The sequence below is a fragment of the Serratia oryzae genome, from assembly GCF_001976145.1.
Classification (GTDB): Bacteria; Pseudomonadota; Gammaproteobacteria; order Enterobacterales; family Enterobacteriaceae; genus Chania; species Chania oryzae.
The window spans coordinates 1-57671 of the sequence record NZ_MOXD01000015.1; the positions used below are offsets into that span (position 1 = coordinate 1).

At 54.2% G+C, this 57671-nt stretch carries 43 protein-coding genes and 6 tRNA genes (1 of these 49 running past the window's edge); 29 read left to right on the top strand and 20 right to left on the bottom strand.

The window, feature by feature from the left end; all coding sequences use genetic code 11:
* From BMI79_RS20590 to BMI79_RS20620, 7 genes are all read left to right on the top strand, one after another.
* Window positions 1–5227: Ig-like domain-containing protein (locus tag BMI79_RS20590; protein WP_125828858.1), on the top strand; the 5227-nt coding region annotated here is incomplete at its 5' end.
* A gap of 162 nt (window positions 5228–5389) precedes the next feature.
* Window positions 5390–6325, top strand: coding sequence for an OmpA family protein (locus BMI79_RS20595; protein WP_076944030.1), 936 nt, complete (start codon window positions 5390–5392; stop codon window positions 6323–6325).
* Window positions 6326–6717: 392 nt separating this feature from the next.
* A complete protein-coding gene (locus BMI79_RS20600) occupies window positions 6718–8967 on the top strand; it encodes a type I secretion system permease/ATPase (RefSeq protein WP_083704502.1) in 2250 nt (749 codons plus the stop codon).
* Between the two features lie 294 nt (window positions 8968–9261).
* Window positions 9262–10449 carry an HlyD family type I secretion periplasmic adaptor subunit gene (locus BMI79_RS20605; protein ID WP_076944104.1) on the top strand — a complete coding sequence of 396 codons (1188 nt, stop codon included), beginning with the start codon at window positions 9262–9264 and terminating at the stop codon, window positions 10447–10449.
* Window positions 10450–10603: 154 nt separating this feature from the next.
* Window positions 10604–12517 (top strand): TolC family protein, encoded by a 1914-nt coding sequence (locus BMI79_RS20610; RefSeq protein ID WP_076944031.1) that lies wholly within the window; start codon window positions 10604–10606, stop codon window positions 12515–12517.
* Window positions 12518–12750: 233 nt separating this feature from the next.
* Window positions 12751–13380 carry a response regulator transcription factor gene (locus BMI79_RS20615; protein ID WP_076944105.1) on the top strand — a complete coding sequence of 210 codons (630 nt, stop codon included), beginning with the start codon at window positions 12751–12753 and terminating at the stop codon, window positions 13378–13380.
* A 200-nt stretch (window positions 13381–13580) separates the two neighbouring features.
* A complete protein-coding gene (locus BMI79_RS20620) occupies window positions 13581–14195 on the top strand; it encodes a LuxR C-terminal-related transcriptional regulator (protein WP_076944032.1) in 615 nt (204 codons plus the stop codon).
* Window positions 14196–14282: 87 nt separating this feature from the next.
* Here BMI79_RS20620 and BMI79_RS20625 read toward each other — a convergent pair whose 3' ends face one another.
* Window positions 14283–16517, bottom strand: coding sequence for a TonB-dependent siderophore receptor (locus BMI79_RS20625; RefSeq protein WP_076944033.1), 2235 nt, complete (start codon window positions 16515–16517; stop codon window positions 14283–14285).
* Between the two features lie 256 nt (window positions 16518–16773).
* Here BMI79_RS20625 and fes point away from each other — a divergent pair, with 256 nt between their 5' ends.
* The 3 genes from fes (at window position 16774) to BMI79_RS20640 (ending at window position 22294) form a co-directional block, all read left to right on the top strand.
* Window positions 16774–18120 (top strand): enterochelin esterase, encoded by a 1347-nt coding sequence (gene fes / locus BMI79_RS20630; RefSeq protein WP_076944106.1) that lies wholly within the window; start codon window positions 16774–16776, stop codon window positions 18118–18120.
* 10 nt (window positions 18121–18130) lie between these two features.
* Window positions 18131–18337, top strand: coding sequence for an MbtH family protein (locus BMI79_RS20635; RefSeq protein ID WP_076944034.1), 207 nt, complete (start codon window positions 18131–18133; stop codon window positions 18335–18337).
* Window positions 18338–18400: 63 nt separating this feature from the next.
* A complete protein-coding gene (locus BMI79_RS20640) occupies window positions 18401–22294 on the top strand; it encodes an enterobactin synthase subunit F (RefSeq protein WP_095996167.1) in 3894 nt (1297 codons plus the stop codon).
* An 81-nt stretch (window positions 22295–22375) separates the two neighbouring features.
* Here the strand turns inward: BMI79_RS20640 and murP are convergent, their stop codons facing one another.
* The 7 genes from murP to fepD all read right to left on the bottom strand — a co-directional run bounded on the left by murP (window position 22376) and on the right by fepD (window position 29902).
* Window positions 22376–23830: a PTS N-acetylmuramic acid transporter subunit IIBC gene (gene murP, locus BMI79_RS20645; protein WP_076944036.1), complete on the bottom strand. Its 1455-nt coding sequence runs from the start codon at window positions 23828–23830 to the stop codon at window positions 22376–22378.
* A 2-nt stretch (window positions 23831–23832) separates the two neighbouring features.
* Window positions 23833–24741: an N-acetylmuramic acid 6-phosphate etherase gene (gene murQ / locus BMI79_RS20650; RefSeq protein WP_076944037.1), complete on the bottom strand. Its 909-nt coding sequence runs from the start codon at window positions 24739–24741 to the stop codon at window positions 23833–23835.
* Window positions 24742–24836: 95 nt separating this feature from the next.
* Window positions 24837–25424 (bottom strand): DUF2057 family protein, encoded by a 588-nt coding sequence (locus BMI79_RS20655; protein WP_076944038.1) that lies wholly within the window; start codon window positions 25422–25424, stop codon window positions 24837–24839.
* A 140-nt stretch (window positions 25425–25564) separates the two neighbouring features.
* Window positions 25565–26641, bottom strand: a complete 1077-nt coding sequence (locus BMI79_RS20660) for a porin (RefSeq protein ID WP_076944039.1) — start codon at window positions 26639–26641, stop codon at window positions 25565–25567.
* 375 nt (window positions 26642–27016) lie between these two features.
* The gene (locus BMI79_RS20665; RefSeq protein WP_076944040.1) at window positions 27017–27817 is read right to left on the bottom strand and encodes an ATP-binding cassette domain-containing protein; all 801 of its coding nucleotides are present in this window, start codon (window positions 27815–27817) and stop codon (window positions 27017–27019) included.
* Window positions 27814–28839: an iron-enterobactin ABC transporter permease gene (fepG, locus tag BMI79_RS20670; RefSeq protein ID WP_076944041.1), complete on the bottom strand. Its 1026-nt coding sequence runs from the start codon at window positions 28837–28839 to the stop codon at window positions 27814–27816. The genes BMI79_RS20665 and fepG overlap by 4 nt, the downstream gene beginning before the upstream one ends.
* 1 nt (window position 28840) lies before the next feature.
* Window positions 28841–29902 carry a Fe(3+)-siderophore ABC transporter permease gene (fepD, locus tag BMI79_RS20675; protein ID WP_076944042.1) on the bottom strand — a complete coding sequence of 354 codons (1062 nt, stop codon included), beginning with the start codon at window positions 29900–29902 and terminating at the stop codon, window positions 28841–28843.
* 148 nt (window positions 29903–30050) lie between these two features.
* Here fepD and entS point away from each other — a divergent pair, with 148 nt between their 5' ends.
* The gene (entS, locus tag BMI79_RS20680) at window positions 30051–31307 is read left to right on the top strand and encodes an enterobactin transporter EntS (protein ID WP_076944043.1); all 1257 of its coding nucleotides are present in this window, start codon (window positions 30051–30053) and stop codon (window positions 31305–31307) included.
* Here the strand turns inward: entS and fepB are convergent.
* Window positions 31294–32256, bottom strand: a complete 963-nt coding sequence (gene fepB, locus BMI79_RS20685) for a Fe2+-enterobactin ABC transporter substrate-binding protein (protein ID WP_076944044.1) — start codon at window positions 32254–32256, stop codon at window positions 31294–31296. The two genes, entS and fepB, sit on opposite strands and share 14 nt — an antisense overlap.
* Before the next feature lie 193 nt (window positions 32257–32449).
* Here fepB and BMI79_RS20690 point away from each other — a divergent pair, with 193 nt between their 5' ends.
* The 4 genes from BMI79_RS20690 to dhbA are packed head-to-tail and all read left to right on the top strand — an operon-like array spanning window position 32450 to window position 36892.
* Window positions 32450–33655, top strand: a complete 1206-nt coding sequence (locus tag BMI79_RS20690; protein ID WP_076944045.1) for an isochorismate synthase — start codon at window positions 32450–32452, stop codon at window positions 33653–33655.
* Between the two features lie 7 nt (window positions 33656–33662).
* Window positions 33663–35276 carry a (2,3-dihydroxybenzoyl)adenylate synthase gene (locus tag BMI79_RS20695; protein WP_076944046.1) on the top strand — a complete coding sequence of 538 codons (1614 nt, stop codon included), beginning with the start codon at window positions 33663–33665 and terminating at the stop codon, window positions 35274–35276.
* A 3-nt stretch (window positions 35277–35279) separates the two neighbouring features.
* Window positions 35280–36134 (top strand): isochorismatase, encoded by an 855-nt coding sequence (locus tag BMI79_RS20700; protein ID WP_076944047.1) that lies wholly within the window; start codon window positions 35280–35282, stop codon window positions 36132–36134.
* Window positions 36134–36892 (top strand): 2,3-dihydro-2,3-dihydroxybenzoate dehydrogenase, encoded by a 759-nt coding sequence (gene dhbA / locus BMI79_RS20705; protein WP_076944048.1) that lies wholly within the window; start codon window positions 36134–36136, stop codon window positions 36890–36892. Before BMI79_RS20700 ends, dhbA begins: the two co-directional genes overlap by 1 nt.
* A 372-nt stretch (window positions 36893–37264) precedes the next feature.
* On the opposite strand, the gene BMI79_RS20710 is transcribed toward dhbA, so the two are convergent.
* From BMI79_RS20710 to BMI79_RS20725, 4 genes are all read right to left on the bottom strand, one after another.
* Window positions 37265–37340, bottom strand: a tRNA-Lys gene (locus tag BMI79_RS20710).
* Window positions 37341–37347: 7 nt separating this feature from the next.
* Window positions 37348–37423 (bottom strand) — tRNA-Val (locus BMI79_RS20715).
* 40 nt (window positions 37424–37463) lie between these two features.
* A tRNA-Val gene (locus BMI79_RS20720) sits at window positions 37464–37539 on the bottom strand.
* A gap of 23 nt (window positions 37540–37562) precedes the next feature.
* Window positions 37563–37638: transfer RNA gene (locus tag BMI79_RS20725), tRNA-Val, on the bottom strand.
* 292 nt (window positions 37639–37930) lie between these two features.
* Between BMI79_RS20725 and gltX the strand changes: the two genes are divergently transcribed.
* From gltX to BMI79_RS20740, 3 genes are all read left to right on the top strand, one after another.
* Window positions 37931–39346, top strand: a complete 1416-nt coding sequence (gene gltX / locus BMI79_RS20730; protein WP_076944049.1) for a glutamate--tRNA ligase — start codon at window positions 37931–37933, stop codon at window positions 39344–39346.
* Between the two features lie 220 nt (window positions 39347–39566).
* Window positions 39567–39642: transfer RNA gene (locus tag BMI79_RS20735), tRNA-Ala, on the top strand.
* Window positions 39643–39704: 62 nt separating this feature from the next.
* Window positions 39705–39780 (top strand) — tRNA-Ala (locus tag BMI79_RS20740).
* Between the two features lie 112 nt (window positions 39781–39892).
* Here BMI79_RS20740 and BMI79_RS20745 read toward each other — a convergent pair.
* Complete coding sequence (locus BMI79_RS20745; protein WP_076944050.1) at window positions 39893–41080, bottom strand: NupC/NupG family nucleoside CNT transporter; 1188 nt, start codon at window positions 41078–41080, stop codon at window positions 39893–39895.
* A 379-nt stretch (window positions 41081–41459) separates the two neighbouring features.
* Here BMI79_RS20745 and BMI79_RS20750 point away from each other — a divergent pair, with 379 nt between their 5' ends.
* Entirely contained in the window at window positions 41460–42695 is a 1236-nt protein-coding gene (locus tag BMI79_RS20750; protein WP_076944051.1) for an Nramp family divalent metal transporter, read from the top strand.
* 43 nt (window positions 42696–42738) lie between these two features.
* Here BMI79_RS20750 and mgrA read toward each other — a convergent pair whose 3' ends face one another.
* Entirely contained in the window at window positions 42739–43728 is a 990-nt protein-coding gene (mgrA, locus tag BMI79_RS20755; protein WP_076944052.1) for an L-glyceraldehyde 3-phosphate reductase, read from the bottom strand.
* 233 nt (window positions 43729–43961) lie between these two features.
* Between mgrA and BMI79_RS20760 the strand changes: the two genes are divergently transcribed.
* Window positions 43962–45623 (top strand): alpha-keto acid decarboxylase family protein, encoded by a 1662-nt coding sequence (locus BMI79_RS20760; protein WP_076944053.1) that lies wholly within the window; start codon window positions 43962–43964, stop codon window positions 45621–45623.
* On the opposite strand, the gene BMI79_RS20765 is transcribed toward BMI79_RS20760, so the two are convergent.
* Window positions 45599–46489, bottom strand: a complete 891-nt coding sequence (locus tag BMI79_RS20765) for a LysR family transcriptional regulator (protein WP_076944054.1) — start codon at window positions 46487–46489, stop codon at window positions 45599–45601. The two genes, BMI79_RS20760 and BMI79_RS20765, sit on opposite strands and share 25 nt — an antisense overlap.
* 99 nt (window positions 46490–46588) lie before the next feature.
* Between BMI79_RS20765 and BMI79_RS20770 the strand changes: the two genes are divergently transcribed.
* From BMI79_RS20770 to BMI79_RS20785, 4 genes are all read left to right on the top strand, one after another.
* A complete protein-coding gene (locus tag BMI79_RS20770) occupies window positions 46589–47041 on the top strand; it encodes a multidrug/biocide efflux PACE transporter (RefSeq protein ID WP_076944055.1) in 453 nt (150 codons plus the stop codon).
* Window positions 47042–47054: 13 nt separating this feature from the next.
* A complete protein-coding gene (locus tag BMI79_RS20775) occupies window positions 47055–47747 on the top strand; it encodes an aspartate/glutamate racemase family protein (RefSeq protein ID WP_076944056.1) in 693 nt (230 codons plus the stop codon).
* Between the two features lie 143 nt (window positions 47748–47890).
* Window positions 47891–48853, top strand: coding sequence for a glucokinase (glk, locus tag BMI79_RS20780; RefSeq protein WP_076944057.1), 963 nt, complete (start codon window positions 47891–47893; stop codon window positions 48851–48853).
* A gap of 257 nt (window positions 48854–49110) precedes the next feature.
* A complete protein-coding gene (locus BMI79_RS20785; protein ID WP_076944058.1) occupies window positions 49111–49449 on the top strand; it encodes a DUF2502 domain-containing protein in 339 nt (112 codons plus the stop codon).
* Window positions 49450–49503: 54 nt separating this feature from the next.
* Here BMI79_RS20785 and BMI79_RS20790 read toward each other — a convergent pair whose 3' ends face one another.
* The gene (locus BMI79_RS20790; RefSeq protein WP_076944059.1) at window positions 49504–50748 is read right to left on the bottom strand and encodes a DUF1479 domain-containing protein; all 1245 of its coding nucleotides are present in this window, start codon (window positions 50746–50748) and stop codon (window positions 49504–49506) included.
* 161 nt (window positions 50749–50909) lie between these two features.
* Between BMI79_RS20790 and BMI79_RS20795 the strand changes: the two genes are divergently transcribed.
* The 3 genes from BMI79_RS20795 to BMI79_RS20805 all read left to right on the top strand — a co-directional run bounded on the left by BMI79_RS20795 (window position 50910) and on the right by BMI79_RS20805 (window position 53591).
* Entirely contained in the window at window positions 50910–51452 is a 543-nt protein-coding gene (locus tag BMI79_RS20795) for a GNAT family N-acetyltransferase (protein WP_076944060.1), read from the top strand.
* A gap of 117 nt (window positions 51453–51569) precedes the next feature.
* Window positions 51570–52802, top strand: a complete 1233-nt coding sequence (gene alaC, locus BMI79_RS20800; protein ID WP_076944061.1) for an alanine transaminase — start codon at window positions 51570–51572, stop codon at window positions 52800–52802.
* Between the two features lie 264 nt (window positions 52803–53066).
* The gene (locus BMI79_RS20805; RefSeq protein WP_076944062.1) at window positions 53067–53591 is read left to right on the top strand and encodes a cytochrome b; all 525 of its coding nucleotides are present in this window, start codon (window positions 53067–53069) and stop codon (window positions 53589–53591) included.
* A gap of 216 nt (window positions 53592–53807) precedes the next feature.
* Here the strand turns inward: BMI79_RS20805 and BMI79_RS20810 are convergent, their stop codons facing one another.
* The gene (locus BMI79_RS20810) at window positions 53808–54248 is read right to left on the bottom strand and encodes a type II toxin-antitoxin system HicB family antitoxin (protein ID WP_076944063.1); all 441 of its coding nucleotides are present in this window, start codon (window positions 54246–54248) and stop codon (window positions 53808–53810) included.
* 212 nt (window positions 54249–54460) lie between these two features.
* Between BMI79_RS20810 and BMI79_RS20815 the strand changes: the two genes are divergently transcribed.
* Together BMI79_RS20815 and gspS are read left to right on the top strand one after the other, a co-directional pair.
* Window positions 54461–55345 carry a transcriptional regulator gene (locus BMI79_RS20815; protein WP_076944064.1) on the top strand — a complete coding sequence of 295 codons (885 nt, stop codon included), beginning with the start codon at window positions 54461–54463 and terminating at the stop codon, window positions 55343–55345.
* A gap of 148 nt (window positions 55346–55493) precedes the next feature.
* Window positions 55494–55886 (top strand): type II secretion system pilot lipoprotein GspS, encoded by a 393-nt coding sequence (gspS, locus tag BMI79_RS20820; protein ID WP_076944107.1) that lies wholly within the window; start codon window positions 55494–55496, stop codon window positions 55884–55886.
* Between the two features lie 32 nt (window positions 55887–55918).
* On the opposite strand, the gene gspB is transcribed toward gspS, so the two are convergent.
* Window positions 55919–56467: a type II secretion system assembly factor GspB gene (gene gspB, locus BMI79_RS20825; protein ID WP_076944065.1), complete on the bottom strand. Its 549-nt coding sequence runs from the start codon at window positions 56465–56467 to the stop codon at window positions 55919–55921.
* Window positions 56468–56643: 176 nt separating this feature from the next.
* Window positions 56644–57671 carry the final stretch of a pullulanase-type alpha-1,6-glucosidase gene (pulA, locus tag BMI79_RS20830; protein ID WP_076944066.1) on the bottom strand. The gene runs 2344 nt beyond the window's last position, so 1028 of the gene's 3372 nt are visible here — the last part of the coding sequence; its start codon lies beyond the right edge, outside the window — the gene reads right to left on this strand; it ends in the stop codon at window positions 56644–56646.

The window sequence follows — 57671 nt, forward strand, 5'->3', positions numbered from 1 at the left end:
TCCGACGCCAACGCTGTCAGGCCGTGCAGAAGCCAACAGCCTGGTGATGGTCTCCGACCAGAACGGGTTGCTGGGCTCGGCGCAGACCAACGAGTTGGGCCAGTGGCGCTTTACGCCGGCCGATAAATTGGCGGAAGGCGAGCACCGCTTTACGGTGACGGCGGTGGACCAGGCGGGCAACGTCAGCGAGCCGTCGAACACCTTTACCCTGACGCTGGACTTTACGGCCCCGGATGCCAGCCTGGTGGCGATCACCGGCGTGACGGATAACGTGGGTAGCGTGACCGGGTCGGTTAACCAGGGAGGTATTCTGGACGATCGTAAGCCGGTGATTAAAGGAACCGGGGCAGAGGTTGGGGATACCATTACGGTTTCCACCACTGACGCCGATGGCCAGACGAAAGTGCTCGGCACGACAACCGTGGGCGAAGATGGTACATGGGAGTTGACACCAACCGGTTCACTCTACGACGGCTTGAACAAACTGACCGTAGTCGAAACCGACAAAGTGGGTAACACCGCCAAGCCGGACAGTAGCTATAGCGTCACCATGTCGTTGACTCCGGGTGCACCGACTATCGGCAGCATTGTCGATGACAGTGGGGCGACTCGAATCACTCTGGCAGACGGTGCCTTGACGAAGGACAGTACGCCGACGTTGAGCGGGACTTCGCCTGTCGCTGAAGGTGATACCATTACCATTTATAATGGTAATGACGTGATTGGCACGACTACGGCCGGCCCGGGCGGTAACTGGAGCTTTACGCCAGCGACTAAACTGCCGGATGGTGCTTACAACCTCAGCGTGACGGGGACCAACAGTGCTGGTCAAGAGAGTGCACACAGTGGCTCTCAGACGATCACTATCGACGCTACGCCACCAAACTCGGTATCAGGCCTGACCGTCAACGATGATGCAGGTGCTGTAAAGGGGTCATTGGCCAACGGCGACGTGAGTGATGACAACACGCCAACCTTCAAAGGCAATGCGGAAACTGGCAGCACGGTCACTATCTATGCCAATGGCGATGCGATTGGCAGCGTGACGGTCACCAATACAGACGGTAGCTGGGACTATACGCCAACGACAGAGTTGCAGGATGGTAATTACCAGTTCGCTACGGAAGTGACGGATAAAGCAGGCAACAGCAGCGGCAGAGTTGATGGCATTGCTATCACTGTCGATACGAAGCCAGGCGATCTGAAACTGCTGCAGGTGATCGATAACGCTGAACCTGATAGTGGTTCACGTCTGTTGAACAATGGTGATGTGACTAACGACAGCACACCAAAGTTTGTCGGTACCGCGACGGCAGGCAGCATTGTTACCGTCAAAGATGGTAACAATACGGTTCTGGGTAGCGTGAAGGTTGATACCTCTGGTAATTGGAGCATAGAGCCGCAGACGGCGCTGAGCGAAGGTGTCCATAACTTTGTGGTCAGTGGTACTGATGCTTCAGGTAATCCGTTAACGCCTGTTAACTTCAGCTTGGACATTGATACAAGGGCACCTGTGGCACCGAGTATTACTGACGTGGTGGATAACACCCTGCCAGTACTTGGTACCGTGAGCAGCGGTCATGCGACAAACGACACGACGCCTGAGATCAAAGGTACGGCGGAAGCCAACAGCACCGTTCAGATTTACAATCAGATCGATGCGTCAAACCGTGTTCTGTTGGGGACGGCGCTGGCTAGCAACAATGGCGAGTGGGTGTTGGTACTGACCGATGACAAGGCGTTAACCGACGGCAGCTACACGCTGGTTGCGGTTGCTACCGACAAGGCGGGTAACACGGGGGCAGCCAGTGCACCATGGACCATCATTGTTGACACGGCTATCTCGGATGCGGCTATCACGATCACATCAATCAGTGATGACCTGGGGGTTAGCGATACTGACTTTAATACCAGCGATAACACGCTGTTGATTAACGGTTCACTGAACAAGGCGTTGCAGGCCGATGAGTGGGTCGAAGTCAGTGTGGATGGTGGCCAGACCTGGACCAGAGCGGCTAGCACTACCGCCAGCAACTGGACCGTGGATCTGCAAAATAAAGCGCTGAGCTCCGGCAATTACACTATCGACGCGCGGGTGGTCGATCAAGCAGGCAATATCGGCAGCACCGATTCGCATGCACTGACTATCGTGACCAGTGGGCCGAACCTGAATGGTCTCAGCACTACCACGAGTATCACGACCGATACCAGTAATGGTCTGGTGAGTGGCGATCTGTTCAGCCACAGTGCAACGCAAACCAACAGCGATATGGTCACCCGTGACCGTACCGTAACGTTGAACGGTAACCTGAGTGCTGCGCTGCAGGCTAATCAGTATCTGCAGATCTCGCTGAATAATGGGACTACCTGGAAAACGCTGCTGTCTCAGGGCGAAAGCCAGTGGAACTACGCGTTGGATGCGGCTACGCAGAGCACCACGGTAGATTATCAACTGCGGGTGATTGATTCTGCCGGTAACGTGGGCACCAACACTAACTTTGCCAGCAATTACCGGGTGGTGATCGATCTGGAAGCACCGGACAGTATTCTCGGTGCACCAAACGTGCCGCAGATTGTGGATAACGCCACCACGTTTGTCTTCAACAGCAGCCAGTATGGCAAGGTTGAAGCCGGAGCGATTGTGTCGCTGGTGAGTGACGTAAACCGTAATGGTACCTACCAGGAAGGTCTGGATCAGGTTATCGGCTTTGCCAAGGCTAACGCGGACGGTACGTGGAGCTTGAGCACCACATTGCCATCCGGCGCGCATAACATCGCCTTTATGGTGTGGGATGACGCGGGTAACCGTTCTGCTATGAGTACTTCTACCAGCATCGGGGTTACCGAGGGTGGTGGCAGTACGTTGATTGAGCAGAAGTGGGGCGGCACGACTGATTCGGAAGGCCTTGGCCTGAACGCTGCGGCGGTGACCATTGGCGCTGACGGTTTGTGGTCGTTCTTCCAGAGCGTGCGTGGCACCACGGGAACGGCGACGGCTAACGCTGGCCGTGTCTACAACATGACGTCGCAGGAGGATTACACTTCGACCTATCTGGCACAGCCATCGAATGTGACCGAAGGCTCTTATGGCCGCTTTATCAACTCGGCTACCTTTGCGGATATCAACCGTGATGGTTTGACCGATGTGATGTCGCAGGTCAGCTCTTATGGTAATGGTGGGCGTACGGCTTACTGGATGCTGAATGCAGACGGCAGCTATACGGCTCAGGCCCTGGATCAGGGGACCCTGAATCACCTGGGTGGGGCGATAGCCTATGACCGTCAGGGGGATGGTTACCTCGATTTCGTGCTGGCTGACTCAGAAGCAGACTCCATTTCGTTCATCAAGAACGTGAATGGGACGCTGACCTATGAGAAAGGCACGTTGGCGAACGGAACCGCTGCTCCAAACGGTCATCCGGGTGGGGCGATTCCTGCCGACCTGAGCGTGTTGCACGAAGTGGGAGCGGTCGATATCGACAATAACGGTACGGTGGATATCACCGCGCACATCGACTACAACGGCACGACCGCAATAGGCAATACTTCTCGTGGACTGGGGATCCTGTATAACCAGACCAACGGCACCACCTCGACCAATTTTGGCCAGGTAGGGTATTACGCCAACGTGTTCCGTAACGATGGCCATGTGGATAACGGTAACCTGTCGATCTCGATGACCTATGCCGATTACAATGGCGATGGTTGGCTGGATCTGTTCCTGAGCCGCGGTTCGAAGGCGGCGGCAAACAGCGATGAAAGCCGTATCTACCTGAACGACGGTACCGGCAAGCTGATGGCGACCGATGCCCAGGCGCTGTGGTTCGGTGACAGTCTGGATGGCGGCACCTCGCTGGCAGTGGACTGGAACCACGATGGCAAGATGGACATCATTGAAGTGCCGCGTTCCGGTGTGACTGGCAGCCCGGTGTTGTACCAGAACCAGGGTAACAACGTGTGGGGTGCCAATGCGGTCAACCTGACCAGCCAGACCTATAGCAACCTGACGGGGGCGGTAGCGCTGGATTACGACTGGGATGGCTCGATGGACCTGGTGCTGTACCGCTCCGGTGCTGACGCTGCAGTGGTGTCTGGCGATGCTGCTGCGCCAACGCTGTTGGTGAAGAACACCAACATCGCGGCGGACGGTACCAGCCTGCAGATCCGTATTGTTGACGGCAACGGCATCAATACCTTCTACAGCAACACCGTCAAGCTGTATGACTCGCACGGTAACCTGGTGGCGACGCAGTTGATTAACCCGCAGGCGTCCGGCTCCAGCAACAGCATGGGCCTGGTGAGCTTCTTCGGGTTGAACCCGGACGAAGTGTACTCGGTACAGCTGCTGCGCATCACCAACGGTGCGGCCAACCACGTGGGGGCAGTTGCCGGTGAGCAGGGTGGCAACATTAACACCACGGTGAATGAAAGCTGGGGTGGGTTGACCACCGGCAAGGCGCACGATGCCTATGTACTGACGGCGGAGAACACCAATGATGCCAACAATACCACTGGGCCTAGCGGTATTACCGGCACCGGGTATAACGACACCTTCTTCAGTTCTGCAGGTGACGATACCTACACCGGTGGTGGCGGTTGGAACCAGGTGGTGAGCGGCCAGTCGGTCTGGAGTGCGACGGCAGGGATGGACATTGTCGATTACAGCCGTTCATCAAGCGCGATCACAGCTAACCTGATGACGAAGAGCGCAACGGGTCAGGGTAACGACACGTTGAACAGTATCGAAGGTCTGATCGGTAGCAACCAGGACGACTCTTTCACCGATAACTCGGCAAACAACCTGTTTGAAGGCCGTGGGGGCAATGATACGTTCTTCCTGACTAACGGTGGTAACGACACCCTGATGTATAAGGTGTTGGCGGGCTTGGAGAATGACGGGACGGGTGGTAACGGTCACGACACGGTCCATGGCTTCAAGGTTGGCAACGTGGTGGCTAACGGTGACGCCGATCTGCTCGACCTGAGCGATCTGCTGGATTACAACGGCCCGATCTCCTTCTTCCAGGATGATGGCAAGATGGAGTTGGACTACTCTTCTCAGGGTATTCTCAAGTACCTGAAAGTGGAGACATCTGGCAACGACACGGTGATCAGCATCGACCGTGATGGTCAGGGTGGGCAGTATGCCTTTACCAACGTCGTGACGTTGGCAAATGTGCATACCGATCTGGAAACGTTATTGCAGAATAACCAAATCATTGTTTAACCGGTAACGGAACCCGCAGTGTAAAAACTGCGGGTTCTATTTGTCGTTATCTTATTATCGGATAAACACTTTTTGGCTATTCCCTCCTGCGGGAGGAGTAACCGATCTTATAAAATTGTCGCCGTTTATGGATGAATATATCAGGCGAGCCTGGAGCATATAATGAAAGCTGTTCGTAATAGATTTAACTACGCCAATATTGCTGTATTAACGTTAGCTGCGGGAGTGTTCTCTTTTTCCGCACTTGCTGAGTCGACATATAACAATCAAAACCAGGGTATATTGTCAGGGGCCGAAACAGGCACTGTTAGCACAAGTGCTGCAAATGCTTATCGCCCTGTGGCGAAAGTCGTACCTGAGTTGGCTCAGGTTGTCTTTTATTATCCACAAGGTAATCAACCAGCCACTATCAATGTGGATAGTGAGTTGCAATCGGCATTGTTGCCGGGTGAGTTTACCGTGTTTTGTGTCGCACCTGGGGCGCACGCGATTGAATCTTACTTCCAGGATCAGCCGCTGTATAAGGGAAAACAGAATCCAGAACATCAGATCAAGGTTAATGGTTCTGAGACCTACTTCTTGCAGGTCAATCCAGGGGCGAGTGGCAGCACAACCGCTTTGGTGGAAAGGGCGACAGCAGAGTCCGACTTGAAGTCTATGAATAAGCAAACGCGCATTATCAACCGTGCCTCACAAGTTAAGCCTTGCGAGTATGTTAACGGTGGTGGTGCAGTGCTGATTCAGGAAAGCGTACAGTTCCGTTTTGGCAAGAGTAACTACGGTTCTATTTTGCCGTCCTCACTGGCTAAATTGGATAACGTGATTGCGTTCCTTAAACAAGGAAATAGCGTTGCTGAGATTCAACTGGTGGGTTATACCGATGCTATCGGTAAACCAGAGTCAAATCAGCGCTTGTCACAGGCCAGAGCTAACACGATTCGTGAGGCTTTGATTAATGCTGGCGTTAGCGCGGATTTAATTTCTAACACCAGTGGTATGGGCGTGGCGCAAAGTGCTGAGGGTTGTATTGCCAAGGCGAATCATCAGGAGGCGGGGTGCAATGTTAACAGCCGTCGTGTGGATGTTATTGTCAGGTGATAATCATTCAACTCTGATTTAGCATTATTAAACAAAGGGCTATAATAGAAATAAAGTAGCCCTTTTATTTTTTAAGTGTTATTGATGGAATAAATAAAGATAATCCTTAACTATTAAGATTTTTCTCGATTTCTCTTTTTATTATATCTTTTATGTGCTTTAAAAAAACATATCTAAATACTCCCGTCCGCCAGATTGATTAATTTAACCCTTTGTTTCCATTGGTTACACAAAAAGGCTTTCCTAGGCATTTTCTTATTTGTTTTGGTTGTATTTTAAGTAGACACTTACGTTCTTTCTTGCAGTGGTCAATATATTCTCTGTGTTAAGATATATCTAATGTTTAGCTTGGATGCTAGATCACAGTTTTTAAGTAAAACCAGGGAAAGATTATGAGTGAACAATTGTCGGTGTCTTCGGAGTCACCGGAGATTCCCGAGTCCCCGGCGATTCGGTCGCAGGAGTTTGACAATATAGAAGACCATGGCAGGGATTCATTGCTTTGGGCCGTTGAATGGTTGTGCAAACACTACAATAAGCAGGCTAGTAAAGAAGTATTGTACGCAGGATTACCGCGTGGCGATAAATTGGAACCTGAATTAGCGCTGCGTATGTTGGATCAGGTCGGTATTGCTGCCGGTTGGATCAGACGCGATCTGGCCAAAATCTCCTCTTATTTATTCCCTTTGGTGGTTGCTCGCAGTGACGGCAGCTACTGCATTGTCGCCGCGCGTACCGGTAAGCGCGGAAGCTACTGGTATCAGGTTGTAGTACCTGAAAGCGGTGGCACCATCAGCCTTAAGGAAGCGGAATTGTCGGCCAATGGTTATGCCATGGTGGCGAATCCTAAGCCCAAGCTGGACGCCCGCCTGGACGATGAAATTCTGCCGGAAGCCAACCGTGAAGGACATTGGTTGTTCTCTACGCTGTGGCGTTATCGGCACTATTTTTACAGTGCGGCAACGGCGGCATTATTGGCTAACGTACTGACGCTGGCCAGCACGTTCTTCACGATGAACGTTTACGATCGCGTCATCCCAACACAGGCCTACGTCACCTTATGGTCACTGGCGATAGGGGTGCTGGTTGCCATTGTGTTCGAATTCACCTCCAGACAGGTTCGTACTTATTTAATTGATGTCGCGGGCAAAAAGGCCGACTTGATTGTGGGAGCGAAACTGTTTCGCCAAGTCATGGCGATGCGTATGGAGAGCAAGCCACAATCGACAGGGACCTTTGCCAACCAACTGCGTGATTTTGAGGCAGTGCGTGATTTTGCTACCTCTGCCACCCTGTCGACGCTGTCAGACCTGCCCTTCTGCGTTTTGTTTATGTTCGTCATCTACCTGATTGGCGGGCAACTGGCGATTGTGCCGCTGGCGGCAGTGCCGATTATTTTGCTGGTCAGCGTCATCATCCAATGGCCGTTAAGCCGTTATATGGGTGAAAACATCCGTGAGATCTCGCAGAAACAGGGGATGTTGATCGAATCGATTGAAGGAATGGAAGCGCTAAAAGCAGCGCGAGGGGAAGGGGTAATGCAAAAGCGCTGGGATGATATCAGCGCCCTGGCAGCCGCTTCCTCTATGAAAACCCGTTACCTTTCTGCACTGACTTCAAACTTTGTCACCTTTATGCAGCAGGTGTGCACCGTGGTGATTGTGGTGTTTGGTGTTTATCTGATCCATGCGGGTGAACTTACCATGGGCTCGATGATTGGGGTAGTTATCCTGTCTGGGCGTTCACTGGCCCCACTGGCGGCGGTGGTTGGGCTGGCATTACGCTACCAGCATGCCAAAACGGCGCTGAAGTCACTGAATCAGCTGATGGAGTTACCGACGGAGCGCGATCCGGCGATTAACTACCTGCCAACGCCGAAATTTGATGGCAACCTGAGCCTGAAGAAAGTGGCCTTTGCTTATGCGGTGCCTGGCATGATGGTGCCACCGCCGATTCTGGATAACATTAATATCACCATCAAAGCGGGCGAGCGCGTGGCGATTATCGGCAGTATCGGCAGCGGAAAGTCGACGCTGTTGCGCGTAATGGCGCGTATTTATCAGCAACGCAGTGGCCAGATCTCAATTGATGGTGTTGATGCAACACAGGTCGATCCTGCCGATTGGCGAGCCGCGGTGGGGTATGTTGGCCAGGATTGTCGGCTGTTTAGCGGCACCTTGCGTTTCAACGTGACGATTGGCAACCCAGGAGCCAGCACCGAGGAGTTCCTGCGCGTTGCCCAAATGACCGGCCTGGATCGTATCGCGGCCAAGCATCCACTGGGTTACGACATGCCGGTCGGGGAAATGGGTAACGCACTGTCCGGCGGGCAGAAACAGCTGGTTGCATTGGCGCGTTGCCTGTTACTGCGGCCGAAGGTGTTGCTGATGGATGAACCCACCAGTTCCATGGATGCGATGACGGAAACCCTGTTCATTCGCCAACTGCAAAAAGCCATCGAAGGACAAACGTTGGTCATTGTGACGCACCGCATGTCAGTGCTGAATATTTTTGATCGTCTGATCGTGCTGGATGATGGGCACGTAATGGCCGATGGCCCGAAAGATCAGGTCATTGCCATGCTGAGCGCCAACGGTCAAAAGAATGGCCAGAAAATCACTCAGCAGAATCAACCACATTAATCTCAATCAGACGGCAACAATCAGCAATGCCCCATCGCTCCCGAGCTACAGGTAGCTCAGGTTTTCCATTTTGGAAAACGATGGGGAGATGCCAACAAGGAACAACGAATGAACAAGGATGACTTTACATTAGCCACCTCTGATGATGCTGAGATAAGCAATAAAAATGGTGTAAAAGTAAAAGAAGCTGAGGCAAAGAAAATTACCGTGAGTGCGGCAGACAGAACTGAACTTAAGAAAAAAAATAACGATAACAAAGGTAATCAACACAGCGGGAAAATAGATCCTGAAGACATGCGGTTTATGAATGATCTGCAGGCCGCGCTAATTTCGCAAAAGACGCCGTTCAGCATGATCATGCTGTATATCATCGCACTGGTGGTCGGCGTGGCATTGGTATGGGCACACTTCGCCCGCGTGGAGGAAATTACCCGGGGCGACGGAAAGATTATTCCTGCCAGCCGTGAACAGGTGATCCAGAGCCTGGAAGGCGGGATCTTGGAAGAATTGAACGTGCGTGAAGGCGATATCGTCGAAAAAGGGCAGGTGTTGCTGAAAATGGATCCGACGCGCGCGGGTGCCAGCTATGGCGAATCATTGTCGAAAGTGCTGGGGCTTAAGGCCACGATAGCGCGTTTGCGTGCCCAATCTTATGGGACTCCGTTGGTGTTTCCGCCGGAGGTCATGGCGGTTCAAAGCCTGGTGAATGATGAAACCCAGGCCTATAACGCCCAGTTGAGAACCTTGAATGAGAGCGTTGACGCGTTAAAGAAAAGCCTGTCGCTGGCGGAAAATGAAGTGCAGCTCTCCGCGCCACTGGCAAAGAAAGGGCTGGTTTCCGATGTAGAAATTCTGCGTCTGCGTCGGCAGGCCAATGAGTTCCAACTGCAGATTGCTGAACGTACCAACCGTTTCCGTTCTGATGCCAACAGTGAACTCAACAAGATGGAATCAGAGTTGGCTCAGGCGGAAGAGATCTTGCGGGGCCGCCAGGATGTGATGCAGCGCACCACTATTGTGGCCCCGGTACGCGGAACGGTGAATAACATCCGCACCACGACGCGAGGGGGGGTAATCCAGCAGGGGGCAGAGATTATGACGATCATTCCGCTGGAAGATAACTTGCTGGTTGAAGCAAAGATTAAACCGGCAGATGTGGCGTTTATTCACCCTGGTTTGCCCGCTACGGTCAAAATCACCGCTTATGACTATGCCATTTACGGTGGATTGACCGGGGTGGTAGAGCATTTGAGTTCGGACACCTTGGTTGATGAAGAGAAAGCCCGCTCCGGCCGCGGTGACTCAACCTATTACCGTGTGTATGTACGTACTAACCAGGCTGCGCTTCATGTGAAGGATAAAACCTTCCCGATCATTCCCGGCATGGTGGCTAACGTCGAGATTAGAACAGGAGAAAAAACCATCCTGTCTTACATATTGAAACCGGTATTAAAAGCACGTGAAGCGTTCAGGGAGAGATAAGCTAATGGCGCATAAGTACAGGGAGTTTCGTCGGTTAAATGTGGCCATGGCAATAGCTATCTGTTTACCTTTTTCGACAGTGGCGGTGATACCACCAGCTTTGGGCGAACAGGGTGTTAACGCATTACCGCCGATGCTGACGCAGGAGGAATATATGAAGCTATTCCATACTGAACAGCCAGCGGCGGAAGATGAATCACAAAGCACCGGGCAGAGTTCGGCAGCCTCCAAAGAGGCACCACAGTTTCTGAAAGATTTGGCGGCGATGGATAAGTCGAACACCTCGGCATCCCCGCAACGCCCGGTTTCCCCTGCGCCAGAGGTGAGAACGGTAGCCCCCCCTCAGTTTAGCAATGACGAGCTGGCGGGGAACGCTCAGCCTTCGGTAGCTGCCAGCCAAGATGAAAGAGGGCAATCGGGCAAAATCTTCAGCGGCAGCACTACGCCGGATAGCCACAGGCTTACGCCCGTTATCCCCAACGCAGCGATCACACGCATTGAGCCACCGGTGGCGGTTAAGAGCACCGAAGCCCCTATCATCAGCAACACCGAGCGCAAGAGCCCGCTTACCCCGCTTGGCAACGGCACCTCTGCGGCTCCGGTCGTTGATGATAGTCAACCGCTATTGGTGAACCGCAACGAGCTGCAGACCAAGGCGAATATTGCAACAGAAACGCCGACGGGGAACAGCCAGGCGGTGCTGAGAAACAGCGATTCCCAGTTCCCGACGGTGCAACAGCAGTATCAACCGGATCCAGCATATAACAAGGTACGTTGGAACGGCGAAATTGGCGGTGAGAGCGGTAAGCGCACCCTGAGCGATATGGCAGGCGAGGCTTTCGCAGGCAAAAGTAATAGTCCATCGCGTGCTTTTCTGCGCCAGATGGTGTCCTTGGCTTTGGCGCACAGCCCAGAAATACGCTCTTCTGCCGCGGATGTGCTGGCGGCGGGTTATTATGTTGATCAGACTAAAGGTCAGCGCTGGCCACAGGTTCAGGTCGGGGTATCAACCCCGTTAGGCACCCAGGGCGGAAATGCCGATCTGCAGCGTAACAACGCGAAAGCGAGTGATACCAGCGGATCGGTTGCCATCACGACGCCTATCTACGACTGGGGCAAGATCAGCCATCAGATCGATAGCGCAGAAGAGGGCGTTACCGCAGCGGTTAATGCGCAGAGTTACACCAAAGAGCAATTAGCCTACAGCACCGTATCAGAATTGATGAATCTTGGGCGTTATCAGGAAAGCCGTCAGGTGGCGCTGGCTTATGTTGAACGTATGAAGCAACTGGCCGATATGTTATCGCAGATTACCGCCGTGGATCGCGGGCGTGCCAGTGAGTATACCCAGGCAAAAGCCAAGCTGCTTTCCGCCCGTGCCAGCCTGGACGATATTGAGCACCAGGTCAGTACCAGCCGTATCAAGCTAGTGCGCCTGTTGGGTGTTGAACCAAATTTGCCTGAGCATATCTCTTGGCGAGATTCTGTGATGCCTGCGTCAATGGCGATAGCGTCGCTGACCAAGAACCCGAACCTGTTGAAGTTACAGGCACAGGTCAAGGCTGCCGAATATGAAGCAGACAGCATCAAGTCGGCGGGGTTGCCACAGCTTAATTGGGTGGTTTCCAAGAATACGGCTAAAGATATCAACGGTGATGAAACCGGCTGGTATACCGGGCTGAATGTCCAATGGAATGCGTTCAGCGGCGGTTCGCAAACCGCGGAGCAGATGGCCGCCCGTGCCAAAGCGAATGGTGCCCAGCAACAATATGAAGTGGCCTATCGTGACTTGGAGTATCAGATTAATAATCTGGTGCAGACGCGCGATTCTTCATTCATGCGGGCGGAGGATTTTGATCGTTTATCAGCCGAAACCGATCGGGTCAGGCAAATGTTTTATGACCAGTGGTATAACCTGGGTAAACGAACGCTGCTGGATGTGCTGACGGCGGAGAACGACCATTTTAATAATCAGTTATCTGCGATCAACAACCGCTATGACGGTTATATCGCTAATATTAACGTGATTGCCAGTGCGGCGATGTTGTTGAGCTGGATCGATAAATAGCGTCAGGCCTTAGGGTTAAACTTAACGTGGGCGAGCGGAAAACGTTTCCCCAAAAGTGATGAGGTGAAAAAGGCTGTGCTTTTTTCACCTCATTGATGAGTTTAGGTATATATTTAATGTGTCTATACTCATTCATCTATTAACTCCTTTGTTCTGAAAATGAAAAATTTTTGATGTTCTCTGGTAGATTTGCCCCTCAAAAATTGACCCAAGCTATTATAAGAGAGGATTGTATGTATTCCGTATTGGTTATCGATGAATCCCCTACAATATCGGCTGCGATAAAATCACTCTTGATGCAGTCTGATGCATTTAAAAACGTCTATGTTGCTACCAGTAGTCAGCACAGTTTGGATATCGTCAATAAGCATCATGTTGACCTGATTATTACGGATGTCGAGTTGCAGGGGGATGACTGTTTTTTATTCTTGAAAAAAGTCAAAGTAGCCTTTCCTGACATAAAGTCGCTTTTTTTTTCTTCCAAGAATGAATCGGTCTATTCGCTGCGAGCGCTTGAGGCTAAGGCTAACGGATTCATCAGCAAGGGGAGGGATGTCGAAGAGTTGCTCTTTGCTGTACAACATGTTCTGAAAGGGTATCTGTTTTTTTCCGCAGAGGTATTAAGCAATGTGTCGGGCATGGCGGCCTCCAGTGAAAGCGCCGGGCCGACGCGTTCGTTGACCGCACGCGAAATCAGTGTCTTGAGATATCTGGTAAAAGGTCATAAAAATAAAGAGATAGCCGAACAGCTTTTTATCAGTGAAAAAACAGTGAGCACTTACAAAACCCGGATTATGGCAAAGCTTGGCGTAAAATCCGTGATAGACATGCTAAGCTATGTGGAAAGAAACAATTTACTATGAATAAATAGTTAAGTGTAATAATTCGGTGCTTAACTAATACCTCGATCAGTTTTAATAAGTATATGTTTTGTTTTTCTTATTATTTTATTAAAAAATAGTTTTTTTCCTACAAGCTTTTTCTTGTTTTCTTATGTTATTTGCGTTTTTTATTTATTAATATATTTGTAGGGAATTGAATAAAAATTATCAACGGAATTGATATGAAAATTACATCGAATAGGGCAGTTAATGTCTTGATCGTCACTCAATGCGCATTCACTCGTCTGGCGTTAAATGCAGTATTGAGCGATATGCAATTATCATCTGGAAAGAAAATCAACATACTCTCTGGTGATTTTTTTGAGAACAGTCGCCTTTTTATAGATTATATCATCTGTGCTGACGACCTCTTTAATGAGATTAGCTTGCAAAGTATTTTAAAAATCAAAGAAGCAATACGCGACGCCAGTTTTTCCAGCAGAATGATTTTTTTAACCTCACCTCATCACTTTGCACTCGGTTATTTTATCTCAGGCTTGTGCAGAAAAGAGGGATACTGTCTTTCAGTTGACCAATCGGTAGCGAATATGGCGATGGATTTAAGAAGGACTCTTACTTCCACAGATATTTTAAGTGATATCCGGTCATGTACCTTGATTCTGACACCGAGAGAAAGAGAGATTATTATTGGATTGATTAAACAGCGGAAACCCGCTTATCTATCCAAGAAATACTCAGTTAATCAGAAAACCATCAGCGCTCACAAAGTGAATGCGCTGCGTAAGCTGAATGTCGAACATCTAAACAGCATTGTTAACCTGAATGCGCTGACGTGAGGCGGGTGTTGGTCCGGCGGCCCCTTCCCCGAGTCAGGAAGGAGCAGCGTCATGCACCCTGGTTGTGTTTGTATCAAGCATGGCCGCTTAGAATCGGCTATTCACGCTCATAAAATAGGTACGACCTGGTTCGTTATAGGTTGCTGCACCTGCGCCATACATATAGGCTCCGGTGGTAGCATTCCCCGTAGTCTGGGCATTACCGGCACGGAACTGGCGTTTATCCAGCAGATTGTCGATACCCGTAGTGATGCTGATATTCTTGCTGAAGGCGTAGGTGCCGCTCAGGCCAAAGATGGCGTAAAAGCTGACTTCGCGCTTCTCGCTGCCGCTAACCGCTTCACCCTTATAGTTGTACTTCTTCGGCTTCTGACGACCATACCAGGTCATGGTGCTCTGCATTGACAGATCCTGCGTGGCCTGCCAGCTCAACGTTGAGTTGATGGTGAATTCCGGAATGATCGACAGATAATCCCCCGTAGTTTTATTCTTGTTCTCAATCATATAGGTTGCATTGTTATTCCAGGCGACGGTTTCGCTGACCGGCACATTCAGCGTCCCTTCCAGGCCCTGGATCACCGCTTTTGGCACGTTCTCCCAGCGGTAAATATCGGTTTTACCATTGGTAGTGGTGCCGGTTGGCGTATAGCCAGCCTCGATCTTGTTGCGGTAGTCGTTACGGAAGTAGGTGACACCTGCCAGCCAGCCTTCCTGATGGAACTCCAGCCCGACCTCTTTATTGACGCTGTTCTCTGCCTTCAGATCGTCATTACCGATCAGATAACAGGCTCCGGCGCTGGCCGCACAGCCTTGCCCACGGCTGTACAGGATGTAGTTGCCGTTGTTCTGGAACAGGTTAGGTGCCTTGTAGGCACGGGCGATGCCCATTTTCAGGGTAAAGTTATCGCCCAACTCCTGCGACAGGTTGAGTGAGGGGCTCCAGTTATCACCGGCTTCGGAATGGTGATCGAAGCGTAAGCCCGGTGTCAGCATGGTGCTGTCGGTCACTTCGGCGTTGTTCTCGGCAAACAGCGAGAAGATGTTGGCGGAGGAGTAAGGGTCACGGTTAGTGGTATTCACTCCTGGAATGCTGCCACCTTCCGCCAGCGACTGGCTGGTAGAAGAGGGGTCTTTCATTCGCTGCTGGTTCCATTCGGTTCCCAGAGTGGCGGTTTGTGGCACCCACATCTCGAATGGAATGCTGATTTCACTGTGCGCCAGAAGGTCATCCAGCCGGGTGGTATTGAAGCTGTCGCTGGAGAAAATGCCTTCGGTGCCCCCGGCCAACCCTTCGGCCAAGCGGGTATTGCGGGTGCGCTCAAGCTGCAGGTAGTTGGTGGTGCTGACACCGCTGTCCCAGGCACCACGGTAGTGAAGCGCATAGGTGGTGCGGTAAATCCGGTTGGTTTCTTTACCGTAGTTGCTCTGGACCAGCGCGTTGGTATTGGTGTTCTGGGTATCGCCGGCGTACAGGTTGCCTTGGCGCCCGTAGGCATATTGGAATTCCAGCGATTGCAGACGCGCGAATTCCCAGTGCAGCAGGGCATCGATATTTTTGTCGATCACCCCTTCACGGCCTGCGGGCAGGGTGTTGGCATAGCTGCCGGTGCGTTCCGACTGATGCCCTTGGTTGATATCCCAGGCGTCGGCCTGCGTTTTGCTGTAACCGCCAAACATCCGGAAGCTCAGTTGATCGCTCAGCGGGCCTGAAAGGCTGAAGTTAGTGCGCTTGGTGGCACCTTCTTGCTTATGCTGCGGCAGGTTGAAATAGCCGTTCAGCGTGCCGTGCAGCTCTTTGCTGGTTTGCTTGGTGATGATGTTGATCACGCCACCGGCTGCGCCGTTGCCATAGCGGGCGGCTGCCGGGCCGCGCAGCACTTCAATGCGCTCGATCATATCCGGCGGCACCCAGGCGGTATCGCCACGGGTGTCACGCTCGCCGCGCCAGCCTTGGCGCACCGCGTTGCGGCTGCTGGCGGGCATCCCGTCGATCAGGATCAGTGTGTTTTCCGGACCCATACCGCGGATATCGATCTGGCGGTTGTTACCGCGCTGGCCGCTGGTGGAGTTACCGGTGAGGTTGACCCCCGGCATGGTACGGATCAGTTCACTGATATCACGCGCGGGTGGGCGTCTTCTGATTTCTTCCGCGGTAATGGTGGATACGCCGGGAGCCTGCAGATTCTGCTTGGCTGCGGTGACCACAATGGTGTCTTCAGCCGCGCTTTCTTGGTCGCTTTCTTCTGGCTGTGCCAATGCAGACGAGCCCAATCCTAACCCGATGAGTGTGGCTAAAGAGTAACGTGATAACGTGTGATTCATGTTGAAATTCCTACCTGGCTACCCTCTTTGCTCTGCGGCAGAAGGGCTGGTTGTCGTTTTATGGTGTTGGTCAAAGTCACAACGGAACCCGGCAGTGGGTTTCCGTTCAATGGGTTGGCATCCATCCCTGTTGAAGAATGCCGGTACGACTTACGAACTCTCACACTATTGCAAATGAAAATAATTATCAATAGTATTCAGCTTACCGTTTGTTTTGGCATGACAGGCTATGCCAGCTACACAGTGAGTGGGTGTTTTGAAAACTGAACAACAGCCAGAAAGCAGTAGGTTACTCGCGAGTCAACATGCAGGAAGCCACGGTTGGTGGCTAGACATCGCGCGGCGCGGCACACCCTTGGTAGAACCGCTGGAAAGTGGGCGTTGGAAAGTCACGTTTCTCTGGCGCGATCCGCAAGGATGTGAGTTTACCTCGGCCTATCGGCGCGTCTGGATCCATATCAACTGCCTCACCGATCATCATCAGCCTGCGCCGCCGCAGAGCCTACAACGGCTCTGTGGATCAGACGTCTGGTATTGGCAGTTGGAACTGAATGCCGACTGGCGCGGCAGCTACTGCTTTATCCCTTGTATGGACGATTGCCCGCTCCCGCAGTGCGACGACGATGCCCATGCCAACATGCACCGCGTTCGCCACTGGTGGCAGCGGGTGTTTGCCAATGCCACCGCGGATCTGCTCAACCCTTACCGCGCCTGGGCCGATGCCAGCGGGCACTTTCTCTCTGGTTTGCATATGCCGCATGCGCCGCAACAGCCAGCCTGGCGTGATTTTGACCGCTACGCCATCGCCAGCGGGCGCTGCACGCCAGCCCCTCCAGCCAAACTGCAACGGCATACCTGGCACAGCCAGCGGCTGGGCACCTCGCGCCACGTCTGGGTGTATTCCACCGGTGAAAGCCAGCCCGCTACCCGGCCACTGGCTATTTTGCTGGATGGCCAGTTCTGGGCGCAGCAGATGCCGGTTTGGGATCCGCTGATGCAATTGACCCGCACGGGCAAGCTGCCAGAAGCGGTATATCTGCTGATTGATGTGATTGACCAAAAACACCGCGCGCAGGAACTGACCTGCAACGATGAATTCTGGCTGGCGGTGCAGGAAGAATTGTTGCCGCAGGTGGCCTGTTGGGCAGCGCACAGCACGGAAGCCGCTAACACGGTGGTTGCCGGGCAAAGTTTTGGCGGGCTGTCATCGCTGTATGCTGGGCTGCGCTGGCCCGAGCGCTTTGGTGCGGCGATCAGCCAGTCCGGCTCTTTCTGGTGGCCACGGCGCGATATGTTGCAGTTGCCTACGCAGCCTGACGATGCCTGCTGGCTGATGCGCCAACTGGAACAGCAACGGTTGGGGACGCACGGCAAGCTGCGGGTATTTATGGAGGCTGGAGTGCATGAAAAGCTGATCCACCAGGTGAGCGATCGCATGGCCGATCTGCTGCGCTCTGCCGGGCATCGGGTGCAATACCGGGTGGTGGAAGGCGGGCACGACGCGCTGTGCTGGCGCGGTGGCCTGCTTGATGGCTTACAGGCGCACTGGGCGACACCGGCAACCCTTGCAGCTTCCGAACTGGCCAGCGCCCTGCACGCATAAGGAACTCATGATGGAAACCCTGAACCCTTTCGATGATGAAAACCAGCGTTGCCTTATTTTGTGCAACGAGCAGCAGCAATACAGCCTGTGGCCGGATTTCAGCGCCATCCCGGCGGGGTGGGCCCGCGTTTTTGGCCCGGCATCCCGTGGGCAATGCGTCAGTTGGCTGGAACAACATTGGCAAGACATGCGGCCCGCATCACAGCGTAAGGCGTGATGACCGACAACAGGAGTGAATACGGTGTCAGAAACCTCTCTTTTACCCGGCGAACAACAGGTGATGGTTGAACTGCCGTTGGTTGCCGCGCAGCCCGGAATTTGGGTTGCCGATCACCTTTCACCGCACGGCAATGCCTATGCGGTGGCGCATTACATTGAACTGAACGGCCCGCTAGAGAAAGATAAACTGCTGCAGGCTATCGCGCAGGGGCTAACGGAAGTGGATACCCTGCGGCTGCGTTTTGCCGAGCGCGACGGCGTGCCGATGCAGTGGTACGACAGCACGCTACCGATCATCCCTGCCGAATGGCTGGACCTGCGTGCGTCTGCCGATGCCGATGCGGCGGCGCATGCGCTGATGCAGATCGATCTGGCCGCCGAGCTGCGGGTCAGCAGCGGCAAACCGCTGTATCGGCACGTTTTGATGCAGCTATCCGACGAACGCTTCTTTTGGTATCAGCGTTATCACCATTTGGTGGTGGATGGCTTCAGTTTTACCGCTGTGGCGCGCCGTATTGCCCATATTTATACCTGCCTGTGCCAGCATCAGTTGCCTGAACCCACGCCTTTTACGCCGTTTAGCGATGTGGTGGCGGAATATCAGCAGTATCAGCAATCATCGGGTTATCAGCGTGACGCTGATTTCTGGCTGAACAAGGCGCGCCAACTGCCGGTGCCCGCCACCCTTTGCCCGCAACCCTTGGCCGGGCAGGCACCTTCTACCCGTATTCACCGCTTGGCACAAATTTGTGCGGCAGAAGATTTTGCCTCCTTGGTGGCTGCGGGCCAGCAACGGCAGCTTAATGCGGCGGATATGGCAATGGCACTGGTCGCGCTCTGGGTGGCGCGCCTGAGCGGCCAACCCAGTTTCAGCGCCGGGTTTATCTTTATGCGCCGCATGGGATCGGCTGCGCTGTGCGCCACCGGGCCGGTGATCAACGTGTTGCCGGTAGAGATGCGGGTGGATCATGATGCCACGCTGGCCGAGCTGGCGGCACACATCAGCCGCGAGCTTAAAGGGATTCGCCGCCATCAGCGCTATGACGCCGAACAGGTACAGCGGGATTTAGGGCGAGTAGGGGATGCGCAACCGCTGTATGGCACGGTGTTCAACTTCAAAATGTTCGACTACCAGCTCAATTTTAACGGCATGGTGGGTATTACCCACGATCTGGCCTCTGGACCGGTACGTGACCTGGAAATTGCGCTGTTTATTGATGAAGCAGGTACGCTGAAGATTGAACTGCTGGCTAACGCTGAACGTTATCAGTATGCAGAGCTAAAGCAGCATTTACAGCGTATTCCACTGTTGCTGCGCCAGTTTGCGGCACGGCCTGAATTGCCGATCGGCGCTGCTGATATGCTGACTAAAGAAGATCACGCCTTGCTGGCGCGAGTGAACGACACCGCCTATCCGGTTGCACCGCAGACCCTCAGCGCTTTGCTGGCGCAGCAGGCCGATAAAACGCCAGATTCCCCGGCGCTGGCCGATGGCCACTACCAGTTCAGTTACCGCGAAACTCGCGCACAGGTTCGTGCTTTGGCTGGGCGGCTGGTGGCGCAAGGCGTGCAGCCGGGGGATATCGTCGCCGTGGCACTGCCGCGCTCGGTATTTTTGTCACTGGCGCTGATGGCGATTGTTGAAGCCGGGGCCGCTTATCTCCCTTTGGATACCGGCTACCCGGATGAGCGCCTCGGCATGATGCTGGAGGATGCGGCACCGCGGCTGATTATCACCGAGCCTTCCCAACTGTCGCGTTTTGCCGGGCGTGGGGAGGTACTGTTGTATGATGCGCCGTTGGCAACCTCGGCGGCATCCCTCGATATCCCAGGCCCGACGCCGCATCATCCGGCCTATATCATCTTTACTTCGGGCTCCACCGGGCGGCCTAAAGGCGTGCTGGTGGGGCATCAGGCGATCGTCAACCGGTTGCTATGGATGCAGCATCAGTATCCGCTGGCGGCGAACGATGTGGTGCTGCAAAAAACGCCGTGCAGCTTTGATGTCTCGGTGTGGGAATTCTTCTGGCCGTTGATGGTAGGAGCGCAGTTGGTGATGGCTCCGCCGGAAGCGCACCGCGATCCACAGCAGTTATTGGCGCTGATCGCACGCCACAAGGTGACAACGATGCACTTTGTGCCGTCGATGCTGGCGGCTTTTGTCAGCGCGTTAGACAGCGAACGGGCGATCGCCGATTGTCGGCCGCTGCGCCAGGTGTTCTGCAGCGGTGAGGCGTTGCCTGCCGAGCTGTGCCGCCTGTGGCAGCGCCGCACGGCGGTGCCGCTGCACAATCTGTATGGCCCGACGGAGGCGGCGGTGGACGTCACCTGGCATCCGGCATGGGGTGAGCCGCTGGCAGCGGTGAACGGTGCCAATGTGCCGATCGGCCTGCCGGTATGGAATACCGGGTTGCGCATTCTGGATGCGCGCCTGCAGCCCGTGCCGCCGGGCGTGGCGGGCGATCTCTATCTCACCGGGGTGCAATTAGCGCAGGGCTATCTGGGCAGACCGGATCTCACCGCCAGCCGCTTTGTGGCGGATCCGCAGGGCAACGGCGGGCGTATGTATCGCACCGGTGATGTGGCCCGCTGGTTGCCCGATGGCAGCGTGGAATATCTGGGGCGCAGCGACGATCAGCTAAAAATCCGCGGCCAGCGCATTGAGCTGAGCGAAATCGATCATGCCTTATTGTCACTGCCAGGGGTCAGCCAGGCGGTGACCCATGCGCTGGTGCTGGAAAATAGCGTGGCCGATGCCCTGGGCGGTGATGCCCGGCAACTGGTGGGTTACCTGGTGGCCCAGCCCGACGTGGCTCTGGATACTGCCAGCCTGCGTGCCGCCTTGGCCGAGCGTTTGCCGCCCCATATGATGCCGGTCGCTTTGGTAGAAATGGCGGCGTTGCCGCTCAGCGCTAACGGTAAGCTCGATCGCAAAGCGCTGCCGCAGCCGCAAACCGCCGCCAGAAAGGCCGGGCGCGTGGCTAAGCCGGGGCTGGAAAGCGCCGTCGCGGCAGTATTTGCCCGCCTGTTGCAGCGGGAACAGGTGTTTGCCGACGATGATTTCTTCGCCCTGGGCGGGCATTCGCTGCTGGCGATGCGTTTGGCCGCCGAATTGCGGCGCGATTTGGGGAAAGCGGTCGCGGTGGGGCAGGTGATGGTCGCTTCAAGCGTGGAGCAACTGGCGGTATTGCTGGCGGAAGATCGCACGCAGGAAGAGGCCGAACGCTGCGGTTTCGACAGCGTATTACCGCTGCGTATTACCGATGGCCCGACGCTGTTCTGCCTGCATCCGGCTTCTGGTTTCTCCTGGCAGTTCAGCGTGTTGCCGCGTTATATCGATCAGCATTGGTCGCTGGTGGGGATCCAGTCGCCACGGCCGGATGGCCCGCTGGCGCTGGGTGAGGATATGGATCAGGTATGCGATGCGCATCTGGCGACGGTGTTGCAGGTGCAGCCGCACGGCCCGTATCACTTTATCGGCTATTCGCTAGGGGGCACCTTGGCGCAGGGGATTGCCGCCCGTTTGCTGGCACGTGGTGAACAGGTGGCGTTTCTGGGGCTGCTGGATACCTATCCGCCGGAAACCCAGAACTGGGACGTGATGCTGGACGACAACGTGCTGAAAGAGGTGCAGCGTGAACGCGAGCAGTTCATGGCGGTGTCGGAAGGGGCGTTGGGGGCCACTCAGGGGGCGATGTTTGATCATATCGAAGCCAACTATGCCGATTCGGTGCGGTTGCTGTCGCATACCCATACCGCCCGTTTCCAAGGGCAAGCAACGTTGTTTGTGGCGAAACGCACGCTGCAGGCGGGTATGAACGTGCAGCAGACCTGGGCGGAATATGTTGAAGCGTTGCAGGTGCATGAGCTGGATTGCGCGCATGTGGATATCGTCTCACCGGCGTCGTTCAAGGTGCTGGGGCCGTTGCTGAATCGGCTGTTGAGAGCGCTATAGCCACGGTTCTTGGCATCAGCAGGCGGAATGATTTGAAAAAAGCTGGCGAACAGAAAGGGGGATGTGTTCGCCAGCCAGCCGTTAGGCTAAATCTACATTCTTGCTGCCAAAGAACCAGGTAACGATGAAACCGGAGACATAAGAAATGACCACTCCAACGGCATAAACCGCCATACCCGCGTAAATCCCTTGGGCTGAGGTCATTAGCGGCAATGAGACTAATCCTGAAGGCCCAAATACCGTATTAAGCCCGATCGGTAAACCCAGCCAAGCGACCAGCCCGATAAAGAACCCACCGCAGGCACCGCCGATACAGGCAGTGATAAATGGTTTAACCCGTGGCAGAGTTACCGCATAAATTAAGGGTTCACCAACGCCTAGCAACCCTGGAATAATCGCCCCTTTGACCTGATTGCGAGTCGATGAATTCTTTTTAGCGCGGAAGTAGAGCGCCAATGCGGCCCCCACCTGCCCACCGCCCGCCATGGCAAGGATTGGGAACAGCGAATTAAAGCCTTGGGTTTCCATCAATGCGAAATAGACCGGAATAAACCCTTGGTGAATACCAAATACGACCGAAATCAGGAATAATCCAGCCAAAATCGCTGAACCGAACGGATTACCGTTCAAGTGCATAAACAGCCAAGACATCCCTTTAAACAGCTCACCGCCCAGTGGCATGATGATGGTGAAGGTTAGAGCACCGGTGATCAACAGGGTGAACGTCGAGGTTAAAATCATGTCCAGATTATCAGGGATGATTTTACGGATTTGCCGCTCGATCCACGCGCCAAGAATAGAGGCGATCAATACACCAATAATATTTCCGCGCGGATCGATAGGAAGGCCGAAGAAGTTATCGATGCCGGAAAAATAGCCTACCGTGGCCTGCGGGTTATAATTCAACACGAATAAGGCAGCAATAATAGCGCCATTGACACCGGTCCCCCCGAAGGCTTTTTGGGCGTTATAGCCAATCAGAATCGGAAGGAAGGTAAACATACCTTTGCCGAAAATTTTCATATAACCGACAAGATGCTGCAGGGTGGCATTTTTTTCCGTGGCATTGACGAGGAAACTTTGCTCCAGCAGCGTTGCGAAGCCAAGCAACATCCCGGCAGCAATAAAGCCTGGGATTAACGGAGTGAAAATGGTGGCAAACTTGGCGAGAAACTGATGAATCGCGCTGGTTTGCTTGGCCTTCATCTTACTCTTGTTGCTATTGGCTATGTCACCCAGATCGTTAGAGGTTGATGTAGCTGCAGGTGCGACATTATTGGCCGAGCCTAACAGGGTATTCATCATTTCTGCTGCAGTTTGCGCTTTACCCGGCCCTAAAATAATCTGCAGTTGGTCATCGCTGTTGATCACCCCTAAAACACCTGGGATGGCTTTCAACTGTACTTGATCAACATGCTGATTATCATTGAGCGTCAGGCGCAGGCGGGTCATACAGTGCCCACAGATTTTGACGTTATCTTTATTGCCAACCAGACTTAAAATATCTGCGATGGTTTTTTCGGTAATTTTTGCCATTACTATTTTCCTTGCTCGCTCAGTACTTGGCGAATAAACCCATTGTTTTGTTTGAGAGCAATATGAGCTTGATCCGCAGTCAGTTGCGCCAAGATCATGACGATTGCGGTCTTGCAATGGCCACCCGATTCCTTTAATGCTTTGGCGGCGGTGTCGTGGTCACAGTGGCTAGCTTGCATGACAATATTAATCTGACGCTGTACCAGCTTTAAATTGGTGGCTTCGACATCAACCATCAGGTTACCGTAAACTTTTCCTGTACGGATCATCGAGCCCGTGGTTAGCATATTCAGTACTAACTTTTGCGCGGTTCCTGCCTTCATACGTGATGAACCAGTAATCACTTCTGGCCCGACTATCGGGGTAATGGCAATATCTGCCACACGAGCCATTTCACTCTCGGCATTGCAGGTCAAGGCAATGGTTTTGGCCTGTAATGACTTGGCGTATTCTAATGCCGCGATGGTATAAGGAGTGCGCCCGCTGGCTGCAATACCAACTAACACATCATTGGCGTTAAAGCCGATGTTTTTAAGATCTTCTTGCCCCAGAGTTTGACTGTCTTCTGCATTTTCAACCGCATGCAGAATTGCTTCATGACCACCCGCAATCAGAGCGACAACCTGCTCCGGCGGAGTACCATATGTAGGCGGGCATTCGCTGGCATCAAGAATGCCAAGGCGCCCTGACGTGCCTGCGCCACAATAAATCAGGCGGCCGCCTTGCTGAAAGGCAGCAACAATGCAATCAACGGATTGCGCAATCGCAGGCAAGACAGCCTCAACGGCAAAAGCCACTTTCTTATCTTCATCATTGAGTACTTTTAGCATATCTACGGTAGAGAGCTGGTCAATATTCTCACTGGCGTGATTGCGGCTTTCTGTAGTAAGTCCGGATAGATTAATTTTCATTACAACCTCTTTGGAAAATTCCAAGCCCTAGGTAATTAAAGTACAGGAGAGCTAATGGCAGTACGCCCGTGACGTGATGTCTAATAATAAAGAAGTTAACGGCCGATTGCCCAGCGTAGGAATTCCTTCTTTTGTTCATCACTCATCTGTAAATAAAGCGTCTGTAGCGTACTGACAACCTGGGGCTTTTCTTCAGCTTTATCTTGTTTTTTCACTTCAGCAACAGGGTGTTGACTGATAGTTGGTAATAATTTGGCGTAATCTGTTCCAAACCTATTATATTCTGGTGAAACAGATTTAGCATTGAAAGGGATTGGTTTCCCTTGTGAGTCAGTCAGGTAAAACGTTGGTGATTTAGCCACTGCCTGAGTTTCACTCACGCTGAGTGGCATTTCTGTTTTTAACTTAATATGACTATTAGGGTTTACGGTAAAGGTTAATATGTGAGCGTTAGAAATTATACGTCCTTGGTTTTCATTCATGGAGCCAGGATCGTTAGGGGCATCAAAACGCACAATTAACGTCTGTTCACCGTCAGGCAATGTAACCGAATTACTGAAGGTGCTCATTTTTGCTGATTGAGCAGCCAGAATATTAACGTTGTCACCATAATCAAGCGTGACAGCGGCATGACTATTCGTCACTGTTCCTAACAGTAATAAAGAGATAAACGTAATTCTCATTATGATCCCACCTTTCGATCTTTTATAATATAAGCAGCATGTGCTACCTTGGTTTATTGAGCAAGCCGTCTTCAAGTCAGCAACTCGAATAAGTTAGGAAAGTTATTGCACAGGCAACTTGAAGTATGACGAGTATAACGTCAGAATTCGTAACGCAGACCGAGGTGATAGAAACTATCTTCGGCCGAACTGCCACCAAATGAAACCTGTCGGCCGGTGTCTACGTTTGTTCCATTCTTTCCATTACGCAGAATATAAGCACTGTAAATTGAACTGCGCGGAGTAAGTTTATATTGCACTTCAAACGTAGTATCACGCAGAGTTAATTCATCACCATCGGTGTTGTCAAGATAACGATAACCGGTACGTAATACCCAATCATTACTCACGTTATAGACGGCGGTGAATTCCAGGTCTTTATCCTTACTGTCTGCTCTGCCGTTGCTGTAACTGACGGTATCTGAAGAATACAGCAGGCCTAACATGAGCGGCCCTAGATAATATCGGGTACCAACGCCACCGTAGGTGAAAGTATCTGCCCCATTGGTACGATTACCCAGATTTTGTGCTGCACGGGTTTTCTGGAAGGCGATAACCGGCACGAGCTTACCTGCTGTTCCCATATCGAATGTATAGCGTGTGGCAGCATTGTAACCGTAGTCCAGATCTGACGTACCGTTACCGATAATGTACGCCGTAGAAACGTCAAGGTTACCGATATTATTTTGATACTGAATGGTGCCGTCTTGGCGGAAAACCTGCACTGCGGTTGGATCAACAAAGCGTGCCTGACGACCTGTAGCGACATCTGAGCTGGCGAAAACGTCACCGATGTCGGTAAACATAATCAGACCGGAAGAGACTCGACCCCCAGTAATTTTGCCGTACTGCGCGAAGTCAAAACCGGCCCAGACGTAGCGAGCGGTCAAGCTATCGTTATTACCCTCGACATTATTGGCGTATTCAGCGGCATTTACCTGATATTGTGCCAAGCCAATAATGGCAACCTGATCATTGACAACCTGGCGGCCAATAAACCCTAAGCGTCCGTCAAAATCACCCTGTGTGCTACCGGTTTTCTTGTCTGAGACATTGAATCCAAAGCGGCCATAAAGCTCAACATTGGAACCATTTTCTTCCTTATAGATCACAGCAGCGTGAGCAGTCCCACTAGCAATAATGGATGCCAGTACTGTTTTTAATATGATTTTTCTCATGTTTAACCCGTTGGTGTTTTAATAGTAATGTAATGCTATCCTTTAGCGGTGAGAATAATGTATTCTTATATTAAAATATAAAAGGAATATTTTATTCTTTTTTGATGAATTGAGATCTGCGTCAAAAAAATTTTAAAGCAGTATGGGGCTATATTAGGACTAATCGCTAGTTACACTGAAAGCCAATTACCAGAGACGGTTCAGCTTGTGATTGTGTTGATCTCAGCCGAAGAAACAAGATCCGGTTGGTAATCTGGAGATGATGGATTCTTGCGCTCTGGTAGTAACCTAGTACGGAAAAGGGATTACAGATTGGCAAGCCGTAAGCGGGCTGATCTGAAAACCCGAACGGCTTTAAGCGGTTGAATAGACGAATTATTTCCCTAACGGCACGACTAAGGGCGTATGCGAAACCGGATCGTCAATGATCATGCACTTCAGCCCATACACTTTTTCGATCAACTCGGGGGTGACGATATCTTTCGGTACGCCCTCGGCTACCACTTTACCGTCGCGCATGGCGATCAGATGGCTGGCATAGCGGCAGGCGTGGTTGAGATCGTGCAGCACCACGACCAAGGTATAGCCATTCACCCGATTCAACTGGCGCAGCAGTTCCAGCAGCTCAATCTGATGGGTGATGTCCAGCCAGGTGGTGGGTTCATCCAGCAGCAACAGCGGGGTTTGCTGTGCCAGAACCATGGCGATCCACACCCGCTGGCGCTGCCCGCCGGACAAGGTATCCACCGGCTGATCGGCCAACTGCGCCACGCCGGTAGAGCGCATCGCCTGCTCAACCGCCTGCTGATCTTCTTCCCGCCAGCGGCTGAATAACCGCTGATGCGGGTAGCGGCCACGGGCGACCAGATCGAACACCGTAATATCACCGGGGGCGATCGAGCTTTGCGGCAACAACCCAAGCTGGCGGGCGACCTCTTTGGTGGCGTAATCACGGATCTGCTGGCCGTTGAGCCATACCGAACCGGCTTGTGGCTGCATCAGGCGGCTGAGCGTTTTTAACAGCGTGGATTTACCGCAGGCGTTAGGGCCGATAATCACCGTCAGTTCACCGTGCGGAATGGACACTGACAGATCGCGCGCAACGATTTTTTTGTCGTAACTCAGCGTCAGGCTTTCGGCGCGCAGTGGCGCAGCTAACAGGTTTTCAGCATTCATTTTTTTCGCGACTCGCGGATTAATAACCAGATCAGATAAATGCCCCCCAGGCTGACGGTCAGAACCCCGACCGGTAACTGGTAGGGCATAAACAGGCGTTGGGCGGCGACATCGGCGGCCAACAGCAGCAATGCGCCGGTTAAGGCCGTCAGCAGCAACAGGCTTTGGTTGGCGCACAGGCGGCGGGCGATCTGCGGCGCTACTAGGGCAATGAACGAGATCGGGCCAGCCACGGCGGTTGCCGCTGCGGTGAGCAGCACGCTGGCCAAGAACAGCAGCAGGCGCGAACGCTCGACCGCCACCCCCAGCGCACGGGCGGTATCATCACCCATTTCCAACAGCCGCATGCGCCGTACCAGCGCGGCCAACAGCATCACCGCCAGCACGATCACCAACACGGCGGGCAGGCTTTTCGCCCAGGAGATACCGTTGAGTGAGCCCGCGCTCCACAAACCGGCGGTCATCGCCGATTCCAGCGAGGCGCTGACGATCATCCAGGTATTAAGGGCAACCAGCAGGGCGCGCACCGCAATGCCGACAATAATCAGGCGGAAAGCCTCTACGCCATTGCGCCAGGCCAGCAGGTAGATCATCCCGGCGGTGATCAAGCCACCGGCCAGCGCGCCAGAGGTGATCCCGAGAATACCGCCGTTAAACAGCACGATAACCACCAGTACACCGCTGTAAGCGCCGGTATTGAAACCGATCACGTCCGGGCTACCGAGCGGGTTGCGCAGCAACGACTGAAAGATGGCTCCGCTGATGCCCAACGCCGCCCCTAGCAACAGCGCCATCGCAACCCGCGGCAAGCGCCACTGGGTAACGATCACCGCCAGATTCGCCGGGCCTTCGCCGCGCAGAGCGTCCAGCACCTGCATAGCGCTGAGCGGCAGCGTGCCGGAAGCGAGGGCGTAAACCGCCAATGCCAGGCAGGCAAACAGCAAGAGCAGGGCGGTGACCAGCGGGCGCGCCAGCCGCCGTGGTTTTTTGGCGATCGCCAAGCGAGAAACCAGCACGCTCATCCTATCCTCCCCGCCGGAACATACGGCGCTGGCGTACCAGCATAATCAGCACCGGCGCGCCAATCAGCGACAGCACGATAGAAACCTGCAATTCGCCCGGTACCAGAAAGCGGCCAAGCAGATCGGCTGCTAGCAGCAGAATCGGCGTTAACACCAGAGTCCAGGGCAGCATCCAGCCCAGCTCCGGCCCCGATAGCCGCCGGGCAATGTGCGGCATCATCAGCCCGACAAAGGCGATCGGGCCCACGGCAGCGGTTGCTGCGCCGCACAGCAAGGTAATTGCCAGCAGGCCGATCAGCTGGGTGCGCACAATGCCGGTGCCCAGCGCGGCTGCCAGTTCGTTGCCCATGCTCAGGCTGTTCAGCGCTTTGGTCAGCCACAGGGTAATGCCTGTCCCCAACAGGATCGGCAGGGCAACGGTGCGCACCACCGCCATGTTTTGAACGTCGAGGGAACCGGCCTGCCAGAAACGCAGTTGGTCGAACACCTGTGGGTTGAGCAGGGCGATGCCGGAAGACAAGCCTTCCAGCACTGCCGCCAGCGCCACCCCGGCCAGCGTCAGGCGAACCGGGCTGAGGCGGCTGCCGCCCAGCGCACCGACCAGCGCCACCAATAATGAGGCAAACAGTGCGCCGGCAAAGGCGAACCACAGATAGTGGCTAACGTCGGTTGCGCCGAAGAAGGTGATCCCTAATACCACCGCGAAACCGGCACCGGAGTTAACCCCCAGAATGCCGGGATCGGCCAGCGGGTTACGGGTGAGGGTTTGCATCAGCGCACCGGCCAGCCCGAGGGCCATACCGGCCAACACGCCGATCAGCGTGCGGGGCAGGCGTGCTTCGGTCACGATGATGCAGTCGGCAGTGGCGCATTGCCCATTCAGCGCCTCAAGCACGGTGGCAGCGGGGAGTGATTTTGCTCCTAACGACAGGCTGAGCACCACCATTAACAGCAGAAAGGCAACGGCACACAGCAGCCCAAGCAGGCGCGGCCAGCATGAACGGGATAAGCCCAGTGACTGGGCCGGTAACGGGAGGGAGCAATTGTGAGTAAGCCGGAACATGACAGCCCATTATCAATTGAATATAAATGATACTTATTATCATTATTGATTGTATTTATCTATGGTAGCATAGCAGCCCGAGCAGCACTAGCGCTGTTCCTGATGAGTTTTAAGCTGCATAACGGAATGAGGTTGTGGTGATAACAAGATGAATAAGCCCTCTATTTTGCTCGATTTTGGCCTGCTGAAAACCAATGCGGCCTTTCGTGCGGTATTTTGCGCCCGTTTTATTTCGATTCTGGCGCTCGGCCTGATGGCGATTGCTATTCCGGTACAGATCCAGGCGTTAACCGGTTCCACCTTGTTGGTCGGGCTGGCGGTGACCTTGGCTGGCTGCGGGATGTTTGCTGGCTTGCTCATGGGAGGCGTGCTGGCCGATCGCTATGAGCGCCGCCGCCTGATCCTGTTTGCCCGTTCCACCTGCGGCATCGGTTTTGTCGGGCTGTGTGTGAATGCGGCGTTGCCTGCACCCTCATTGAGCGCGATCTATCTGCTGGCGGTGTGGGACGGTTTCTTTGGTGCGGTGGGCGTGACCGCCTTACTGGCCGCTACACCGGCGCTGGTGGGGCGCGAGAATATCGTGCAGGCCGGAGCCATCAGTATGCTGACCGTGCGTTTTGGCTCGATCCTCTCACCGGCGATTGGCGGTGCGGTGATCGCCAGCGCCGGTGTCGCCTGGAACTACGGCCTGGCGGCGTTAGGCACGGTGCTGACGTTGATCCCTTTATTGCGTTTACCGCAGTTGCAGCCGCCACCGCAGCCGCGTGAGCATCCGCTGCGTGCCCTGATCGGCGGCTTCACCTTTTTGCTGCAAAATAAAGTGATCGGTATGGTGGCGCTGGTCGGCGCGCTGCTGACCATGGCCAGTGCGGTGCGGGTGTTGTACCCGGCGATATCTGGCATGTGGCATGTCAGCACCGGGCATTTGGGCCTGATGTATGCCGCCGTACCGCTGGGGGCGGCGATCGGTGCTTTCACCAGCGGGCGAGTGGCGCAGGTTGCCCGGCCGGGTTGGGTGATGCTGTTGACGGCGATCGCCGCATTTGCCGCCATCGGGCTGTTTGGCCTGATGCCCTGGTATGGTATGGCATTGCTGTGCCTGGTGGCCTTTGGCTATCTCAGTGCGTTGAACTCTCTGCTGCAATACGGGCTGATTCAGAACCTGACGCCGGATGCGTTTCTTGGCCGTATCAACGGGCTGTGGACCGCCCAGAACGTGGTCGGTGATGCGCTTGGGGCACTGCTGTTGGGCACCATGGGAGTGTTTATGCTGCCGGAAATGACCTCAACCAGCTTTGGCTTTGGCGCGGTGCTGCTGGCGGTGGTGTTGGCATTTGCCATGCGCGGTTTGCGCCAGGTGGGCAGTGGCGGGCTGCAACCCGCCACAGAAGCTACTGAGAAATAAATAATTGCTCAAGACGTGCCAGCAGGTTGCTGGCGCTGTAGTAATCCAGGCGGAATGTGTCGTTGCCCAGCGCATAAACCCGCTGGTTTTCTACCGCGGGCAGATGCGCCAGAAAGCGGTTGCTCATCAGCCGCTGCGCGTCGGTTTCGTCATTGGCAAACAGCAGCAGGGTCTGGCCATTCAGGCCCTGTGCCAGATTTTCTCCCCCTAGCTGAACAATGTCTTTGCGCACTCCCTGACTGGTGCTGGCGTTGAGCTTCGGCGGCAGCGTCGCCAGGGTAAAACCTAACTGTTGCAGCAGTTGCCCCTGCGAAGAATTGGCGGTCCACAGGTTGGCGTTTTTGCCATCGCTGCGTAACACCAGCGCCGATGTGGGCTGCGGGGGCAACGTTATCCGCTGTTTTAGTGCCTGTTCCCGTGCGGCAAACTCAGCCACCACTTTTTCAGCCTGGGCCTCATGCCCGGTTGCTTGGCCGAGTATCTGCGCCAGCTCCTGCCAGCTCTTGTCGTCGTAATTCACCACCAGTACCGGGGCGATGGCCGATAACTGATCGTACAACCGTAGTGCGGAATCGGCACCGGTAGCAGACATCACAATCAGGTCTGGGGCTTCAGCGGCTATCGCTTCAGCATTGGCTTCACCGATGTATAAACGCTTCACACCGCGCTGGGCGGCGATCTCACCCCACTGATGGAAGAAGCCCTGCCGATCCGACAGCCGGTTGTTTGGGCTGGTGGCTCCGCTGGCGATCACCGGGGCATCAATGGCCAATAGGGTGCCGGTGACGGTGACGCTGGTGGAAACAATCCGCAGCGGTGGGTGGCTGAGGGCCACCACGCCGTGTGGGGTGGTAAGGCTGCGTGGCCATTCTGCTGTGGTGGATGCCTGAGCTATGCCCAGTGCCAACAAGCCGAACAGCGCCAGACCGAATCGCAAGGTAGGTATCATTGTCGGAATCTCGGGTTAAATGTTAATGGTTATCATTTTAATGAATGAAATCAAAAAATGTATACGCCGATTTTGATGGAAAGGGCTTTTACATTTATTGACATGGCAAATTCGGAAAGGTATTTTACCGCAACGTAATACAAATGATAATCATTATTATATTGGTTGTTGTTTCCAAATAGAGGAAGTGCCAATGGTGTTAGCCGTTAAGGGTACCGAACAAGAGGAGCTGCAAAGCAGGGACCGTGCGCCACAGTCAGCTACCGTTTCCCCAACCACAGGCTTCTTTTTTACTTCTCCTTATCGTAGCCTGAGCACGCAAGGATGCTTCGCCAAGATCACGCAACCGGCCGCCGATGGTGACAACCTGCAAGGTGCCTTCCAGCAGGGGGTACAACAGGCGTTTGCCCAGGCCCGGCAGGCAGGAGTAACCAACCCGGTGCTGTGCGGTGCCATTCCTTTCGATACCCGTCAGCCCTCGGCGTTATTTATCCCGCAGCAAACCCAATGGTTTGAACGCCAAGCCTTTATGGCCAGCGTGAAGCCAACGCTGGCCGCGTTGCCGACGATCGTCCGTCAGAGTGAATTGCCGAAGCAGACGCAGTTTATGCAAATGGTCGCCGATGCGGTGCAGGTGACCGGCGGTGAACAATTAGAGAAGGTAGTGCTTTCCCGCCTGTTGGACATTGAAACCAGCAAGCAGATAGATCCGCACGCGCTGATGATGCGCATCATTGCCCAGAATCCACAGGGCTTCCATTTCCATGTGCCGCTCAACGAAGGGGCATTGGTCGGAGCCAGCCCTGAGCTGCTGCTGCGTATGTGTGGCAGCCAGTTCCATTCAAATCCGCTGGCAGGATCGGCGCGGCGTGAAGCCGATCCTCTGCAGGATCGTCAAGCCGGTGAACGGCTGTTGGTGTCGAGCAAAGATCGCCATGAACACCAGATTGTCACCGCCGGTATGCGCCAGGTTTTGCATGGCCGCTGCCGCCATCTGCATATCCCTGCGGTTCCTGAACTGCTGAGTACCCCCACGCTGTGGCACCTTTCGACGCCGATCGACGGCGAAGTGGCGGATCGGGCAGAAAATGCGCTGTCGCTTGCCTGTTTGCTGCACCCGACGCCTGCACTCTGCGGCACGCCGATGCTGGCTGCGCGCGAACTGATCGCACAGTTGGAGCCTTTTGAACGTGGGCTGTTTGGCGGCATCGTTGGCTGGTGCGACGCCGAAGGGAACGGCGAATGGGTGGTTACCATCCGTTGCGGCACCGTCAAGGCTAATCAGGTACGTCTGTTTGCCGGTGCGGGCATTGTGCCGGACTCATCACCGCAGGCCGAGTGGCATGAAACTGGCACCAAGCTCAGCACCATGCTGCGCGCTTTTGGTCTTCAAGGATAAACACCTTATGAGTATCGCTTTTACCCCCTGGCCCGAGGATTTCGCGCGCCGCTACCGTGAACGTGGCTACTGGCTCGATAAGCCGCTGACCGCGATCTTAACCCGGCAGGCAGACAATGACGCCGTCGCCTTGATTGACGCACAACGCAGCCTGAGTTACCGCGAACTGGAGCAGCTTTCCGATCGCCTGGCCGCCGCGCTGTTGCGCCGGGGAGTGCAGGCGGGTGATACCGCGCTGGTGCAGCTTGGTAACGTGGTGGAATTCTATGTGGTGTTCTTTGCCCTGCTGAAGATCGGCGTGGTGCCGGTGAATGCATTGTTCAGCCATCAACGCAGTGAATTGAACGCCTATGCCAGCCAGATTAAACCTGCGCTGCTGATCGCCGATCGGCAACATAGCCTGTTTGCGCAGGACGATTTTCTGATGACGTTTAAGCAACAGCATCCTTCATTGCGCGTGGTGGGGTTGCGCAATCAGCCAGCAGGGGAGCACGCCCTGGCCGCCTGGCTGGAAGAGGATGGCAGCGGTTTTACCCCCACCCCGACTGCTGCCGATCGGGTGGCGTTTTTCCAGCTTTCGGGGGGGAGTACCGGCACGCCGAAGCTGATCCCTCGCACCCATAACGACTACTACTACAGCATTCGCCGCAGCGTGGAGATCTGCCGCTTCGATCCTGCGACCCGTTACCTGTGCGCGTTGCCAGTGGCACACAATTACCCGATGAGTTCTCCGGGGGTTCTTGGCGTGCTGTATGCGGCCGGGCTGGTGGTGTTCGCTGCCGATCCCGCCGCTGCGCAGTGTTTCAGGCTGATCGAGCAGCATCAGATCACCGTCACCGCGCTGGTGCCGCCTGCCGTCACGTTATGGCTACAGGCGATTGAAGAGTGGGGCAGCAACCACCAGTTAGCCAGCCTGCAACTTTTGCAGGTGGGCGGTGCCAAGCTGGGGGAAACCCTGGCGGCGCGTATTCGCACCGAGATCGGCTGCCAGTTGCAACAGGTATTCGGCATGGCCGAAGGGCTGGTGAACTACACCCTGCTTGACGACGATGACCAACACATTCTTACCACCCAGGGTACGCCAATGTGCCCGGATGATGAGCTGTGGGTGGCGGATGAGCAAGGCAACCCGTTGCCGGTGGGGGAAACTGGCCGCCTGATGACGCGTGGCCCCTATACCTTCCGGGGGTATTACCAGAGCCCAGAGCACAACGCGGAAGCCTTTGACGAGAACGGTTTCTACTGTTCGGGCGACTTGATCAGCCTAACGGCAGACGGCTATGTGCAGGTTCAGGGGCGGCAGAAAGACCAGATTAACCGCGGTGGTGAAAAGATTGCCGCCGAAGAGATTGAAAACCTGTTGCTGCGCCATGCGGAAGTGGTTAATGCCGCGCTGGTTTCGATGCCGGATACGCTGATGGGGGAGAAAAGCTGCGCCTTTATTGTGGCGCACCGCGCCGTAAAACCGGTGGCGCTGCGCCGCCATCTGCGTGAGCAGGGCGTGGCAGAGTTCAAATTGCCCGATCGCTTTATTCAGGTGGAGTCGCTGCCGTTAACCCCGGTCGGCAAGGTCGATAAACAATATCTGCGTCAACATTTAACTCAGGCTCAGGGAGAATAAACCATGGCCATTCCTAAACTTAACGATTACGCGCTGCCAACGCCGAGCGAATTGCCCGTCAACAAGGTGAGCTGGGCTTTTGAGCCGCCGCGTGCCGCATTGTTGATCCACGATATGCAGCAGTATTTCCTCAACTTCTGGGGCGAGGACAGCCCGCTGATTAAGCAGGTGATAGAGAATATCGCCAAGCTGCGCCGCTACTGCAAAGAACAGGGTATCCCGGTGTTTTATACCGCACAGCCTAATCAGCAGAGTGATGAAGATCGGGCGCTGTTGAACGATATGTGGGGGTCGGGCCTGAACAAACACCCCGAGCAGCAGGCGGTGGTTAGCGCATTGGCGCCGGATGCTGACGATACCGTGCTGGTGAAATGGCGTTACAGCGCCTTTCATCGCTCACCGTTGCAGGAGATTTTGCAGGAAAGCGGGCGCGATCAACTGATTATCTGCGGGGTCTATGCCCATATCGGCTGTATGACCACCGCCATCGACGCGTTTATGCGCAATATCAAGCCATTCATGGTTGCCGATGGTTTGGCGGATTTTTCACAGGATGAACACCTGATGGCGCTGCGCTATACCGCCGGGCGCTGTGGCCGTGTGGTGATGACCGCCGATCTGCTGCCGGGCACGATCAGTATTGATGCCCTTCGCCAACAGATCATTCCATTGCTCGATGAAGACAGCGAAGACATCGGCAATGATGAAAACCTGATTGATTATGGCCTGGATTCGGTGCGCATCATGGAGTTAGCGACCCGTTGGCGCAAGATCCGCGAGGATATCGATTTTATCGCGTTGGCAAAATCCCCCACGATTGATAGCTGGTGGGCGCTGCTTTCTCAGGGGAAATCCTGATGGTTAACGGATACGATTTTACCGCTAAGCGGGTGTGGGTGACCGGGGCCGGGGCGGGGATTGGTTATCAAACGGCGCTGGCGTTCGTGCAGTGCGGTGCCGAGGTGACTGGCTTCGATTTACGTTTTGATGGTCAGGATTATCCGTTCCGCACCGAGGTGCTGGATATTGCCGACGGTGAGGCCGTCGATCGCGTTTGTCGGCGGTTATTGGCGGCACAGCCAGAGCTGGATGTGCTGGTGAATGGGGCGGGGATCTTGCGCATGGGCTTGGCCGATGAAACCAGCAGCGCCGACTGGCTGGCCTGCATGGCGGTGAATGCGGGCGGGGCGTTCAATATGTTCCGCCAGACGTTGCCGGTATTCCGCCGCCAGCGGCGCGGGGCGATCGTCAGCGTAGCCTCTAACGCTGCCCACGTGCCGCGCGTCGGCATGGCGGCTTACTGCGCTTCTAAAGCCGCCCTGCGCAGCCTGTGTCACACGGTGGGGTTAGAGATGGCGCCCTACGGGGTGCGCTGTAACCTGGTTTCCCCAGGATCCACCAATACGCCCATGCAGCGCGGCATGTGGCAGGACGAAAGCGGTGAGCGTAAGACGATTAATGGCTTCCCTGAACAGTTTAAGCTCGGGATCCCGCTCGGGAAAATTGCTCAGCCGCAGGAGATTGCCGACGCCGTTCTGTTCCTGGCCTCGGAGCGCGCCAGCCATATTACGTTGCAAGATATTGTGATTGACGGCGGGGCTACGCTGGCGGCTTGATGGTTGGCTGTTTTATAAGGTTAACTAGCCCTCTCTCCTTAGGAAAAGAGTTGGGAGGGGGCACCTTTTGCATTCGCTGTATGATTTGGATTGATGGTCTGTTTGAGCACTGTGGAGTTCGTGCAGGATTGACTCGGCCTTCGGGCAACGCTGCGCGTTGTCGTCTCGCTTCGCCATTTACTCGTCTCATCCATGAGACTCGCCCTACGGGCCAGCGCAAGCGCTGTTCAAAATCGTTCCCGACGATTTTGTCGAACCTGAACGCAGGTTCTCATCCAACACGACCACAGGGGATTCTGTTATATCGGGTGTTTGGAAAGTTGATGGTGGAATATATACGAAAAAAGCGCCTAAAGGCGCTTTTTTCTGTATTGGTGGGTCGTGCAGGATTCGAACCTGCGACCAATTGATTAAAAGTCAACTGCTCTACCGACTGAGCTAACGACCCGCAGAAGTGGTGGGTGATGACGGGCTCGAACCGCCGACCCCCTCCGTGTAAAGGAGATGCTCTACCAACTGAGCTAATCACCCACTTCAGGACTTCCAGGTTACTGTTAAACAAGAAAATGAGTGGTGGGTGATGACGGGCTCGAACCGCCGACCCCCTCCGTGTAAAGGAGATGCTCTACCAACTGAGCTAATCACCCTCATTTTTCTCATTTTAACAAGATGGTGGGCGATGACGGGCTCGAACCGCCGACCCCCTCCGTGTAAAGGAGATGCTCTACCAACTGAGCTAATCGCCCCGTCTTGTTGGAGTCGCATTATAGGGATAGTTGAAAGTGAGTCAACGGTTTTTAAAGCGTTTTTATTCGTTCGCCGCAAAATTAGGCAGGATGGGATATTTATCAGCAACGGCGCTGATTCTTTGCCCATTTCTGTGCGAAATAGCCCGCAAACCTGGCGTAATGCTGCCCGGCAATGTCGTGTCAGCGTTGAGGAATTGATATGGAGTGGTAGAATGTCGGCCACTTTTTAAATTCCGAGCAATGGTCGGCACCCTGCCGACACGCGTTGCGTAATAAGGCTGTGAACCCAATGAAAATCAAAACCCGTTTCGCACCGAGCCCGACCGGTTATCTCCACGTCGGCGGTGCCCGTACTGCGCTTTACTCCTGGTTGTTCACCCGCCACGCCGGTGGTGAGTTTGTGTTGCGTATTGAAGATACCGATCTCGAACGCTCAACCCAGGATGCGATCGACGCAATTATGGATGGCATGAACTGGTTGAACCTGGATTGGGATGAAGGCCCCTATTTCCAGACCAAACGTTTCGATCGCTATAACGCGGTGATCGACGAAATGCTGGAACAGGGCACGGCTTATAAATGCTATTGCTCCAAAGAGCGTCTGGAAGCGTTACGTGAAACCCAAATGGAAAACGGCGAAAAGCCGCGCTATGACGGCCATTGCCGTGACAGCCAGTGCAGCCATGCCGCTGATGAGCCCCACGTGGTGCGTTTCCGTAACCCGCAGGAAGGCTCGGTTATTTTTGATGATAAAATCCGTGGCCCGATCGAGTTCAGCAACCAGGAACTGGACGATCTGATCATTCGCCGCACCGACGGCGCACCAACCTATAACTTCTGCGTGGTGGTTGATGACTGGGATATGGAAATTACCCATGTGATCCGCGGCGAAGACCATATCAACAACACGCCGCGCCAGATCAACATCCTGAAAGCGCTGGGCGCACCGGTGCCTGAGTATGCTCACGTCTCGATGATTCTGGGCGATGACGGTAAAAAGTTGTCCAAACGCCACGGCGCAGTCGGGGTGATGCAGTATCGTGATGATGGCTACCTGCCGCAGGCGTTGCTGAACTATCTGGTGCGCTTGGGGTGGTCCCATGGCGATCAAGAAATCTTCTCGATTGACGAGATGAAGGCGCTGTTCACGCTGGAAGCAATCAATAAATCCGCCAGTGCTTTCAACACTGAAAAATTGCAGTGGCTGAATCATCACTACATTAACCATATGCCAGCGGAAGAAGTGGCCGTGTATCTGGCATGGCATATCGAACAGCAGGGGATTGAAACCCGTAACGGTCCGGAACTGAAAGATATCGTTAAGCTGCTGGGTGAGCGTTGCAAAACGCTGAAGGAAATGGCGGAGTCATGCCACTACTTCTATCAGGACTTCAGCGAGTTTGATGCTGATGCCGCGAAGAAACACCTGCGCCCGGTTGCGCGCCAACCGCTGGAGGCGGTGCGTGCCAAACTGGCCGCGATTACCGATTGGACGCCGGGAAATGTGCATGATGCCATTCAGGGCACGGCGGACGAACTGGGCGTCGGCATGGGTAAAGTGGGGATGCCGCTGCGCGTTGCGGTCACCGGTGTTGGTCAATCACCGGGCATGGACGTTACCGTGCAGGCTATCGGCCAGGCGCGTTCCCTGAAGCGTATCGATCAGGCGCTGGCCTATATCGCCGAGCGCGAAGCCCAGGCCTGATGATTCCCGTTAGCATCTGAAGCCGATAAGCCCTGTAAAGCGATTTGCAGGGCTTTTTTTATCCGGTTTATTTTTGCCCATAATGATGATTTTTTAGCGCTAAACGCGCTGATTTGGCGGCTTTTTCAGCGCTTGATCGAGGAATTCAATTTAGCCGTTGACAGTTTTTCAGGGGTTTCATATTATGCGCCCCGTTCACAGGACTTTATGATTGTGGATTGGGGCTATAGCTCAGCTGGGAGAGCGCTTGCATGGCATGCAAGAGGTCGACGGTTCGATCCCGTCTAGCTCCACCAACCTTTCTCAGTGAAGGTGGGTGTTAAACACCGTAACGCCGGTTAATGCGTACCACACTTGTGGGGCTATAGCTCAGCTGGGAGAGCGCTTGCATGGCATGCAAGAGGTCGACGGTTCGATCCCGTCTAGCTCCACCACCATTTAAAAAGCCGGCCTTTGGGTCGGCTTTTTGCTTTCCAGTGTTTTCTTCGGCTCAAATTATAGATAATAAAAAAGCCACCGAAGTGGCTTTTTCTGAGTGTTAAACGATCAGCCCAATACCAACCCGGCAATGGAAGCAGACAGAATGCTCACCAGGGTAGAGCCGTAAACCAACTTCAGCCCAAAGCGTGACACTACGTTACCCTGTTGTTCGTTCAGCCCTTTGATCGCCCCGGCAACGATGCCGATAGAAGAGAAGTTGGCGAAAGACACCAGGAACACGGACAGAATGCCCAGGCTACGCGGTGACAGCTCCGCAGACATTTTCTGCAGTTCCATCATAGCGACGAATTCGTTGGAAACCAGCTTGGTGGCCATGATACTGCCCACTTGCAACGCTTCGTGCTGCGGGATCCCCATAATCCAGGCGAATGGATAGAAGAAGTAACCGAGGATGTCCTGGAAGCTCAAGCCAAAGATGGCGCTGAACAGGCCGTTAAGTGCGGCAATCAGGGCGATAAAGCCAATCAGCATGGCTGCCACAATAATGGCAACCTTGAAGCCTGCCAGAATGTATTCCCCCAACATTTCAAAGAAGCTCTGGCCTTCGTGCAGGTTGCCCAGGTGCAGTTCTTCTTCATTATTAGTGTTATAAGGGTTGACCAGGGAAAGCACGATAAAGGTGCTGAACATGTTCAATACCAATGCGGCCACGACATATTTCGCATCCAGCATGGTCATGTAAGCACCCACGATGGACATGGATACCGTCGACATCGCGGTAGCCGCCATGGTGTACATGCGTTTTTCAGACATCTTGCCGAGGATATCCTTATAGGCAATGAAGTTTTCAGACTGGCCGAGGATCAACGAACTGACGGCGTTGAAGGATTCCAGTTTCCCCATGCCGTTCACTTTCGACAGCACGGTACCGATAATGCGGATAATAAACGGCAGCACCTTAATGTATTGCAGAATACCGATCAGCGCAGAGATAAACACGATGGGGCACAATACCTTCAGGAAGAAGAAGGCCAAACCTTTGTCACCCATACCGCCGAACACAAAATCAGTCCCTTGACCTGCAAACCCGAGCAGCTTGTCAAACAGCGCCGCAAATCCTTTAACAAAGCCTAAACCCGCTTCCGAATGCAGGAAGAAATAGGCCAGTAATACTTCAATAACCAATAACTGGATAACATAGCGAATGCGGATGCTTTTGCGATCGCGGCACACTAACAGTGCCAGGATCGCGACCACCACCAACGCTAACGCAAAGTGCGCAATAGGGGACATGTTTGCTCCAAATTTGAGGCAGGCTGAATTTCGGTTGTCATTTTATGTAACGCCGCATTTAAAAACGAGATATCCATTGCAAATGTAGAAAGTCATTGTCAGGAAAATCTCAAGTCATTACGGTAAAACAACTGAGATCACAATGTTAATAAATTTGCGCGTAAGTAGCATTTTTGTGCTAATTTGGCTATTAAGCGCTCTTCGCTCTTTACACCCTGTTCTGGGGGGAAGAAACGCTAAGATTTCAGGCGATCTGTTCGGTAAATCCTTCGTTGCCAGCTATCACAGAGATAAGTGTTACCGGTTATAAATGCATTTGATAATCATTATCATTTGTGTAAGATGAAAGTAAGCGTAACATGAGTAAGGGCTTCACGATATGCTGAACAGCCGCGTAGTTGACAGTGCTTCCAGTCGCTCATCCAGAAAGGCCAAACTTTCTCTGATGGGCCCCGCGTTTATTGCGGCCATCGGCTATATCGATCCCGGTAACTTTGCCACCAATATCCAATCCGGCGCATCTTTCGGCTACCAGCTGCTGTGGGTCGTGGTCTGGGCTAACGTCATGGCGATGCTGATCCAGCTGCTTTCTGCCAAACTGGGCATTGCCACGGACAAAAACCTGGCCGAACATATCCGCGATCGTTTTCCGCGCCCCATCGTATGGGCTTACTGGGTGCAGGCAGAGATTATTGCGATCGCCACCGATCTGGCCGAATTTATCGGCGCGGCGATCGGTTTTAAAATGTTGCTGGGTGTGTCGTTGCTGGAGGGCACCGTTCTCACCGGTATTGCTACCTTCCTGATCCTGATGCTGCAAAAACGTGGGCAGAAACCGTTGGAACTGGTGATCGGCGGCCTGCTGCTGTTTGTGGCGGCGGCCTATATTGTCGAAATGGTCTTTTCCCAGCCGCAGTTGAGTGGGTTGTTGAGAGGGATGGCAATACCGGATTTGCCCAACAGCGATGCGGTATTCCTTGCCGCTGGTGTGCTGGGGGCCACGATCATGCCGCACGTGATTTATCTGCACTCTTCGCTGACGCAAACGGCAGGTAAACATACGCGAGCCGAACGCTATGCTTCGACCAAAATCGACGTAGCGCTAGCGATGATCATTGCCGGTTTTGTCAATCTGGCGATGATGGCTACCGCAGCCGCTGCTTTTCACTTTAACGGCCACAGCGGCATTGCCGATCTCGATCAGGCCTATCTGACGTTGCAGCCGCTGTTGGGTAATGCCGCTGCAACCATCTTTGGTTTGAGCCTGGTGGCTGCCGGCCTTTCTTCTACCGTAGTGGGAACCTTGGCGGGGCAGGTGGTGATGCAGGGATTCGTGAATTTCTATATCCCGCTCTGGGTGCGGCGAGTGGTCACCATGTTGCCGTCGTTTATCGTTGTGATGATGGGGCTGGATGCCACACGTATTCTGGTGCTGAGCCAGGTGGTGCTGAGTTTTGGCATCGCCTTGGCGCTGGTGCCGCTGCTGGCGTTCACCGGTAACCGCGAACTGATGGGGGATTTAGTTAACAGCCGCACCATTCAGTATGTTGGTAAACTGATTGTGCTGGTGGTGGTGGGGCTAAACGGTTACCTGTTGATTAGCAACGTGATTTAAATCCGGCAAAGCACCGGCATCAAGCCGGTGCTTTTGTAAGCGATTACATCAAAATAGTGTCGATCTCGGCAATGTCCTCGGCGGTAAATGCGCGATTAGCCAGCATACCCACCGCATCTTCAATCTGGCTGGTTTTACTGGCACCAATTAAAACGGACGTGACACGATCGTTGCGCAATACCCAGGCCAGCGCCATTTGTGACAGCTTCTGCCCACGTTGTTCAGCCAGAGCATTCAGGCGGCGAACTTTCTGCAACTTCTCTTCGGTGAGCTGTTCGGGCTTCAGGAATCGGCTACTGCTGGCCGCCCGCGAATCCTGCGGAATGCCGTGCAGGTAACGATCGGTCAGAATTCCTCCTGCCAGCGGTGAAAAAGCGATAGAACCCACACCATGGGTTTCCAGCGTATCCAACAGTTCCGGCTCTACCCAGCGTTCAAACATGGAGTATTTCGGCTGGTGAATCACGCACGGCGTGCCGAGCTGTTGCAGAAGAGTAAAAGCCTGCCGCGCCAGATCGGCCGGGTAGTTCGACAGCCCGATGTACAGCGCTTTACCCTGACGCACCAGCAAATCGAGAGCCGCCATGGTTTCTTCCAGCGGGGTATCCGGATCTGGGCGGTGGTGGTAGAAGATATCCACGTAATCGAGATCCATCCGCTTCAGGCTTTGATTCAAACTGGCGACCAGGTATTTCTTCGATCCCCAATCACCGTAAGGGCCTTGCCACATGGTGTAACCTGCCTTGGAGGAGATAATCAGCTCATCGCGATAAGGCTTGAGATCGTTATGCAGAATGCGGCCGAAATTCTCTTCGGCAGACCCCGGCGGCGGCCCATAGTTATTGGCCAGATCAAAATGGGTAATACCGAGATCGAAAGCGCGGCACACCAGGTTGCGCGCATTATCATACAGCGTGCTATCACCAAAGTTGTGCCACATCCCCAGTGAAACTGCAGGGAGCTTCAGCCCGCTGCGGCCACAGCGGCGGTATTCCATATCCTGATAACGCGCAGAGTCTGCTTGATAGACCATACCAATCCTCATCGGCAAAAGTGAAAACGAGTTTCAATGTATGCGTTTTCATGGCAACCGTCAGCGCGCCCGATCACGCAAATTCATCCACATGCCATTTATCCTTCCGAGGGCGATTCAGTACGCAGATGTAAAGTAAGGTTGCCAGTGCCCTTTTTAGGCGAAAGCTCGAAATTTGTGCAACATCTTCAATACTTAAAATTAACATCTCTACCTTCACGCAGGTAATGATCATGAGCAAAAACTACACGGTGGCTGATTACCTCCTCGATCGTTTAGCACAGATTGGCATTCGGCATTTCTTTGGTGTGCCGGGAGATTACAACCTGCAATTTCTCGATCATGTTATCGATCACCCACAAATCACCTGGGTAGGCTGCGCCAATGAGTTGAATGCCGCCTATGCTGCCGATGGTTACGCCCGTTGCAAACCGGCCGCGGCGTTGCTGACCACCTTTGGCGTGGGGGAACTGAGTGCGATTAACGGTATTGCTGGCAGCTACGCCGAGTATCTGCCGGTGATCCATGTGGTGGGTTCTCCGGCGCTGCGTGCGCAACGCGCCGGCGATCTGCTGCACCATTCCTTAGGAGATGGGGATTTCGGCCATTTTGCCCGTATGGCGAAAGAGGTAACCGTGGCGCAGGCCAACCTGACCGCCAGCAACGCCGAAGCAGAAATCGATCGCCTGTTGACTACCGCGCTGTTTGAACGGCGCCCAGTATACCTGCTGTTACCGAGCGATGTGGCTGAAGCTCCGCTGACTTCGCGCCCGGCGCCGCTGATGTTGCGCCAGCCGAACCTTTCCGATGCGTCGTTACAGGCATTTATCGCCGCTGCGCGGGAGAAACTGCAGGCGGCGCAGCGCGTTTCCCTGCTGGCGGATTTCCTTGCCGAACGATTTGGCGCAGAAACCGTACTGGAACAGTGGATGAATGAGGTAAATATTCCCCATTCAACCCTGCTGTTAGGCAAAAGCGTGTTGGATGAAAGCCATGCCTGTTTTACCGGCACCTATGCCGCAGCAGCCAGCGATCCTCAGGTAAAACAGTTGATTGAAGGTGCCGATGTGGTGATTAACGTTGGCGTGCGCTTTACCGATACCATCACGGCAGGGTTCAGCCACAATTTGCCCAATGAGAAATGTATCGATATCCAACCCTTTGAAGCGCGGGTAGGGCAGCAGGTGTTCAGCCAGATCCCGATGCGTGACGCGGTCAAAGCCCTGCATCAATTAACGCTGTCGTTAGCCAAGCAGTGGCAGTTGCCCGCCATCAAACGCCCCTTATTGCCGGATCCGAACGGCAGTGGCTTGGATCAGCATGGCTTTTGGCAGCAAATGCAGAACTTCCTGCAACCGGGGGATATCCTGATTGCCGATCAGGGAACCTCATGCTTTGGCGCCGCGTCGCTGAATCTGCCGCGAGGCTGCCGGTTCATCGTCCAATCCCTGTGGGGCTCGATCGGTTTTACGTTGCCAGCGGCGTTCGGCGTACAAACCGCCGAGCCGGATCGCCGGGTGCTGTTGCTGATTGGTGATGGTGCAGCCCAACTGACGATTCAGGAGCTGGGATCGATGCTGCGCGATGGCCAAAAGCCGGTCGTTTTCCTGCTCAATAACAATGGCTATACCGTGGAGCGGGCAATCCACGGCCCGGAACAGCGCTATAACGACATTGCCCAGTGGGACTGGACGCGGTTACCACAGGCGCTGTCGCTGGGGCATCAGGTGAAATGCCTGCACGTGAGTGAGCCTGAACAATTGTCTCAGGCGCTGGCTGAAGTGAATGGCCGTGAACAACTGGTGTTTATTGAAGTGATGCTGCCGAAGATGGATATTCCTGAATTGCTGGATACCATCTCCCGCGCCATTCAGTCGCGCAATGCCGCAGCCTGATCTTCGGCATTTTCCAACAGGCGATCCAACAGCCAAAACCCCGCCGGCCCCGGCGGGGTGAGTTTTGACCACACCGCATCCACCGAAATCAGCTTGGGCCAGCCGCGTATTTTCAGCTCTGTCAGGCGCTGTTGCCCATACTGCTTCACCAGCCAGTGCGGCAGCACGGCCCAGCCGAACCCCTGTTCCGCCATTTCCAACAGCATCAGATAGCTGGGTGCCGACCACACCGGCCCCTGTGGCTTGGCGGCATCGCTGCCGGTATAGGTATTGAGATAGAGCTGGCGGCTGTTGGCAAGGTGTGCCTGGGTGAGTGCCGGGATGCGTGTCAGCGGGTGTTCATGGGCGACAAACAGCCCCATTTCGGTCTGTTCCGGCAGCCTGGCGAAGGCGATATCGGGCGGATAACTCGGCTGCACCGCCAGCATCCCCAGATGCGCCCGGCCAATCTGCAACAGATCCAGCACGTCGTCGTCTTCGGCGATCATGCATTCCAGTTCAATATCCTGATAGCGCTGCTCGAAGTGTTTCAGCAAGTTATCGTGATGATTGGGCTGATAGGTATCGGAAAAGACGATGGTTAAACGCGGTTCAACCCGATCGCCCAGCCGGATACTCAGCGCCTCAAGGCGTTCGCTGGCCGTGAGGATCTCCTGCACATGGCCGAGCACTTTGCGGCCAGCAGGGGTTAGCACCGGCTGGCGCGCCTCGCGATTGAACAGCGTCAACCCAAGATCGGCTTCCAGATTGGCGATAGCGGTACTGATGGTGGACTGGCTTTTGCGCAGCTTGCGCGCGGCGGCAGAAAACGATCCCAGCGCGGCCGCTTCAACAAACGCCTGCAAGGCTTCGGGAGAATAATGCATAATATATCTACTTTATCGATGGAACCCATTTTTAATCTACGCAAAAAAGCGATGATAATCACCCAACTTTTCCAGAAACAGTCAAAAAGCAGGTGATTTATGCAATTGCAAAACAAGTCGTTGGTTGAACGCATCGTCCATGCCGTGGGTTTTGAGGCCATCGCTATCGCGATTTGTGCGCCGATCGGGGCGTGGTTACTTAATCGTTCACTGCTACAGATGGGGAGCTTGACGATTATGCTGTCAACCGTCGCCATGCTGTGGAACATGACTTATAACACGGTGTTTGATCGGCTATGGCCGACCAGTCGCGTGGTGCGTAACCTGAAGGTGCGTATTTTTCATGCCCTGGGTTTTGAAGGCGGCTTTATCGTGATTGGTTTGCCGCTGGTTGCTCTGGTCATGAATATGTCGCTGGCCCAAGCCTTTATGCTGGAGATCGGTTTCTTCCTGTTCTTCCTGCCCTATACCCTGTGTTACAACTGGGTATACGATACCCTGCGTCAGCGCTGGTTTGAGCCGCGCCTGGCGGGATGTTCACGGACAAAATAACCAGGAGAACATAATGAAAGTGCTGGGCTTATTGGGCGGGATGAGCTGGGAATCCACCATACCTTATTACCGGATGATCAACGAACAGGTGAAGGCCCGGCTCGGCGGTCTGCATTCGGCTAAAATCGTGCTCTACAGCGTCGATTTTCATGAGATTGAACGTTTGCAGCATCAGGGGGATTGGGAGGGCGCAGGCCGCCTGCTGGCGAGTGCTGCCGCGTCGCTGCGTGCCGCCGGTGCTGAGGCGATCGTGATTTGTACCAACACCATGCACAAAGTGGCCGATGTGGTTGAGCAGGCCAGCGGTTTGCCGTTGATCCACATCGCCGATGCCACCGCGCTGCAGGTGCGCCAGCAAAAGATCCGCCGCGTTGGGCTGCTGGGTACGCGTTTTACCATGGAACAGGATTTTTACCGTGGGCGCTTGCAGGATAAGTTTGATATTGAGGTGATCACGCCAGCCGAGGCCGATCGCGAGATCGTGCATCGCATCATTTATCAAGAACTGTGCCTGGGGAAGATTTGCGCTGCCTCGCGCGATGAGTATCGCCGGATTATGGGTAATCTGGAGCAACAGGGCGCGCAGGGCATTATTTTTGGCTGCACGGAAATCAGCCTGCTGGTGGGGGCAGAGGATGCTGCGGTACCGGTGTTTGACACCACAGCTATTCATGCGCATGCGGCAGCGGAATATGCGCTGGCTTAGCCCTTATCCTGCGCTGGCTGAAACGATTTTTGTGATCCAGCTCGCTATTGAACAGCGGGTAACAGAATGACGATTGTTGTTTCCGCGGTGTGATTTTACAGTGTAGCCAGTTTCTTATTACTTACTTTATGGAGAAAACACCGATGTCCTATGCCCTCGTAGGTGATGTTGGCGGCACTAATGCGCGCCTGGCGCTCTGCACCGTTGAGACGGGTGAGATCGCTCAGGCGAAAACCTATTCAGGCCTGGAGTTTGACAGCCTGGAAGCGGTGATTCGTCAATACCTGGCCGAGCATCAGTTGGAGGTTCAGAGCGCCTGCATCGCCATTGCCTGCCCGGTCACCGAAGATTGGGTGGCAATGACTAACCACACCTGGGCTTTTTCCATCAAAGAGATGAAGGCCAATCTGGGGTTCAGCCATCTGGAAGTGATTAACGATTTCACCGCGGTATCTATGGCTATTCCGATGCTGACTGACGCCGACGTGCTGCAATTTGGCGGCGGTAAAGCGCAAAAAGATAAGCCGATCGCGGTGTACGGTGCCGGTACTGGCCTGGGCGTGGCGCATCTGGTGCACGTTAACCGCCGCTGGGTGAGCCTGCCGGGTGAGGGGGGGCACGTGGACTTCGCGCCAAACAGCGAGGAAGAGGACATCATCCTGGAAGTGCTGCGCGCCGAAGTGGGGCACGTTTCTGCCGAGCGCGTGCTGTCTGGCCCAGGGCTGGTGAATCTGTATCGCGCGATTGTGAAAGCCGATCACCGCTCGCCAGAAAAGTTAGCGCCTAAAGATATCACCGAGCGCGCGTTAGCAGACAGTTGCACTGACTGCCGTCGTGCGCTTTCGTTGTTCTGCGTGATTATGGGGCGTTTTGGCGGCAACCTGGCGTTGAATCTGGGCACTTTCGGTGGGGTGTATATTGCCGGCGGCATCGTGCCGCGTTTTATGGAGTTCTTTAAAGCGTCCGGTTTCCGCACCGCCTTTGAAGACAAAGGCCGCTTCAAAGATTACGTGCGTGAAATCCCGGTGTTTATGATCACCCATGCGCAACCCGGGTTACTGGGGGCGGGGGCTCATTTGCGCCAGATGCTGGGGATGCACCTGTAAGTTGTCCCGCCCCCTGATCCATCAGGCATATTCGCGGTTTACACTGAGATCCGTTACTGCATGAGCGGCCAAAGAGAGGGTTTTAATAATTATTATAAATCAACGGGTTATTTTTCACCTGGCCTGCGTTAAATGTGTGGAAATTGTGGAGGATGTGTCTGGACGGTGTAATTGGGTAATTATCCTATAGAGTGGCAACCGGTGCGGCGCTACTGTTCTCGGTGAAAAGACCGGTTACGCTCTCTGGGAGTTAGCAAATGAAAAAAGTCTTGTTGTTGCTGGCAGCGTTATTGCCACTGTCATTACCGGCGGTGAGCCAGGCGGGTGTTTCCATCGGCGTAAACGTTCCCGGCCTGTCACTGCACGTCGGCGATCGTGACGAGCGTGGTTATTATTGGGACGGTGGTCGCTGGCGCGAGCCACGTGGCTGGCATAAACATTATCGCCCACGTGATTACTACTATGGCCCACCGCCACGGGTCATCTATTACGGGCCTCCTCCGCGGGAATGGCGCGGCCGTGCGTATGAATACCGCATGGCTCCGCCGCCACCACCCGGCTACTATCGCCCCGGCCCTCCAGGGCATCGTTGGTAATCTCTGTCTGGATGCCACAGCTATTGCTGTGGCATCGGCTTATCCGCATGGGAATCACTTAATGCCAAGCTGGGCTTTACCGAGCGGTGTCAGCTGATCGACGGTCGCGCGGTCGATAAAATCCACTTCAAAATCATCCGCGGCGAAATCCGGCGGCGTTTTACCCGACAGGAAGCTTGGCAACTGGCGTTGCAGATAGGCATCGTTTTTATCACAGCCCGGCGCGGCAGCAATGTACATCACGTTACTGTCGAATTCGCCGTGGTGTTCATTTTCAACAGCATGGATCACGTCACAGTGCCAGAACACGGTATCGCCCGCTTCCAGATCGGGAATAGGGGAAATCCCTTGCAGTAAAAGAGGATGCCACTTCTCTGAGATCGACAACGCCCGCCCAGGCGCGGCGTCGCACAAGTCGTCGTCCGCGACATCATCCTGCAGCGCACGCAACAGCACATAGGCCATCGCATTGGCAATCGGCACCAGGTTCAGCGTACCGGCGTTGGTACGCTGCGGCGTCAGCGCCGTCCAGCCTTGGAAAGTGCGGAACATTGAACAGACCGCCGGTGATGCGATCTCGCGCACTGCGGTACGGCCGTCGGCGGCAAACGGATCATAGCGCTGCCAGTCGCCGGAAAAAACGTGGCGATAGACATAGCGGAAGTTCTCATCCAGCCAGCGTTCGATGGTACCGCTGTCCACGTGTGGCGACAGGCCCAATGAAGACGAGTTCGGCGGGCGGCGGCGGGTGCGATCGGCATAAGTGGTCACCCGCGTTGGGTCAAAATGCTGTTTGCCGTTGCTCTCGGTTTCCCACAGGCTGTTCAGAAACACCTGTACCGCGTGCATCCGCTGATCCTGCCGGGCTTCCACCTGCGGTTTGGACCAGTAAATACCGTAGATCTGCGGTTTGCTGGCGGCCAGCTTGCCGAAATAGTTATCTTCAGCGGCATTCTTCAGGCGTTCGACAAAGTTATTGCGATCAAGATAGTCACCGATCTCCTGGTTCCAGGCTTCTGCTTTGCTGCGTGGAAATACGCCGCGAATGGCACAGGCGCCGCGTTGTCTGATCAGCGCTTTTTGCTGTTCGCTGACGCGCTGTTGCAGAATATCTTCAGCGTCTATCTGCGGGACAGGGTTTTGTCCCGCAGCGAGTTCCTGACGGATGCATGCAACTTGTTGGCGGATATTGTCTTCTAACGCCAAAAACACCTCGCGGTAGTTAGGTAATGCCTGGCGCAACTGCTGTTTGACGGCTTTAATGGCGGTAGGAATATCTTCGATGAGTAATGAAGCCATAGCGTTCTCCTTATGCCACCAGCGGGCGGCGAGGGGTGTAGGGGAGTAGTGTTGCTGTTCTGTTGTTATGACGTTAATGATTATCTGGATTTAATAGAGGAAAATAAAGGGATATCTTTCATTCGTAATATCCTCTTTTTCGTTTTTCGGAGACTGAGCTGATGAAATGGCAAACGCCATGCTTAATCCTGCAATCGATCACGGTGGATGACTGGCCATTGTTCCGGCGTTTATACCAGGAACCCGAGGTGATGCGTTATATCGCCGATCCGATGGCGGAAAGTGAGATCCGGGCACGTTTTGAGGCGCGCTTACCGGCGTGGGATAAACACAGCGAACGCTGGCTATGCCTGGTGATGCGTGAGAAAGCGAGTGGCAAAGCACTGGGTATCACGGGTTTTCGCCCAGAGTGGGTACCTTTCCAGCAGGCAGAAGTTGGGTTTGGCAGCTTGCCGGAAGCACAGGGAAAAGGGTATGGCAAAGAATCGCTGCTGGCAGTGTTAGATTTTGCCTTTAATGCCTGTGGTTTTCACAAAATGAATGCCACCGTGACCGAAGGGAATATCGCTTCGCGCCGTCTGCTGGAAGGCTGCGGTTTCAGGCTGGAGGGCACGCTGCGGGATAACTATCGCCTGGCAGGGCAGTGGTGCAATGATTGGCAGTTGGGATTGCTGGCGGCGGAGTTTGCGGCACTGAAACGGTAAAAAAAGGGTTATCGGGGGCTCGACAGCCTGATGAGGCTGCGCTATGTTCGATATCCGGCCACAACGTGGCCAGCGTCGCTCGGACGGTCCGGGCGCTCACGTCTCTTCGAGGAATCTATGGCTGATCACAGTCCGCGCCGTTTTACGCGCATTGAACGTCTTCCCCCTTACGTTTTTAATATCACTTCTGAACTGAAGATGGCTGCACGCCGTCGCGGTGAGGATATTATCGATTTCAGCATGGGCAACCCCGACGGCCCGACGCCCGCGCATATCGTCGAAAAACTCTGCACCGTGGCGCAGCGTGACGATACGCACGGTTACTCCACGTCGCGCGGAATTCCGCGCTTGCGCCGTGCGATCTCCAACTGGTATCAGCAGCGCTATCAGGTCGATATCGATCCTGACAGCGAAGCGATTGTCACTATCGGCTCGAAAGAAGGGTTGGCGCACCTGATGCTGGCAACGCTTGATCATGGCGATACCGTGCTGGTGCCGAACCCGAGCTACCCGATTCATATTTACGGCGCGGTGATTGCCGGTGCACAAGTGCGCTCGGTGCCGCTGGTGGACGGGGGCGATTTCTTTGGTGAGCTGGAGCGCGCCATTCGTGAAACCATTCCGCGGCCGAAGATGATGATCCTCGGCTTCCCGTCCAACCCCACCGCGCAGTGTGTGGAGCTGGATTTCTTCGAGCGGGTGGTGGCGCTGGCAAAACAGTACGATGTTCTGGTGATCCACGATCTGGCCTATGCCGACATCGTGTATGACGGCTGGAAAGCACCGTCTATCATGCAGGTGCCGGGGGCGAAGGACATTGCAGTCGAATTCTTTACCCTGTCGAAAAGCTACAATATGGCGGGCTGGCGTATCGGTTTTATGGTGGGTAACCCCGAACTGGTCAATGCGCTGGCACGTATTAAAAGTTACCACGATTACGGCACGTTTACCCCGCTGCAGGTGGCGGCTATTGCCGCCCTAGAAGGCGATCAGCAGTGCGTTCGCGACATTGCCGAACAGTATCGCCAGCGCCGCAACGTGTTGGTGAAAGGGTTGCATGAGGCGGGCTGGATGGTGGAGAACCCCAAGGCATCGATGTACGTCTGGGCGAAGATCCCCGATGCCTATGCGCATTTAGGGTCGCTGGAGTTCGCTAAGCGCCTGTTGGCCGATGCTAAAGTGTGCGTCTCGCCAGGCATAGGGTTTGGCGATTATGGGGATACCCATGTGCGTTTTGCACTGATCGAGAATCAGGATCGTATCCGTCAGGCGGTGCGCGGTATTAAAGCCATGTTCCGCGCCGATGGCCTGATGGCACCAGCGAAAGCCGGTAGCGCCGCAGCCAAGTAAGGGATATAAGCCGGGGAGATCCCCAGTTTGAGGTTGATGACAAAGTCGCTTTTGAACCCGAGATACTCGGGCCTAGCGCACCGAGGGGCGCTCCGGCGGCTTACGCCGCTACGACCCCTTCGGCACGCTCTCCCTAATAACGGGCTTTGTCAGCAGTCTGAAGCCGGGGAGATCCCCGGTTTTTTTCTTTTATTAAGGTTTTCTTCATCATTTCCCGACTATCTTTAACCCGTATTCTTTTATGGATTGGGAGAGGTAATCGTTATGGTGGCACGCTTTGCTAAATCGCAAATTATTCTGCATTGGCTGACGTTGTTGATGGTGATCTTGACTTACAGCGCGATGTTGCTGAAAGACTCGGTGCCAGAAGACGATATCGATCTGGTTAAGAATTTGCATTTCAATTTCGGTCTGTCGGTTTTTGTACTGATGTTTTTGCGTCTCTGCCTGCGTCAGCGTAATGCGGTGCCGCCTATTACTCCGGCGTTAGAAGCATGGCAGAAGCTTGGGTCGAAGGTTTTCCACTGGCTGTTGTATCTGCTGTTTTTATCTTTGCCGATCCTGGGGGTGCTGACGTTAGCCTACGGCGGGAAAGAGTGGGTGCTGCTGGGCTGGCAGGTGCCCCAATGGGTAACACCCGATCCTGGAATGCGCAGCCTAATCAAAGATATTCATGAAGCTCTAGCCAATACGGGCTACTTCATTATCGGGGCACATACGTCGGCGGCGCTCTACCATCATTATCTGCGAGGTGACGATACGCTGCGCCGCATGATGCCGGGCAAATAAGGCGGGTAGCAGAAATAATCAAGGGGGCAGATGAGAGAATCAGCCCCCTTTATCATCAGGCGATAGCGCTGACGCTGGCAATCAGGATAACCCAGAAGACAAAGCAGGATCGCAGTCCAGATATGACGACGATTTAGCCTTCACTTATTACTGAGGTGGTTGGGTTATAACCACATCGGCGTCAATGCGCGAAGATTTACCCCGCCATGGAAAAATTTATGGTTTGCGGACTGCAACGACAGAAATATGAACCTCATAGCCTAGCAGAAATAATGCCTGCTCCAGCACTTCAACCTTCGAAGCATAGGTGATATCCAACAACCGCTCGATCTGAGCGCCGTTAAGCCCCATCTGGCGTGCCAGCCGTGCTTTTGCGGTGTTTGTCTCCAGCATCCGGTTATGCAATTCCAACTTCAGTTGCACCAATACGGGCAGATGAACGGCGATCTCGTCTGCCTGCTGCGCAGAAGGTGGCGGTATTTGGCGGCCTTCTTCCATTTCAATGGCGATTGCCGTCAACAGGCTTTCCTGCGCCTCCAGTTCAACGTCATCACGCTTGTAGCAGGCGGCTTGCTGCAACGGGAAATCACGAAAGGTAATCTGCCAGGAATCGCTTTCGCCGTCGAAAACGTAGTGGGCGGGGTAGTGGCAAGGCATCGTATTTCCTGCTTCAAAATGAGTTGAACGGCATTGTGACCGGTTAGTGTTAACAATGCCAGAGATTGGTGCCGCTGCCCTGCCAGATAAGGTTCAGGAAGCAATTTTGTTAGTTTTGTTTTCAGGGGGTGTTTTTTTTAGTTATTCGCTGATGATTTATCAGTAATTCCTGCCAGAATTGATTTATCTTCCTAAGATTAATCGGGAATAATATGAAATATAAGTTTAACGACACAGTCCTTTTTGATGCAGATACAGGAACGCTGGGGCCGAGCGATTTATCCGACGATCCTATTCCTATTTCGAACCCGACAAAACGTTTATTGTTGCTGTTGATCGCTCATCATGGTGAGCCCGTTAACCGTGAAGTGATATTCAAGAAAGTGTGGGACGATTACGGCATGATCTCCAGCAACAATAATCTTAACCAGTGCGTCAGTAAATTGCGCCGGGTGATCAAGGTGATGGGGATTGACGATGAGGTTATTGCTACCGTTCCTAAACTGGGTTTTATGCTGCGTCAGGAGATCCTGATCGAATCTAACCAAGGAGATAATGAGGCTTTCACGCAAAATTATGCGCCGCCGGTGTTGGCCGACGAACCCGATACGGCAATGGAAGATGAGCCGGATATGAATGAGAGTGAGGAGGTGAATACCGAGGTTGACGATGAAACTGAACCGACGCCCGAAGTAGCCCCTACCGCCAGCAAACGGCGTTATGGCTGGGCCATTGTCACTGCCTTGAGCGTGTTTGTGTTTATACTGGGGATTGGCATTACCATGTACACCACCAACTCTCTGGCTCGGCAGGAAGTTTTTCTTGGCAGCGCAGGCAGTTGCAAAGTGTTTCTGTCAACGTCCACGACATCGGGAGTTCCTGGCCCCAGTTTGAACAAAGATCTGCTGGCCTATGTGGCACAGCGAAGTATGGAATGCCAGGCTGATGAATACCTGCTGGTGGTACGCAGTAATCAGGTTCGCTCCTATATTTCTGGTATCCACCGCATGTTCTTTGTGCGTTGTACGACGTTACGTGAACATAGAATTGAATTTTGCTCAGGGATGGAAAACGACAACATTCCGCTGTTACGTTGACCTGACCGCCGCCGGGTTTAGCTATAGGCGCCACAGGGATGGATATGGATAAGCGCGCATAAAAAAAACTTTTTCCCACAGACAAGTGACAGTGAAGGGGGATTTGGTAAAATAGAGTCCGGCTCATTAAAATAAGATGATTATTATCATGCGGTTATCTCTGATTGTGCGCGTTGTACCTATGTTGTTTCTTGTGGGCGTGGCCGGTTGTCAACAGCCACGCTCTGCCAGCCAGAATAAACCGGTGCCCCTGAATGATCAGGTCGAACAACTTGCATCGGTGGTGGCTGGCACCAAATACCTCAAATACAAATGCAACCGAAGCGATTTGCCGGGTGATGCGGTCATCAACAAAGTGGCTAACAAGGTGGCAAAACAGCGGGGATGGAATCCGTCAGACTACGCTTCGCTGCCCCAGCGCAGCGAAGCGCTCTATCAGAGCCTGACCAGAGACAGTACGCCAGAGCAGACCAAATGCAGCAGCTTTAACAGCCTGTTGGCCCCTTTCACTGACGAACTGCGTGCAGAAGGCCACAGCTAACGGCAAACGCCGGAGTGTTTGGTGCTTAACATTCATCTTTCACTGGGGGTTGCCAGGTCAACTTTGCCACCCGGCCAATCCTCTAGCGCATCAAGCGTGAAAACCTCGCCGTTAAAATTGAAGATAGTCACATCCTGCTGAATCTGTTCAATGACCAGATTAGGGGCTGGGCTATCGCCTTCATGATAGCGTTGCCCGTTCAGGGTAATGCTGCGTTTGTTATCTTCTGAAGCATAAACGTGCGCACTGTAGCGCAGTGCGGGCAGTTCATCGCTGGCCAACGCTTCTGGCGGCGTTTCCTGAACGGCGGCTTTTTGCGATTCTGCTGCGTTTTTCTCGGCGACTGTGGTTACCTCGGATTTAACCGGTGCGGTGCGGGGCTGTGCAATGGCTGAAGGCACTGCCTGGGTGAGTACGGTCATCGGGTGGTCCAACGCTGCGCTGCTGTGCCAACGCTCCCCGGCAAACCAACCGAATGCGATCAGCAGCAGTGCATACACTGGTAACAGAGGGCGGGGAATAAACAGCCCCTTAGTAGTACGGGCTCTGACTTGCGGTGTTAATTCCGTTTGATTATCCACATCCTTGAACCTTTGAGTTAATGCGCGGGTGACGGCAGCCTGAAGCCAGTAAATCCTCTGTAGGCAAAGAAACTATCTGTCCGGCAGACGCGGGTCAATAGTGCCCGCAGGATATTTTAGGTTTATCAATAGGGCAGAAAGAGAAGGGCCACCCTGAGGTGGCCCGAAACCAAGCATTATTTACTGCTGACCGGCAAGCCAGCGCCTTGCGTTCCCTCCTGAGGTTTCACCAACAGCGCCACGGACCATGCCGGGATGGTGATACTGCCGTCGCCTGCGATATTGATACCGGAAGCCAGCGAGTTGGCCCCCAATGCCTGTTGGATAGCACTCAGGCTGAGGTTCTGCCCGGCAAAGTCATTGATTGTGCGGGATTCTGGGGCAGCGTTAATCACCACCACCAGCGCATCGGCCTGCGGATCGAGATCGCTACCCGCCTGAGCACCGTCATCAATGGTCATCACCAACAACCCTAACTGCTGATCGGCACCGGTGTTGCGGAAATCGACACGCTTCATCACTTCACTGCCGCTGCCCAGCGTGATCAGCGCTGAAGAGCGACGTAACTGCGCGAGTTCCTGATAGAACCCGGTCATTTGCGTGATTTCACCTTGGCCAGGCGTGGCCACTGCATCTTTCACGCCGCTAATCACGTCGTAATTACTGCCGTCATCACTGATACGCGGCATACCCACGTTGTAGTTATTGTCCTGATAGCTGTAATCCACGCGGTTAAACCAGTCACCGGCATCGTAGGAGTCACGGGTGAAGGATTTGGAGCGCAGCAGCTCGGAGCCTTGCTGATCGAAGGCTAGGCCTTGGCCTAACAAGGTGGTCGCCAGAGAAACCGCCTGCATGCGCACACGGGTGGCAAGATCGGCTTCTTTGGCCGCTTTGTAGCTGATCATGTCCCACAGGGTTTGGTTGTCGTGCTTAGAGACATAGTTGATCACTTCGGTCGGATCGCTGGCATAGCCACCGATAGCACCGTTGTAGTCAACCTCGCTGCCTTTTTTCACGTTACCGTCTTTGTCGATCAGCAGGAAATCGGTCAGGTTACCCGCCATTCCCAAACGCGTCAGATCGGCCAGGTGGCGCACGTTATCCGCCGTTTGCCCGCTCGTTTCATTAACCAGTACGCCCGCACCGTTACCTACCCCCTGGTTTTGCCGCAGCGCATCACCGGAGTCAAAAGGGCCACCGC

Coding starts and splice junctions, on each gene's coding strand:
- BMI79_RS20595 (WP_076944030.1), top strand. CDS start 5,390: ATGAAAGCTGTTCGTAATAGATTTAACTACGCCAATATTGCTGTATTA.
- BMI79_RS20600 (WP_083704502.1), top strand. CDS start 6,718: ATGAGTGAACAATTGTCGGTGTCTTCGGAGTCACCGGAGATTCCCGAG.
- BMI79_RS20605 (WP_076944104.1), top strand. CDS start 9,262: ATGCGGTTTATGAATGATCTGCAGGCCGCGCTAATTTCGCAAAAGACG.
- BMI79_RS20610 (WP_076944031.1), top strand. CDS start 10,604: ATGAAGCTATTCCATACTGAACAGCCAGCGGCGGAAGATGAATCACAA.
- BMI79_RS20615 (WP_076944105.1), top strand. CDS start 12,751: ATGTATTCCGTATTGGTTATCGATGAATCCCCTACAATATCGGCTGCG.
- BMI79_RS20620 (WP_076944032.1), top strand. CDS start 13,581: ATGAAAATTACATCGAATAGGGCAGTTAATGTCTTGATCGTCACTCAA.
- BMI79_RS20625 (WP_076944033.1), bottom strand. CDS start 16,517: ATGAATCACACGTTATCACGTTACTCTTTAGCCACACTCATCGGGTTA.
- BMI79_RS20635 (WP_076944034.1), top strand. CDS start 18,131: ATGGAAACCCTGAACCCTTTCGATGATGAAAACCAGCGTTGCCTTATT.
- BMI79_RS20640 (WP_095996167.1), top strand. CDS start 18,401: ATGGTTGAACTGCCGTTGGTTGCCGCGCAGCCCGGAATTTGGGTTGCC.
- murP (WP_076944036.1), bottom strand. CDS start 23,830: ATGGCAAAAATTACCGAAAAAACCATCGCAGATATTTTAAGTCTGGTT.
- murQ (WP_076944037.1), bottom strand. CDS start 24,741: ATGAAAATTAATCTATCCGGACTTACTACAGAAAGCCGCAATCACGCC.
- BMI79_RS20655 (WP_076944038.1), bottom strand. CDS start 25,424: ATGAGAATTACGTTTATCTCTTTATTACTGTTAGGAACAGTGACGAAT.
- BMI79_RS20660 (WP_076944039.1), bottom strand. CDS start 26,641: ATGAGAAAAATCATATTAAAAACAGTACTGGCATCCATTATTGCTAGT.
- BMI79_RS20665 (WP_076944040.1), bottom strand. CDS start 27,817: ATGAATGCTGAAAACCTGTTAGCTGCGCCACTGCGCGCCGAAAGCCTG.
- fepG (WP_076944041.1), bottom strand. CDS start 28,839: ATGAGCGTGCTGGTTTCTCGCTTGGCGATCGCCAAAAAACCACGGCGG.
- fepD (WP_076944042.1), bottom strand. CDS start 29,902: ATGTTCCGGCTTACTCACAATTGCTCCCTCCCGTTACCGGCCCAGTCA.
- entS (WP_076944043.1), top strand. CDS start 30,051: ATGAATAAGCCCTCTATTTTGCTCGATTTTGGCCTGCTGAAAACCAAT.
- fepB (WP_076944044.1), bottom strand. CDS start 32,256: ATGATACCTACCTTGCGATTCGGTCTGGCGCTGTTCGGCTTGTTGGCA.
- BMI79_RS20690 (WP_076944045.1), top strand. CDS start 32,450: ATGGTGTTAGCCGTTAAGGGTACCGAACAAGAGGAGCTGCAAAGCAGG.
- BMI79_RS20695 (WP_076944046.1), top strand. CDS start 33,663: ATGAGTATCGCTTTTACCCCCTGGCCCGAGGATTTCGCGCGCCGCTAC.
- BMI79_RS20700 (WP_076944047.1), top strand. CDS start 35,280: ATGGCCATTCCTAAACTTAACGATTACGCGCTGCCAACGCCGAGCGAA.
- dhbA (WP_076944048.1), top strand. CDS start 36,134: ATGGTTAACGGATACGATTTTACCGCTAAGCGGGTGTGGGTGACCGGG.
- gltX (WP_076944049.1), top strand. CDS start 37,931: ATGAAAATCAAAACCCGTTTCGCACCGAGCCCGACCGGTTATCTCCAC.
- BMI79_RS20745 (WP_076944050.1), bottom strand. CDS start 41,080: ATGTCCCCTATTGCGCACTTTGCGTTAGCGTTGGTGGTGGTCGCGATC.
- BMI79_RS20750 (WP_076944051.1), top strand. CDS start 41,460: ATGCTGAACAGCCGCGTAGTTGACAGTGCTTCCAGTCGCTCATCCAGA.
- mgrA (WP_076944052.1), bottom strand. CDS start 43,728: ATGGTCTATCAAGCAGACTCTGCGCGTTATCAGGATATGGAATACCGC.
- BMI79_RS20760 (WP_076944053.1), top strand. CDS start 43,962: ATGAGCAAAAACTACACGGTGGCTGATTACCTCCTCGATCGTTTAGCA.
- BMI79_RS20765 (WP_076944054.1), bottom strand. CDS start 46,489: ATGCATTATTCTCCCGAAGCCTTGCAGGCGTTTGTTGAAGCGGCCGCG.
- BMI79_RS20770 (WP_076944055.1), top strand. CDS start 46,589: ATGCAATTGCAAAACAAGTCGTTGGTTGAACGCATCGTCCATGCCGTG.
- BMI79_RS20775 (WP_076944056.1), top strand. CDS start 47,055: ATGAAAGTGCTGGGCTTATTGGGCGGGATGAGCTGGGAATCCACCATA.
- glk (WP_076944057.1), top strand. CDS start 47,891: ATGTCCTATGCCCTCGTAGGTGATGTTGGCGGCACTAATGCGCGCCTG.
- BMI79_RS20785 (WP_076944058.1), top strand. CDS start 49,111: ATGAAAAAAGTCTTGTTGTTGCTGGCAGCGTTATTGCCACTGTCATTA.
- BMI79_RS20790 (WP_076944059.1), bottom strand. CDS start 50,748: ATGGCTTCATTACTCATCGAAGATATTCCTACCGCCATTAAAGCCGTC.
- BMI79_RS20795 (WP_076944060.1), top strand. CDS start 50,910: ATGAAATGGCAAACGCCATGCTTAATCCTGCAATCGATCACGGTGGAT.
- alaC (WP_076944061.1), top strand. CDS start 51,570: ATGGCTGATCACAGTCCGCGCCGTTTTACGCGCATTGAACGTCTTCCC.
- BMI79_RS20805 (WP_076944062.1), top strand. CDS start 53,067: ATGGTGGCACGCTTTGCTAAATCGCAAATTATTCTGCATTGGCTGACG.
- BMI79_RS20810 (WP_076944063.1), bottom strand. CDS start 54,248: ATGCCTTGCCACTACCCCGCCCACTACGTTTTCGACGGCGAAAGCGAT.
- BMI79_RS20815 (WP_076944064.1), top strand. CDS start 54,461: ATGAAATATAAGTTTAACGACACAGTCCTTTTTGATGCAGATACAGGA.
- gspS (WP_076944107.1), top strand. CDS start 55,494: ATGCGGTTATCTCTGATTGTGCGCGTTGTACCTATGTTGTTTCTTGTG.